Below are 44,315 nucleotides of genomic sequence, written 5' to 3'. Positions count from 1 at the left end.
CAGTCCAGGTCACCGTCACCGATGCCGTCCTCACCGCCATCCAGGTCACGCCGCCAAGCGTGTCGGTCGGAAAAGGCCAGACCCGGCAGCTGACCGCCACCGCCACCTACAGCGATAACACCACGGCCAATGTGACCGGCAGTGTCGCCTGGCTGTCGGATGACATGACCACAGCCACCGTCTCCACCACCGGCCTCCTGACCGGGATGGCACAGGGCACCACGGAAGTGACCGCCAGCCAGAACGGCATCACCAGCAACACAGTCCAGGTCATCGTCACCGATGCCGTCCTCACCGCCATCGAGATCACGCCGCCAAGCGTGTCGGTCGGAAAAGGCCAGACCCAGCAGTTGACCACCACCGCCACCTACAGCGACAACACCACGGCAGATGTGACCGGCAGCGTCGCCTGGTTGTCGGATGACACCGCCACGGCCACCATAACTACCAACGGCCTGCTGACCGGTGTGGAGCAAGGCACTGCGGAAGTGACTGCCAGCCTGGATGGCATGACCAGCAACGCAGTCCAGGTCACCGTCACCGATGCCGTCCTCACCGCCATCGCGATCACGCCGCCAAGCGTGTCGGTCGGCAAAGGCCAGACCCAGCAGCTGACCGCCACCGCCACCTACAGCGACAACACCACGGCGGATGTGACCGGCAGCGTCGCCTGGCTGTCGGATGATACCGCCACGGCCACCATCACCACCAACGGCCTGCTGACCGGTGTGGAGCAAGGTACTGCGGAAGTGACTGCCAGCCAGGATGGCGTAACCAGCAACGCAGTCCAGGTCACCGTCACCGATGCCGTCCTCACCGCCATCGACATCACGCCGCCAAGCGTGTCGGTCGGCAAAGGCCAGACCCAGCAGCTGACCGCCACCGCCACCTACAGCGACAGCACCACGGCCAATGTGACCGGCAGCGTCGCCTGGCTGTCCGATGACGCCGCTACGGCCACAGTGATCAGCGGCCTGCTGACCGGTGTGGAAGAGGGCACCACAGAGATCAGTGCCAGCCTGGATGGCGTGACCAGTGACAGGGTGACGGTCAATGTCGTCGTCACCCCTCTTTTCGGGGAGTTTGAAGATATTTCCGTCAATGACTTCACGTTTGCGGTCGATGCCGGGTTCCCGACCACAGGGTTTGATGGGGCGGAATTTGTCCTGAATACCCCCAGTGCGCCGAGTGATTACACTTGGAGCAGTGATGCCCCATGGGTCTCTGTGGATAGCAGTGGAACTGTGAGCTTTATATCTCAGGGTGATGCTGCACCAGTGACGATTACTGCAACCCCCGAATCGGGTGGGGAACCTCTGGCCTATACCTTCGCAGTAACCCATTGGTTCCGCAGCGATAGCAATAATGTATGGGTAACGACGAGTGGTGCTCGTTCGTGGTGCTACGAGCTGCAACCCAGATTTACATGGTCAATTCCAGATACTTACTTATTGAATATACTTCCCAGTTCCCGAGGAACAGTAGGCATGCTCTGGTCAGAATGGGGTAATATGAGAAAATATAGTAATTCCACCTTCGCTAATGGAAATATCCCTTACTGGGCATTCAAGCCTGGTACCACTCAAAGCTTTTACACTGTCTCGTTGGGGAATGGTTCAATAGGTTCACCAAGTGGAGATAATTTGGCCGTATGTGTCCTAAAGTTGTAGCTTTTCAATTCAAGCGTCTAACGGCACGTTATGAGCAAGATATCCGATGAATGACCATCGTATAGCGTGATGGATTGCGAATAGTTTATAAATACAAGTGCCACGTACAATCTGGCATGATCTCACTGGGTGCAGAAGGACATCAGCAACATAATAATGTCCTTGGGCACCCAGTCCATAAATACCTAAATAGAGAATGAATCGCTAACGACTCCATTTGTTAACCATTAACAGGTTGTTGAATCGGTGTTTTTAACACGTATGTTCTGTCCAAACTTTAAATATCCATCCCCATCAAAAAATGGTTTTTCATTTTTCCTGCCTTGCTGTCATGACGGCCAGGGAAATATCCATCAAAACACCTCTCACTCAGCCCTGTATGGCAACAGGTCATCATAACAATGGTTCGGTCAAGGCGCTGACCGGTGAAGCAGGGGGGCATGCCGGTGACATGCCGTCATCCTGCATATCCCACTCATATTCAACATAGGAGTCGCCCGCAACCTTACCTCCTGTCGTTACGAACGTCTGTCGTGCTGCTTTACACCCCGTGTCGGTACCGGCCCAAACCAGTCTGACGCCATCGCTCTTGCAACAGGCAATCAAGGCATTCACCAACCCTTTTCCTATACCATGCCCTCTTTTTTCACCCATCACTTCAATATCATAAAGATACACCAGGCTACCCCCGGTTCTCACGTCGGGAAAACGGTACGCACTGAGCAGCCCGGCAGGCACCCCGTCATGCAAGGCAACCAACAGATAACAGCGATCATCGGAAATAGCGGCTGCAATATTGTCCAGAGAGGCTTTTACTGCCCCCTCATCTGTATCAACAAGCAGTATGGATAACGCCTTGAACCAGATATGTTCATCACCGCTTTCTAGCCTTCTAATTTCCATATAATAACCTCGCAATGATGCCTGCCCTGATACGTATCATCGATATCAGGTGACAAGCGCTTATTAAAAGAAGAACCCATCGATAACATATTTAATAATATTTATGGGTGATCAACCGCAAATTTCTGAGAGCATTTTTCCATTTTTCCTCACGGCAAAACACCAACTTCATCGCCAGCACATTCAATTTCCGATCACGGCATAATGACGACGGAACCATCACATTCAGGCATTATCGTTGACAGGCTTTGACTTACTCCGGCAATACGGCGCAGACAGGAGATGACCAGGCGGGCATTGCCGCCCAAGGTCGGGTATGAGACAACGACAGCACGGGAGACAGATCCTCTCGTTCAAATATTGAAAGGAGTCATTCATGACCATGTGGACAGGTATCGTTCTGATCGTCTTTATCAGCGTGTCGTTCAGCTATCTCACCAAGCGCGCCCGCTACCAGATGGGGGATGCCCGCATTACCGACCGTCTTGGCAAGCAGGACATGATCATCAAGGAGTTGCAGGAGCGCATCGCCAATCTGGAGGCCATCGTCATCGAAGAGGAGAAACGCCGCCCGTTCAAGGATCTCTGATCCGGCAAGCCGGGTGGCAAACCAACCAGCCCCCGGGCTGCAAGGGTTTGCCGCCGCCCCCGTTCGCACCCGCTCGCCCTCTGCCTGGCAAAACGAAATTTACAGCAGGATCAATCCCCTGCCATTTTTCGGCTGAATGCTCGCCAAGCTGGCCCGTTCCCTGCTCCGTCATGACATCAGTCGTACGGAGAGTGACATCATGATCGCCATCGGCACCCTGCTTCCCCTCGCCTCCCTTGCCATCAAGCTCGGCAGCAAGCTGCTGGGCGACGGCACGCCGCCCGCCCAGACCGAGCCTGCCGTGCAGGAAGAGCACCTTGCCCCCACGGTGCAGAGCCTGTTCCAGCGCCTTGGCATCCAGGAGGCTGACAGCGAGCAGAACCGCCCTGCCATCAACCACTTCATGGGGGCGCTGATGCAGACCCTGGGCCAGGAATCCTCGGGCCAGTCGCTGCCCCAGGCCATCGATGCCGCCCGCACCCAGTTGGCAGACGGCACCCAGAGCACCCGCCTCAATGCGCTGCAGAGCGAGCTCGACACTCTCAAGGGCTCCCTCGGCAACAGCGACCTCAACCTTGATCAGCTGCTCTACGCCTTCAAGCAAGCCCTGCCCCAGGGCCCGGGGGAAGGCGTCGGCAAGCTGCTCAATGCCAGCGCGTGAGCGGGAGTGGAACCATGAAAAACGGCAACCAGACGGTTGCCGTTTTTGTCGGGCCGAATCTCAAGATGTCACGCTAGGTCTGTGAAGGGGGCGGGTTCAGCATGGCGCCGGCAAGCGCGCTCTGCCCGCGCTCCTGCAGGGCATTGGCCGCTCCCAGGCGATCCGCCGCCTCCTTGTTCTGACCCAGCTTGAACTTGCCGACCAGCCGCTCAATCTCGATCTCTATGCCCACCACAGCCTGCACCATGGTCTCGAGATAGTCTCTCGGTGCATCCGCCATCTTCCAGGGAATGGACTCTCCCGCCTCGTGGGTACGGGTCAGGGTCGCGAGCAGGCGACGCACGAAGCGGGCATCGTCCCTCACCCGGATACGTCCATGGGCGTGCACCACGGCATAGTTCCAGGTGGGCACCTGCTGGTGATGCACCTGCTTGCCCGGATACCAACTGGGGGAGATATAACCCTCGGCGGCGCGGAAGATCACCAGCACCTCGTCGCCGTCTTTCACCTCCTGCCAGAGTGGGTTGTTGCGGGCCACATGGGCCCGCAGCACCCCGTGGGCCCCCTGCTCCCCATCGAACTCGAACGGCAGGTGGTTGGCATCCAACCCCCCTTCACCACAGGTGATCAGGGCCCCCAGGGGGTGCGCCTGCATCAGCTGGTGCAGCGCCTCGGGGTCGGTAACGGCGAAATGGGGTGGCAGGTACATGGGAACTCCTTGATCCGGTTGACGCGTCCATACGCATTGCAGCGGGATCATGCCCTGCTCGGCGCGGGCCGTCACCCCGAATGTGCCCCACTGAGCCAGTTCATTGCAGCAGGTGGATGCAACTCCACATCATCATCCACAAGCGAGATATAACACCCTATGTTCACGATGCGAATATCACTTTCACAGCCAAAGTGAATGGAAAAACAACATCAATGACAAAGATAATTCCAATTTACACCCCGCCCCCCTTCGCCAGATAGCCGATACGGTAGATCTCGCCCCCGCCAGGCAAGGGCGATGAGAGGGACGGGAGAAAATCCGCCTCCAGCCATTCCCATCGGGTGAGATCCCAGCCGCTCACCATAGCCTCGCCGTGCAGGTCGGCCAGCTGGTCGTGGGAAGCGACCTTGGTACGCCGCAGCCTGGCCATGCAAGCCCCGTCGAGGGAGGCCGGATCCGGCGCCCGCAGCAGATGCCAGGTCTCGATGCGGGGCCAGCCGAAATGCCGGGTGAGCGCCGCGAATCCCTCGCTTGCCAGGAATCGGTGCATCGCCTCGGCGCTGTGCCACACATAGAAGGGGGCATAGCGGTTCTCCTGCCCCGGCAGGGCCCCATCGTCCTGACGGCTGTAGAGATAGGCCTTGAACAACAGACCGGGAAAGCCGTCCAGTCTGGCGCCATTGCTGGCGATCCGCTGCTCGATCAGCGCCATGTCGTAGTCTGCGGGCAGGGTGAATCGGTAGTGCATGGCGATCATGAGGCCACCTCCTGTCTGAACATCCGGCCCTGGCCGAAACTCCACGCCTCGGCATCGTTCTGCTGGATCACCACCATGAGGTTGTCGGGATGGATCCCAAGCTCGGCCTCAAGGCGCTCGGCGAGACGTGCATAAAGCCGCTCCCTGGTCGCGGTGCTGCGCACCTTGCCCGCCAGGATCTGGAAGAGGATGAAACCTTGGTCCCGGCGGCCGGTCTGGTAGTGGGGGTCATAGATGAGCGCACTGGCAGGCAAGATCTCGAGGATCTGGAATTTATCCTCCAGCGGCACCTCGAACACCTCCACCAGGGTCTGGTGGTAGAGGGCGCTGAGTTGCTGCAGGTGTGCGTCGCTCATCCCCTCGCACAGGGTGATGCGGGTCAGCGGCATGGGGTCACCTCCTCGCGGGGGGGCAGATAGCCCACGGCCGTCACTGCGGCGGGCAAACCGGCGTAGAAGGCAAGATGGGTAAACAGCTCTTCCAGCTCATCCCGGGACAGGCCGTTTTGCCGGGCGAATGCAATATGCCAGGGCAGTTGTTGCACCCGGCCCAGTGACGCCAGGATGGCCAGGGTGATCAGGCTGCGCTCGCGTGCCGAGAGGGTGGGGCGCTGCCAGATATCGCCAAACAGCGTCTCTTCCGCCAGTCGGGCGAGTCGGGGGGCAAGCTGCGCCAGGGCGGCGCGATCGGGAACATCAGGTGTCATGGCAATCTCCTTGGTAGATGAAGCCACTCTCCCTCACTGCTACAATTTAAAAAATCGAAATATTCAAGACCAATCATCCCGATTATAAGGATAGTTATGTCACCCCTTCCCCCCAGCCTGGATCTCGATGCCCTGCGCAGCTATGTGCTGGGGCTGGAGTGCGGCAGCTTTGCGCTGGCGGCGCAGCGGCTGTGCCGCTCCACCTCGGCGGTCAGTGCCCAGTTGAAAAAACTCGAACAGCAGTGCGGCACCGATCTGGTCATGAAGCAGGGACGTCACCTGGTGCCGACGGCCAGCGGTGAGCGCCTGCTGGGCTACGCCAAGCGGCTGCTGGCGCTCAATGACGAAGCCGTGCTCGCCCTCAAAGGGGAATTGCTGCAAGGGGAGATCCGGCTCGGGGTGCAGGAGGACTTCGGCGAATCCTTGCTCCCCGCCGTGCTGGGGCCCCTCTGTCGTCAGCACCCGGCCCTGCGCATGACAACCCGCATCGATCGCAACGGGGCCCTGGTGCAGGGGATCAGGGAGGGCACCCTCGACATGGCTCTCGCCTGGCAGCCACAGGGAGAGCGGGAGGATCTTCCCCTCATCGAGGTGGTGCAACTGGCCTGGATTGCCCACCCCGAGTGGGACCTCGCCCCTTTGCTCGCGCGCGGGGAGCCCCTGCCCCTGGTGCTCTTCGATGCCCCCTGCCTGATGCGGGCACGGGCCATCCGCGCCCTCGACGATGCCGGGATCCCCTGGCGGATCGCCTTCACCAGCCAGAGCCTGGGCGGGATCTGGGCCGCCGTGCAGGCCGGGCTAGGAATCACGGTGCGTTCCCCCATCGGCATGCCGGCCAGTCTCGCCACCCTCGGCGGCGTGCTGCCCTCACCGGGCACCCTGGGGGTGGTGCTGCTCACTGCCAGCCATGAAACCGACGAGGCCAGGAGCCAGTTGCAACGACTGCTCACGGACGCCGTGCATCATGCCAGCGCCGGACACAGGGGCTGAACAGCGCCTGGTCAACGCGCCCCACGGCGCCGAGGCGTACCCATAAAAAAACGGCAACCCTGGGGTTGCCGTTCTGCCTTCTTGTTCCCATGGCGAGCCGGTTGGCTTAACCCGCCCGCTTGCTCAGCCAGGCTTCGGCGGCGGTGAGGGCCGATTCGATCTGCTCGCGAGCGACGCCTCCCTTGGCAACCCGCTTGGCCAGAGTCGCTTCCAGCTCCAGGTTCGGGTAGACATCCTCCCCCACCACGGGGCTGAAGCGCTGGAACTCGGGGAGGGAGAGCTCTTCCAGGGGCTTTTTCACCTGGATCGCATAGACCACGGTCTCGCCGACGATATGGTGCGCCTCACGGAACGGGATGCCCTTGGCCACCAGATAGTCCGCCAGCTCGGTGGCGTTGGCATAGCCGCCCTGGGCCGCTGCCATGGTGCGCTCGCCATTGACCTTCAGATCGATCAGCACCAGCGCCGCCATATCGAGGCAGTCGTGCCAGGTGTCGAGGGCGTCGAACAATCCTTCCTTGTCTTCCTGCATGTCCTTGTTGTAGGCCAGCGGCAACGCCTTGAGGCTCATCAACATACCCATCTGGGCGCCGACCACCCGGCCGGTCTTGCCACGAATGAGCTCCAGCGCGTCCGGGTTCTTCTTCTGGGGCATCAGGGACGAGCCGGAGGTGACCGCATCTGAGAGCTCGACAAAGCCCGCCTCGCCGGTGTTGTAGAAGATGAGGTCTTCGGCAAACCGCGACAGGTGGGTCATGGACAGCGACGCGACATGCATCAGCTCCACCACGTGATCCCGGTCGGAGACCGAATCCAGGCTGTTGCGGGTGGCGCCGGCAAAGCCCATGTCGAGCGCCAGCGCCTCCCGGTCGATGGCATAGGCGGTGCCCGCCAGGGCGCCGCAGCCGAGCGGGCTGGTGTCGAGGCGCTTGAGGGCATCCTGCAGACGGGAATGGTCCCGCTCCAGCATCTCCACATAGGCCAGGGCCCAGTGGGCGTAAGTGACCGGCTGGGCACGCTGCAGGTGGGTGTAACCCGGCAGTACCGCGGCCTGGTTGGCACGGGCGGAGGCCACCAGCCCCTGTTGCAGGGCGGTGATGGAGCCGAGCAGCAGCTCGCCCTGTGCCTTGCACCAGAGTTTGAGGTCAGTGGCGACCTGATCGTTGCGCGAGCGACCGGTGTGCAGCTTCTTGCCAAGGGCGCCGACGGCGTCGATGAGCTGGCTCTCGACCCAGGAGTGGATGTCTTCGGCGTCCGAGTTCAGGATCTGCTGGGGATCCTGCTGCACGGAGGCGAGCAGTACCTCCATCGCCTGCTGCAACTGAGCCTGTTCACCCTCGGTCAACACCCCCACCTTGACCAGCGCTTTGGCCCAGGCCATGGAGCCTTGAATATCCTGCTCCGCCAGACGGTAATCGAACCGCAGTGAATCGTTGAACTGCTTGAACCGGCTATCGGCTCCCTGACTGAAGCGTCCACCCCAAAGTGCCATACTGCTCTCCTTGAATGCGTTGTCGGCGGCGCCTTGCGCCGTCGAACTTGAAATCTTGCCCTGTTTTTCTACGAGCCTGTTATCTCACAGAAGCGGCCAGGGCGCAGCCGCTCTTGTCACACCCGATGAGGATGGCAAAGGGCCTCTCTGCCTGTAAAAGAGGGGGCCATGCCCCCTCGTATCAACGGGTGATAGCGCTTGCTTAGCCGTGGGTATGGTCGCCACCGATGGCTTGATGCTGCTCTTTCATGGCGCGGATCCGGCTCGCCAGGGTGTAGAGACGGATGAAGCCTTCGGCATGGCTCTGGTCGTACACTTCGTCGGCGCCGAAGGTGGCGAAGTCTTCGGAGTAGAGGCTGTTCGGCGACTTCTTCTGCACCGCGGTGACCTGACCCTTGTACATCTTCAGCACCACTTCACCGTCGAGCTCCTCGGCGATGGCGTTGGCGGAGGCGACAATGGCCTTGCACAGCGGGGTGAACCAGCGACCGTCATATACCAGGTGGGAGAACTCGGCGCCCAGCTTTTCCCGCCAGGCGCGGGTCGGTCTGTCCAGTACCAGCTCTTCCACGGCGCGCAGTGCGGCAACCATCACGGTACCACCCGGGGTCTCGTAGCAGCCACGGGACTTCATGCCCACCATCCGGTTCTCGGTGATGTCGATCCGGCCCACGCCGTGCTTGCCGGCACGCTCGTTCAGGGTAGTCAGGATCTGGTGCGGGCTGAGCGGCTGGTCGTCAACGGCGACCACTTCGCCCTTGGCCACGGTCAGCTTGACGTATTCCGGCTCGTTCGGGGCATCCTCTGCAGAGACGGTCCACTGCCAGACGGCTTCGGACGGCTCGTTCCAGGTGCTCTCCAGCTCGCCACCCTCGGTGGAGATGTGCCAGGCGTTGGCGTCGCGGCTGTAGATCTTCTTCAGGGTCGCCTTGCAGGGGATGTTGCGGGCTTCCAGATAGGCCAGCAGATCTTCCCGGGAACGCATGTCCCACAACCGCCAGGGGGCGATCACTTTCAGCTGGGGCGCCAGGGCAGCTACCGCCCCTTCGAACCGCACCTGGTCGTTGCCCTTGCCGGTGCAACCGTGGGAGATGGCATCAGCCCCTTCCGCCAGGGCAGCCTCGACCATGGCCTTGGCGATCACCGGACGGGCCATGGAGGTGCCCAGCAGGTAGGTGCCTTCATAGACGGCGCCGGTCTTCAGGGTCGGGTAGACGTACTCTTTGACGAACTCTTCCCGCAGATCCTTGACGATGCACTTGACCGCGCCGGAGGCGATGGCCTTCTGCTCGATCCCTTCCAGATCGTCACGCTCCTGGCCCACGTCGGCGACAAAGGCGATGATTTCAGCGTCATAGTGCTCCTTCAGCCAGGGAATGATGGCCGAGGTATCCAGTCCGCCCGAGTAAGCCAGTACGATCTTGTTGATTCCGCTCATTTACTTCTCTCCGTGATGATTCGATAAAAAGGGGTGATTCCGGGTCGGTTGCCGGATTACTTCTGGCCCTGTCCGAACAGGATCAGCAGCACGGCGTTCTGGATATGCATCCGGTTTTCTGCCTCATCCATGATGAGGGAGGCTGGACCGTCCATGACCTCCGAGGTGATCTCCAGCTCCCGGTGGGCCGGCTGGCAGTGCAGCACGTGCTGGATACCGGTCCGATCGAGCAGGGCCTGGTTGATCTGATAAGGCATGAAGATATCTTTTACCTGCTCCATTGGTGTGTTGTCACCCATGGAAACCCAGGTATCGGTATAAACCACGTCAAAGCCTTCGATATCCGCGACATCATCGCTGATGTGAATGGTCGCGCCAGATTGAGCTGCCAGCGCCTGGGCCTGCAGGAAGATCTGGGTATCCGGGCCATGACCTTTCGGGCAGACCAGGGTCACGTCGGTGCCGAGGGTCGCCCCCAGCAGCAGCAGGGAGTGGCTCACGTTGTTGCCATCGCCGAGATAGGCCAGCTTCACCTTGGACAGGTCGCTGTAGTGCTCGCTGATGGTCATGAAATCCGCCAGCCCCTGGCAGGGGTGGTAGAGGTTGCACAGGCTGTTGACCACAGGCACCGAGCCGAACTCGGCCAGCTCGACCAGGGTCTGGTGATCGAACACCCGGGCGACGATGGCGTCACACCAGCGGGACAGGTTGCTGGCGAAATCCTTCACCGACTCCCGCTTGCCGAGCGCCCCGTTCTGCTGATCCAGATAGACGCTGTGACCACCCAGTTTGGCGATGCCGATGTCGAAGGTGACCCGGGTACGCAGGGAGGGCTTCTCGAACAGGGTGACCACGCTCTTGCCCGCCAGGGCCTGGCTGTATTTCTTCGGATCGGCCTTGACCGCCTTGCCAAGCGCCAGCAGCGCCTCGATCTGGGCCTTGCTTAAATCACTGTCTTTCAGAAGATGTTGCATCGGATTGTCCTTTTCCCGGTGGAGATCAGAGGGTGACCTGGGTGCCGACCGCGCCGCCAGCCAGCAGCTTGAGCAGCTGATCCGGGTAGCGCCAGCTGGCGACACAGACCGGCTTGCCCAGGGTTTCGGCGGCGTGCAGGGCGGCTTTCACCTTGACGGCCATGCCGTCCGTGATAACGCCCTTCTCCATCAGGTCCAGCGCGCTCTGCTTGTCCAGTTGCGGCACCAGCTTGCCCTTGCCATCCAGAATGCCGCTCACATCCGACAGCATCACCAGATCGGCGCCCAGCGCTTCGGCGATGGCGGTGGCCGCCTGATCCGCATTGACGTTCATCATCTGTCCGTCGGCGGTAATGCCGATGGAGCTCACCACCGGCAGGAAGCCCTGCCCCAGGATGCCGGCCACCAGCGCCGGGTTGCCCGGTTTGCAGTCACCGACCGCACCGAGATCCGGATCGAGCCGGGTCACCTGGCACAGACCGCCGTCGGCGAGGCACAGACCCACAGCAGGAATGCCGGTGGAGATGGCCTTGGCCATCATCATCTTGTTGGCGGTCCCGGCCAGGGCACCGGCAATCACGGGGATCTGCTCGAACGGGGTCACCCGCAGGCCGTTCTTCTTGGTGGAGGTCATGCCCAACCCCTTGAGCAGGTCGTCCACCAGGCAGCCACCACCGTGCACCAGCACCAGAGGACGGTGCTGATCATCCAGGAAGGTCTTCAGGGTGGCGAACAGGGCGGTCAGGGCCTCGTCGTTCTCGATCAGGGCACCACCCAACTTGATTACCAGCGTCTGCTTGTCCATCTTCTCGATCCTTTCTTAAAGCGTTAAATCAGGCCGGTGGCCGGTTCAAAACCAAACTTGATATTTATGCACTGCATGGCTTGCGAGGCGGCCCCCTTGAGCAGGTTGTCGATGGCAGAAACCACCACCAGCATGCTGCCCTGCTGCTGCCAGGCGATGTCGCAGTAGGGCGTGCTCGCCACGCCGCGGATGGAGGGCATCTGGCCGGTGAGGCGTACCAGCGGCTTGCCTTCGTAGGCCTTGAGGTAGGCCTGATCCACCTGGGTGTGCGTCACCCCTTCAGCCAGTTGCACATAGATGGTGGCCAGGATGCCCCGCACATAGTTGCCGAGGTGGGGCTGGAACAGCACCTCCTTGCCGAGGTGGTGGCTGATCTCCGGCTGGTGCCTGTGATTGAAGGTGCCGTAGGGATTGAGGCTCACTTCGCAGAAACTGGTGTTGATGGCGGCCTTGCGACCGGCCCCGGAGACGCCGGAAACCGCATTGATGATGGGCTGCCACCCCTGGGCAATCAGCCCGGCCTGTTGCAGCGGCTTGAGGGCGCACAGGGAGGCGGTCGGGTAGCATCCCGGTACGGCAATCAGCTGGGCGGCCTTGACGGCATCGGCATTCCACTCGGCCAGACCGTAGGCGGCCTGCTCCAGCCACTGCTCATTCTCGTGGGTGAAGCCGTAGAAGGAGGAGTAGAACTGCTGGTCGTTGACCCGGAAGGCACCGGAGAGATCGAACACCGGCAACCCCTTGGCCAGGAACTTGGGCGCGAGTTCCGCACTCACCTCGTGAGCAGTGGCCAGCACCACCAGATCGGCCTGGGTCAGGATCCGGGTCATGCCGTCTTCGTCCAGGGGCAGCAGCGGCTGATCCAGCTTGCCCACCCATTGGGGATGCAGGGAAGAGAAGCGCTTGTGGGCGTCCTGGCTGCCGGCGGAAACATAGAGGCCGAACAGCTCGAGTTGTGGATGGTTCTGGACCAGAGCGGCCAGTTCGGCCCCCGCGTAGCCACTGGCACCGACGATAACGGTCTTAAGCATGTTTGAGTATTCCAAGTCTGGGTTCGAAATTCACAGCATGGTGCTGCGGTGCAAGGGGTCAGCTATCGCCCCTTTGATGCAACGAGTGCGGAGGGGCAATTCAGGCGGATATGCGTCGTCGGTTACAGATCAGGTGACAGAACATTAACTTTCCCTTACAACTAGAGGCCTTGTCGATGAGCACTCGAACAGAATATTCATGCACTCACTTTGCATTTGTATTTTCTAACAGAAACACTCCGGGGACGCAAGGAGGAGCTGATGGCCAAACTGGATTTTTTTTCACTTTATAAGAATATTATTGCGATTCCCTCTATCAGCAGCACGGATACTCGCTGGGATCAGAGCAACGAGGCGGTGATCCGGCTGCTGGCCGACTGGTTCGGCCAGCTTGGATTCCAGTGCGAGGTGACGGCCCTGCCGGATCTGCCGGGCAAGTTCAACCTGGTGGCGACCTATGGTCAGGGAGAAGGGGGGCTGCTGCTGGCGGGTCACACGGATACGGTTCCCTTCGATGAAGGAGCCTGGACAAAGGATCCCTTCAAGGTGACCGAAGAGGGCAACCGCCTGTACGGGCTCGGCACCATCGACATGAAGGGCTTCTTCGCCTTTATCGTGGAAGCGCTCAAGGAGGTCGACCTCAAGACCCTGAGCAAGCCGCTGCGCATCCTGGCCACCGCCGATGAAGAGACCACCATGGCCGGGGCCCGCGCCATCGCCGCCGCAGCCGAACTCAAACCCGACTACGCGGTGATCGGCGAACCCACCGGGCTGGTGCCCGTGGTGGCCCACAAGGGCCACATGTCGGAAGCCATTCGCATCACAGGCCGAAGCGGCCACAGTTCGGATCCCGCCAACGGCGTCAATGCCATGGAGATCATGCACAAGGCCATGGGTCAGGTGCTCAGGCTCCAGCAGGATTTGAAGGAGAAGTACGCGGATCACCGCTTCGCCGTGCCCCAGCCCACCCTGAACCTCGGCTACATCCAGGGGGGCGATAGCCCGAACCGCATCTGCGGCTGCTGCGAGCTGCACATCGACATGCGTCCCACCCCGCAGGTGGGTCCCGACGAGCTGATGGGCATGCTGAAAGAGGCGCTCTCCCCCATCGAGATCCACCAGCCCGGCTGCCTGCACCTGCAGCACCTGCACGAACCCATTCCGGCCTATGCCTGCCAGGATGACTCCGAGCTGGTGCGGGAGGCGGAAAAGGCGAGCGGCCGGGCCGCCGAGTCCGTGAACTATTGCACCGAAGCCCCCTTTATCCAGCAGCTGGGTTGCGAGACCATAGTGATGGGCCCAGGCCATATCACCCAGGCCCACCAGCCCGATGAATACCTGGATCTGTCGTTCGTCAAACCGACCACGGCGGTGCTGCAGCACCTGATCCGGCGCTTCTGCGTCTAGCCAAACAGGGATGTAAGTAAGTTACATGACAGGCGCCTTGGGACAGGTGAGGGAAATACATGTTCTGAATCGGCTTGTTATTTGACCTTGCGCAGACAATCTGGGTAGATTGTCCCCCTAAGATGACGGAGCATATGTTGTAATCGCACAACAATAAGTGAGGTCGCCTCCCGCCTGGAAGGTCAGGAGGCACCAACAAAATAAGGATGTGGAATGAACGAAAAGTACGCCGCACTACGGGCCAACGTAGGCATGTTGGGCCAACTGCTGGGGAAATCCATCAAGGATCATCAGGGGCAGGCCTTCCTCGACAAGATTGAGACCATTCGCCAACTGGCCAAGTCTTCCCGCAAGGGGAACGAGGCAGACAGAGAGCGCCTGCTCGACACCCTGCGTACCCTCTCCGATGACGAACTGCTGCCCGTGGCCCGTGCCTTCAGCCAGTTCCTCAACCTGGCGAACGTGGCGGAGCAGTTCCACACCATCTCCCGTCGCTGCGAAGAGCAGGTCTGCACCCCGGACCCGCTGGAGCAGATGTTCGACAAGCTGAAAGCCTCCAACCTGTCCCAGGAGGCCATCATCCAGGCCGTGCGCGAGCTGGACATCGATCTGGTGCTGACCGCTCACCCCACCGAGGTGACCCGTCGTACCCTGATCCACAAGCACGTGCAGCTCAACGACTGCCTCGAGGCCCTGGAACTCTCCGATCTGCTGCCCCGCGAGCGGGACAAGATCCAGAGTCGCATCGAGCAACTGGTCAACCAGGCCTGGCACACCAACGAGATCCGCGAACAGCGCCCGACCCCGGTGGACGAAGCCAAGTGGGGCTTCGCCGTGGTGGAAAACAGCCTGTGGCCGGCCATCCCCGAATTCATGCGCAATCTGGACGAGCGCCTGCAACACCATCTGGGTGTGCGGCTGCCGCTGGACGCCGCGCCGGTCAAGTTCACCTCCTGGATGGGCGGTGACCGCGACGGCAACCCCTTCGTCACCGCCAAGGTGACCGCCGAAGTGCTGGAGCTGGGCCGCTGGATGGCGGTGAGCCTGTTCTACAAGGACATCAAGGAGCTCACCTCCGAGCTCTCCATGGCCGATTGCACCGACGCCGTGCGTGCCAGGGTCGGCGACAATCCCGAGCCCTATCGCGCCCTGGTACGCGAGCTGCGCGAGCAACTGCGCGAGACCCAGGAGTACCTGACCGCCAAGGTACAGGGCCAGGCGAGCGAGAGCCGGGATCTGGTCAAGAGCACCGCCCAGCTGCGCGAGCCCCTGGAGCTCTGCTACCACTCCCTGCACGCCTGCGGCATGGGCAACATCGCCGACGGCATGCTGCTGGACGTGCTGCGCAAGCTGGCCTGCTTCGGCATCCACCTGGTCAAGCTGGACATCCGTCAGGATGGCGAGCGTCACGGCCAGGTCTTCTCCGAGCTGACCCGCTACCTGGGTGTGGGCGACTACGCCGAGTGGAGCGAAGAGGACAAGCAGGCCTTCCTGCTGCGCGAGCTGAACTCCCGCCGCCCCCTCATCCCGAGCGACTGGGATCCCAGTGCCGAGACCCGCGAGACCATCGACACCTGTCGCGTCATCGCCCAGCACGACCCCGATGCGTTCGGCATCTACATCATCTCCATGGCCGGTGCCCCGTCCGATGTCTTGGCGGTCCAGCTGTTACTGAAGGAAGCTGGCTGCAAGTTCCGCATGCCGGTTGCCCCGCTGTTCGAGACCCAGGAAGACCTGATGGCGGGCACCGCCGTGATGGAACGCCTGCTGTCGGTGGACTGGTATCGCGGTTACATCCAGGGCCGTCAGTACGTGATGATCGGCTACTCCGACTCCGCCAAGGATGCGGGCATGATGGCCGCTGGCTGGGCCCAGTACGCCGCCATGGAATCCCTGGTGGCGCTGGCTGAAGCCAACAACATCCGCCTCACCCTGTTCCATGGCCGTGGCGGTACCGTCGGCCGTGGCGGCGCCCCCGCCCATCAGGCGATCCTCTCCCAACCCCCGGGATCCCTGCGCGGCGGCCTGCGGGTCACCGAACAGGGAGAGATGATCCGCTTCAAGTTCGGCCTGCCGAAGGTGGCCATCCAGAGCCTGAACCTCTACACCAGCGCCGTGCTGGAGGGGAACCTGCTGCCGCCGCCCAAGCCGAAAGAGAGCTGGCGCGCCGTGATGGAGCAGCTGGCGTCTGTCTCCTGCGATCACTACCGCAGTATCGTGCGCGGTCACCCGGACTTCGTGCCCTACTTCCGTGCCGCCACCCCGGAGATGGAGCTCGGCAAGCTGCCGCTCGGTTCCCGCCCCGCCAAGCGCAAGCCCAACGGCGGTGTCGAGAGCCTGCGCGCCATCCCCTGGATCTTCGCCTGGACCCAGAACCGGCTGATGCTGCCGGCCTGGCTCGGCGCCCACAAGGGATTGCAACAGGCCATCGACGACGGCCAGAAGAGCGTGCTGGACGAGATGAGCCGCCAGTGGCCCTTCTTCCGCACCCGTCTCGAAATGCTGGAGATGGTGTTCCTCAAGGCTGACCTCTGGCTGGCGGAATACTATGACACCCGCCTGGTGCCGGAGAACCTGTGGGCACTCGGCAAGCAGCTGCGTCAGGAGCTTGCCGACTCCATCGAGGTGGTGCTGAAACTGCGCCCGCAGGGCGACCTGCTGGACGATCAGCCCTGGATCAAGGAGTCCATCAAGCTGCGCAACCCCTACACCGACCCGCTCAACGTGCTGCAGGCCGAGCTGCTCAATCGCTCCCGCAACCACCCGGAGACCCTGCACCCCGAGCTGGATCAGGCGCTGATGGTCACCATCGCCGGCATCGCCGCCGGCATGCGCAACACCGGCTGATCCCGGACCGTTGCAAACAAGGGCGCCCCGGCGCCCTTTTTCATCCCTGCCGGGCACGGGGATCCCGATATTGCCGCCAGCACAGCCCCCTCTAAGGGAAAAAAGCATCCACAACAAACAGGGCGCCATGATGGCGCCCTGTTTTATTTCGCGATATAGCCTTTCATTAGGAGACCTGGTTGCGACCACGACGTTTTGCCTCGTAAAGTCGCTGATCCACGCACTGAAGCCAGTCATCCATACGCCTGTAGCTCATCTGATAGGGTGTGAGCCCCACGCTGATGGTGACGGTGATCGCCTGGTGCTGGTACAGGAAGGTGTGCTGCTCCACCTGGCGCCGGATGCGCTCCATGATGGTGTGGGCCTCCTCCAGGGTCGTGCCCCGCAGCAGCAGGATGAACTCCTCCCCGCCAAATCGCGCCACCAGATCCTTGCTGCGTACCGCCTGCATCAGGAGCCCCGCCAGCGACGCCAGCACGGCATCTCCGGCAAGGTGTCCATATACATCATTGATTTGTTTGAAGAAGTCGATATCTATCAAGGCCAGGCAGCAGGCCTCCCCTTCGGCAGGATGGTGCTGGACGTGATCCAGCAACACGTTGGCCTGCTGGAAAAAGCTGCTGCGGTTGGGCAGCTTGGTCAAGAAGTCGTGCTCGGCGTTGAAGCGCAGCACCCGCTCCATGCGGCTGCGCTCGTCCTCCAGGTTGCGGGCGTGGATAAGGGTGCCAAGGGCCGTGGTGAGGGGCTCGAGCAGGCTGACATGGGTCTCGTCAAAGCCGCCCGGGCGGTTGGCCAGGGCGATCATGCCGATCGCCTCCCCCTTGTGGCGGATGGGAATGCCGAGGAAGCTCTCCAGGTGCGGATGACCACGGGGGGAAACACCGCGACTGGCTGGATGGCTCGGTAAATCGTTGCAGCACACCAGGGTATTGTGGGTCACCACGTGCCCAAACAGGTTGTCGAGCTTGCTGAAGATGAGCCCGCCCCGGCTCTGGCGCTGCTGCTCATACCAGGCGTGGGTCGCCTCGTCCCAGGAGACATTGGAGATGGAGGGGACATAGAGACTGGGACGACCATCCTCGTACTGGATGATGCCGATGAAACCATAGGAGCTCTCGCTCACGCTCAGCAGGCGCTCGAAGACGGTATCGCAGGCGGAGCCGAGATTGCGATCGAGCAGAAAACTCTGGTGAGCGGCCACCACGATGTCAAACAGCTGGCTCTGCTGCTCGACCCGCTGCTTGGCCATCACAGCCGAGGTAATGTCGTGCGCCAGCTTGACCACCCCCAACAGGATGCCTGCCTCGTCGGTCACGGGCATGTAGGTGGCATGGAGCCAGAGGGGGTTGCCACCTTGCCTGACCCGGCGAAACTCCCCCGACTGGATCTCGCCACCCAATACCCTCTGCCAGAAGAGATCATGCTCGGCCTGCAGATCCGGCGGCAAGAGCATGAGATGGGACTGGCCCAACAGCGCTTCGGGGGGATAACCCAGCATGTCGCAAAACAGGGGATTGACCGACACCATGCGACCATCGAGATCGAACTCGACCATGCCATAGGCCCGATCAAGGGCGGTCAGCCTGGCGAGGGTCTCATATCGATCCATCGCGTCGATATCGCGAGCGCAAAGTGCTGTGGTATTCATGGCTACGATTCCTTTCGATCGCCGGCGCATTGCATTGGAATGCGGGGACAAGTGCCCAAATCATAGGATCCGGCACCCGGTTACGCTAACACAGGCCCCGATTGGGTGTGAAGACTGGTTCTTGCCACATCCGGCTCCCGGGCGCAGACTGTCTGGCCTTGCCACGGTTCGAGGAGACCCCATGACACCCGCCATCAACTTGCTGAAAAAGCTCAAGATCCCCCACAGGCTCTACCCCTACGAGTGCGAAGCCCACGACGACTTCGGCAAGCATGCCGCTACCCAGCTGGGTCTGCCTGAGGCGCAGGTGTTCAAGACCCTGCTCGCCCATCACGACAAGCAGGCGGTGGTGGCCATCGTGCCCTCCTCGGGCATGTGCAGCCTCAAGCAGCTCGCCAAGGCCACCGGGCTCAAGAAGGTGGAGATGATGAAGCCGGCGGAAGCCGAAAAGCTGACCGGCTACAAGGTGGGCGGCATCAGCCCCCTGGCCCAGAAGAAGCTGCTGCCCACCGTGCTGGACGACTCCGCCATGGCCTTCGACGAGATCCTGGTGAGCGGTGGCAAGCGGGGGCTCTCGGTCGGCGTGGCCCCCGGGGACATGGTCCGGCTGATGAACTGGATTGCGGCCCCCATCGGCGATCATCACGACTGAACAAACAAAAGAGGCGCCATGACTGGCGCCTCTTGCGTCTGGATGTCGGATCTGGCGCCTTGCGTGCGAAGCGCCCAAGGAACCCGACCGGGAGCCGCCCATCCCGGCGGGTGATCTGCCGCCCTCAACACGCCCCAGAGCGGCAGGCGGCGGTCAGTTCGGAGAGTCGGCGACGCTGACGCCCGGCATGGTCGAAGTTGCCGTCCTCCAGCCAGCGCTCGAAGCACCCTTTCAGGGCGGGCCACTCGCTGTCGATGACGGAGAACCAGGCCGTATCCCGGTTGTGTCCCTTGTCCACCCGCGCCTGACGGAAGGTCCCCTCATAGTGAAAGCCGAGGCGCAGGGCCGCCTGGCGCGAAGGCAGGTTCAGGGCATTGCACTTCCACTCGTAGCGCCGGTATCCCAGAGCAAAGGCATTGGCCATCATCAACACCATGGCCGCCGTCGCCAGCCGTGACTGCTGCATGGCGGGGGAGAAGTGCAGCCAGCCCACCTCGATGCTGCCCGCCAGGGGATCGATGCGCAGGTAGCTCGCCAGCCCCAGCGCCCGTCCGCTCCCCTCGTCGATGATGCCGTAGAACTGGGGATCCCGCTTGGTGGCGACCTCCCGCAGCCAGACCCCCATGGCGACCTCGTCCGCGAAAGGGCCGCTGGTCAGGTAAGTCCACATGGCCCCGCTGTCGGCACTGAATGCCTGCCACAGATCCCCCAGGTGGCGCTCGGGATCAAGGGGCTCGAGACGACAGCCCCAGCCATGCAGTGCGCGGTGGGGAGGGAACTCGGCGCCGCGCCATTCTGGCAGCGCACGCCCCAGAGGCTGCCCAAAGTCGTTGAAAAGGGCGGCGCCGGACAGGGAGGCGTCGCCCCCCTCATTACAACGTTCAACAGGCACAGGCAATTCCCCCTTCCAGCAGCACTCCGGGCTCGCTGCCCGTGGCGACGGCGAAACCGTCCTGACGCCACCAGTGCAGACCCCCTATCAACTCCTTGACCTCAAACCCGAGGGACGCCAGCTTGTAAGCCCCCTGGGTCGAACCGTTGCAGCCGATGCCGTCGCAATAGCAGACATACACCAGGTTTCGGTCCAGTACCGCCGTGGTCGACGCCGTCATGGTCCTGTGGGGGAAGGAGATGGCGCCGGGAATGTGCCCCTCGGCATAGTGTGCGGGGGAGCGGGTATCGATGACCACGATGCCCGCCACCCCGGCCAGCAGATCGGCGGCCAGATCCGCCGGATCGGTACGAAACTTCAGTTGGGCCTCGAAAAAGGCGCTGGCTTCGGCGGCCCCTGCCACCCCTGTGCTCAATACATGACTCATCCTGAACGCTCCTGATGACTAGATGACGATCTCTGTGGTGACGACGGTGTTGACCGAGTTGGCGATGAAGCACTCCTCATGGGCCTGGTGGTGCAACTGCTCCAAATCGGCCAGGGCGGGCTCCTGCTCTCCCCCGAAGATCACCCTGGGACGCAGGGTGACCCGGGTCATGGCGAGGCGACCTTGCCCGTTTTTCGCCATGATGCCGACCGCTTCGTCCCGGTAGCTCTCTACCCGATAGCCCGCCTTCGCCGCCAGCCAGAGAAAGGTGAGCATGTGGCAACTGGAGAGGGCCGCCACAAACGCCTCTTCCGGGTCCACATGTTCCGCCACCGAGTAAGGCAGCGGCACCACATGGGGAGAGGAGGAGGCCGGCACCCTGACCCCGCCATCAAACGCCCACTCATGGGACCGGCTGTAACGCTGATCGACGAAGGGCTCGTGCTCCCCCCGCTGCCAACTGATGGTGGCACTGTATTCCGACATGCAGACTCCTTGTGTTGCCAATCCGTGCCGCCCGCTGGCGCCACCCTGTGACCACCAATGTAGCGACAAAATGGCCTTGCCACGCCGACCAATTTTGCCAATATGGGCAGACCAATTTCATCGAGCCGCCACCATGACCATCCACCCCACCCGCTCTGCCCGTCGGTCGCCAGCCCCACTGCCGCGCCATGCCCTGCGGGCAGGATCCATGCCTCGAAAGAGGTACAACCTCCGAGCCAACGGGAGCGCATCATGACCGTTCTGCCAACGCTCTTCGCCAGCCAGCAGCAAGGGGATCTGCCCCTGCACGAACAACTGGTGCGTACCCTGCGCGAGGCCATCCTGGCGGGCCACCTGCCCCTGCACAGCCGCCTGCCCGCCAGCCGTCTCCTGGCCCGGGATCTCGGTATCTCCCGCAGCACGGTGGAACTGGCCTATGGCCGGCTTGAGGCGGAGGGGTATCTGGTGCGCAAGGTGGGCGCCGGCAGCTTTGTCGCCCTGGCGGCGGTGCGCCCCGCGCCGCGCCCGCCCCAGTCAGCGGCTGGCCTCTCCCGTCGCGGCCAGGAGATGGCCCTGGGTGGCGCCTGTCACGACGTGCCCGAGGTGGGCACCACCTTTGCTTCCAGCCAGCCGGATCCCCGTCTCTTCCCCCAGGCACTCTGGGGTCGGCTGATGCAGCAACAGTGGCGCCAGCGCGCCAGCGACTGGATGAACTACGGGGATCCCCAGGGGCTTGGGGAACTTCGCGCCGCCATCAGCAGCTATCTGGTGCAGTCACGCGGCGTGGTGTGCGAGCCGGATCAGATCCTGATCCTCACCAGCTCCCAGCAGGGGATCCTGCTGGCGACCCAGTTGCTCATCGATGCCGGTGACACCGTCTGGGTGGAAGACCCCGGTTATCCCGGGGCTCGCACCGCCATGGAGAGCGCCGGTGCCCGGGTACATCCGGTGCCGGTGGATGAAGAGGGGCTCAACCCTCATGGGGATCACCCGGCACCTCGCCTCATCTACTGCACCCCGGCACACCAGTATCCCCTTGGCGTCCCCATGAGCCTGCCCCGCCGCATGGCGCTGCTGGCCGAGGCAGAGCGTCACGGCGCCTGGATCCTGGAGGACGATTACGACGGGGAGTACCAGTATGATCAGCGTCCCCTGCCCGCCCTGCAGGGGCTCGACGGCCAGGGGCGGGTGATCTATGTGGGCACCTTCAGCAAGGTGCTGTTCGGCTCGCTGCGCCTCGCCTACCTGGTGCTGCCCAGGCCGCTGATGGACTCCTTCTGCCGCGCCCGGGCCGCCGTCGACGGCCACAGCAACCAGTTGCAGCAAGCGGTCACGGCAGACTTCATCCGGGGCGGGCACTTCGCCACCCACCTGCGCCAGAGCCGCCTCCTCTACCAGAGCAGACGGGATCTGCTGCTGGCGGAACTGGCCGAGCACTGCCCGGGGCTCACCCCCATCCACAGCGGTGCCGGCCTGCAGTGCGCCGTGCTGCTGCCCCCCGGTGGAGAGGTGCGCTGGACCGATGCCGCCAACGCCTGCGGGCTGGGGCTGCGCCATCTGGGCCAGTTCTACCTGGGCCCGCCGACGCTGGAAGGGTGGCTGCTCGGCTTTGGCTGCCTCGACAACCAGACGTTGCGCCAGCTATGTCGTCGCCTGGGTCTCTTGATGAAATCCGCATGACCCCCTTCTCAAGAGGTCAGATCTGCCAGAGCCTGATAGCGCTGTGTCGACGGGAATGGCCCGTCTATACTGGGCACAATCCCGTTGCCGAACCCGGTCAAGATGCATCGAACCCTGCTCCTTTTGCTCGCCCTCTCCCTCCCGTCCCTCACGATGGCGGCCACCCGCTTCACCCTGATCACAGGGGAAACCCAACAGGATGTCCGCATGAATTATTACCGGGCGGCGATGCGGCTGGCGCTGGAGAAAACACGGCCCGATTACGGCGACTATGAACTGCTCGACGCCATCAGGATGAACAAGGCGAGGATGCGGCTCGAAGTGCAAACGCCGGGCAAGAATGCCCTCTTCATCGTCGACAGCTGGCCCCAGGAGATCCCTCAACCCGGCGTCACCCTGGTCCCCTTCCCCATCGATCTGGGTGTGCTCGGCTACCGGGTCTGTTTTGTCGGCAGCGCCCGTGCCCAGGCCCTGGCCGGGGTTCACACCCTGTCCCAGTTGCAGCAGTTCACGCAAGGGGTGGGCACCGGCTGGCGGGATGCCGACATCCTGCGCTACAACGGCTTCAGGGTGCAGGAGGTGGATAACTATGAGTCACTGTTTCGCCTGGTGGCCCGTGGCCGGATCGATCTCTTCTGCCGTGGTGCCAACGAGATATTGAGCGAGTGGAAAAACCACAGACCCGGCCTGCCGGGGCTGACCGTGGATAGCCATGTCGCCCTCTTCTATCCGCTCATCCACTCCCTCTATAGCCACGCCACCTACAGCAAGGAGCGCGAGCGCCTTTTGCGCGGCCTGCAACTGGCCTGGAAAGATGGCTCCCTGCAGCGCCTCTGGCGCCATCATTTCCAGCCTTCCCTGGTCTTTGCCCGGCTCGATTCACGCCAGATCTTCCGGCTGACCAACCCGCAGTTGCCCGACGAGAGCACCGACTACCGCTCCTATCTCTATGACCCGATGAGGGATGACTTTGGCATCGCTCCCTGACTGGCTCGCCGGTTCTCCCCTGTCAGGCAGGCTCCCCTTGCGCACTCTCTGCCTGGCGCTGCTGCTCTGGTTGCTGCCGACCTGCGTCATGGCCGCCCCCGGCAGCATTCGTGCCTGCATGGAGAACAGTGATTCGCCTCCCTGGTTGCTGATGTCCGGCGAGGGGATAGTGCAGTTCCACCTCAAGGAGGTGGCAAACCGGATCGGGCATCCCATCATTCTCACCCCCCTGCCCTGGAAACGCTGCCTCTCCCTCGTCAGCCAGGGCCAGCTCGATGCCGCCGTCAAGCTGAGCTACAGCGAAGAGCGTGCTCGCACCATAGGGGTCTATCCCATGCGACACGGAGCACCTGATCCCGCCAAGCGCCTGCTCACCGAGAGCTACAGCCTCTACCAGCCAAAAGGCGGACAGGTTCGCTGGGATGGCCGGCAGCTCGTCGCCCATGGCGTCATTGCGGCGCAGTCCGGTTTCTCCATCGTCGCCCAACTGCGGGAGAGCGGTGTCAGGGTGGATGACTCCAGCAGGGAGCCACTGATCCTGCTCAAGAAGGTCGCGATGCAGCGCGCCGTTGCCGCCGCCCTGCAAACCGGGGTCGCAGAACGGACCCTGGCCGCCCACCCGCAGTTGCAGGCCACACTCGAGCGGATCATCCCTCCCCTGGTCGAAAAACCCTACTACCTCATCTTCTCCCACCCCTTCCATCAAGCCCACCCCGATCTCAGCCAACAGGTGTGGGACGAGATTGAGGAGGTGCGACACTCCGCAGCCTATGCCCGCTTCGTCACAGGCATGGCGTCACCGGGGACCCCCTAACCCCAGACCCGCTCTTCAGCCCTGCTCGCGGCACAGGGCAAGCCAGGCCTCGGCGGTGCGGGAGAGGTAGCGATCCCCTGGCCAGATCACCCCGAGCCGCCAGCTCAGCGCCGGGGCCAGAGGGCGCAACACCAGGCCGTCCGGCGTTAGCCGCCGGCAGATGGGCTCCGGCAGAAAAGCGACCCCCATGCCGCTTCGCACCATGGCGGTGAGGAAGTCCCACTGGCTGCTGCGGGCCGCCACCTGGGGCACGAACCCGGCTTGCTCGCAGGCCTGCTCCAGCCGCTCGCTCAGGGTGAAGGCCTGGGTATAGAGCAGGAAGGGTTCGTCCCGCAGAGCCTCCAGCCGGATCTCGCCCCCCTCGCGCCAGCGGGGCAGGTCCGGTAGCACCACCCGGATGGGGTAACTGTCCAGATCCAGGGCGCAGAGGGCCCCCTCTTCCCTGGTCGGCAGCATGGTGATGGCGAGATCCAGCTCCCCCGCCAGCACCGCCTGCTCGATGCGCCGCCCGCCATATTCGACGATGGAGAGCTCCACACCGGGGTAGCGGCTGCGATAGGTACGGATGAGATCCGCATAGACATGGCCCACCATGGGCGGGATGCCGAGAGCAAGACGCCCGGATTGCAGGCTCTGCAGATCCGCCAGCTCCGCCTCCAGCTGCTGCATCTCCGCCAGGATGGTCTGGGCCCGATTGAACAGCACCTGGCCGCTGTCGGTCAGGGTGAAGCGGCGGCCGACCCGGCTCAGCAGGGGCTGGCCCAGCTCCTCTTCCATGTTGCGGATCATTTTGCTGATGGTGGGCTGGGTGACGAACAGCTTCTCGGAGGCGCGGGTAAAGCTCTGCTCCCGCACCAGCTCGACGAAGTAACGCAGGGCTCGAATATCCATGGTGCTCTCTTGACGGGGATGGCTGGCTAAATCATGCCTCTTTGGCATGATTTTGATAATTTAAATTCATTTTTTGCAGGTTTGGTCCCTCTCTATACTGTGAGCAGGTTCACAGAAAGACGCTTGCCATGAAAACCCTCTGCCTTCGCTGGTTGCAAACCCCCTTCCAAATCGCCCTGCTGGCGGCCATCTGGTTGCTGGCCGACATCGCAGTGCGCACCTTGCACCTGCCCCTGCCCGCCAACCTCACCGGCATGTTGCTGCTGCTGGTCTGCATCCTGCTCGGAGTGGTCAAGGCCCAGTGGTTCAGTGCCGGGGCCCGCTGGCTGCTGGCGGAGATGCTGCTCTTCTTCGTCCCCGCCGTGGTGGCCGTGGTCAACTATCAGGAGCTGCTGCTGCAGGAGGGGTGGCGCATCATGGTGGTCCTGATCGTCAGCACCGTGCTGGTGCTCGGCACTACGGCGCTGGTGGTGGACAGGGTCTATCGCCTCGAGCTGAAACTGGCCCGCCGGAGTCGCCGCCATGTCTGATACCCTGCTCGGCCTGCTCTGCTTCGCCCTGACCCTGCTCTTCTACTACGCCAGCAAGTGGCTCTATGGCAAAAAGCGCATCCTGCCCCTGATGCCGCTGCTGCTGGCCCCCACCCTGCTGGTGGCCATGGTGATGCTGTTCCACATTCCCTACCGGGATTACATGGCCGAATCCCACTGGCTGCTCTGGCTGCTGGGCCCTGCCACCGTCGCCTTCGCGGTGCCCGTCTACGAGAATCGCCAGCTGATGCGCCGCCACTGGCTCTCCCTCTCGGTCGGGGTCGTGGCGTCCGTGGTAATGGCGGTGGGCAGCACAGTGCTGCTGGCCCGCTGGCTCAACCTCTCCGAGCTGTTGCAGCGCAGCATGGCCATGAGATCCATCACCACCCCCTTCGCGGTGGAGGCGACCCGTTCCGTGGGTGGCAACGCCGATCTCACCGCCCTGTTCGTGGTGCTGACCGGCGTCATCGGCATGGCGGTGGGAGAAAGCGTGCTCACCGTGCTCGCCATCCGCAGCCGCCTCGGCAAAGGCGCGGGCTTTGGTGCCTCGGCCCATGGGGCCGGGACAGCCAGGGCCTATCAGATGGGCAACGAGGAGGGGGTGGTCTCCAGCATGGTGATGATGATCGCCGGCATGGCCACCGTGCTGCTCGCCCCCCTCCTGGGCCGGCTGTTCTGGTAACTCCGCCACCCGATAACAGAAGAGGCGCCCTGGGGCGCCTCTTCTCATTGCATCGTGTCACGCAGCCTCAGAGGCTGGCGCAGATCTGCCAGAGATCGTACTGGATGGCGGCGGCCGTCACTTCCCGGCCCGCTCCCGGCCCCTGGATCACCAGGGGGTTGGTGCGATAGCTGTCGCTCTCGATGGCGAACACGTTGTCGCAGGGCAAGAGGTTGGCAAACGGGTGATGGGGCTCCAGCGCCTCCAGCCCGACGCGGGCCTTGCCGTCGTGCTCGAAGCGGGCGACATAACGCAGCACCTTGCCGACCCGGCGCGCCCCCTCGAAGGCGGTCTGGATAGGGTCATCCAGCTCCTTGAGCCTGTCCATGAACTGATCCGCAGTCACCTTGCGCAGGGCCACCGGCACCAGGTTCTCCAGCTCGATGTCGGCGGAGTCGAGTTCGAAGCCCGCCTCCCGCGCCAGGATGAGCAGCTTGCGGCGCACATCCTGACCGGAGAGATCCTCCCGGGGATCCGGCTCGGTCAGGCCATGTTGCCACGCCTCGTCCACCAGTTCGGAGAAGGGGCGAGTGCCGTCATACTGCTGGAACAGCCAGGAGAGGGTGCCGGAGAAGATGCCGGAGACCCCCTGGATGCGGTCACCGCTCTGACGCAGCATCTGGATGCTGGACTGGATGGGCAGCCCGGCCCCCACGGTGGCGTTGTAGCGCCATTGCACCTGGTGGTCGCGGCAGGTCTGCTTGATGCGCTGGTAAAACTCGCTGTCGGCGGCACCGGCAAACTTGTTGGCGGCGATGATGTGGATGCCGAGCTGGGCAAAGTCCGGGTAGTAGCGGCTCACCGTCTCGCTGGCGGTCATGTCGAGCGCGATCAGGGAGTCAAAACTGTGCTGCTCCAGCTGGGAGAGCAGCTCCGGCCAGATGAGCGGCTTGGGATTGAAGTTGTCCTGTACCTTGAGGGGATCCAGCCCCTCTTCGTCCAGCAGCCCGCCCTTGGAGTCGAAGACCCCGTAGAGGGTGAGCGCCAGATTGAGCTCATGCTCGAGGCGCGCCTTCTCGCGGGCGTAGAGCCCCAGCCAGTGACCACCGATATTGCCTTTGCCGAACACCACCAGCCCGACCCGGGTCGGGCGGCTGAACAGGGCACTGTGCAGAGCGATGAGCAGCGGCTCCAGCACGATCTGGCGCAGCACGGCCACCAGGCTCAGGCCGTCTTTGGCCACCTGCACGAACTCCAGAGGCTGATCCGCCAACAGCTGGTAGAAACGGTGGCACTGCTCGGCATTGTCGGTGACGCCGGCCCCCACCAGGGCGACCAGGCTGAACCCCTCCTTCTGGATGAGGCCGGTAAAGTTGCCCTGCAACTGGAAGTCACGGAGCACCTCGAAGGCCCCTTGTGCCACCTCCAGGGTGTAGGCCAGACGCAGGACCCGCCGATCCGGCTGGCGCTGCAGGGTGAGCGGATGGAGGCGATGGCGGGCCAGATGGGCCTCGATGGCCGCCACTGTCTGCTCAAAGTCAGTCTGCGGCAGCACCTTGAGCTCGATGAGGGCTATTTGATCCACCGAGGAGACGATGCGGGCACCGCCGGAGCGGGGTGCACGGCGCAGGATGTGGGTGCAGCCTTCGTCCGGATTGTAGCTGCAGCGCAGGGTGAGGCGCTGACGGCTGTCGGCCACCGGCTGCAGGGTACGCGAATGCAGCACCGAGGAGCCCAGGCGCGCCAGCTCGTTGGCCTCGGCCAGGCTCAGGCGCTCCAGCAGACGCGCCTCCTTCACCCGGCGCGGGTCGGCACTGTAGACCCCGGCCACGTCGCTCCAGATGGTGGTGGACTCGCCGTCCGCCAGCGCCGCCAGGAGGCTGGCACTGTAGTCGGAGCCGTTGCGTCCCAGCAGCAGGGAACGCCCCTCCATGTCGGCGGCAATGAAGCCGGTCACCACGATGCGACCGGCGTGCTCGGCCAGCCGAGCCTTGAGCAGCTCGCTGGAGAGGGCGGTATCCACCTTGATGAGGGCGCCGTCTTCTGCGCGCAGGAAGCTGCGAGCATCGAGCCAGGCGGCCGCCTCACCCCGGCTGGTGAGCAGGGCAGCCAGCAGGCGGGCGGACCACACCTCGCCAAAGGCGAGCAGGCCGTTGCGCTCGAAGCGGTCAAACTGCCCCTCCAGGGTCTTGGCGATCAGCTGCATGTCGCCCGTCAGTTGCTGGCTCAGATCGAGGTGAAGCTCCCCTTCCAGCAGGCCGTCGATCAGGCTTTGCTGATAGGCGTGCAGGGCGGTGATGGCTTCGCCTGCGGCCTCATCCCCCGCTTCCGCCAGCTCCACCAGCTGGATCAGCCGGTTGGTGGTCTTGCCCGCGGCGGAAACCACCACCAGCTCGTTGCCCCCCACCTGTTGCTCGACGATGCTGGCGACCCGGCGATAACAGACCGGATCCGCCAGGCTGCTGCCGCCGAACTTGTGTACATGGCGCCGCTTGAAGACTGCCTCTGTTGCCACCACACACTCTCCTTGTTGTTGTTCCATTACTTCACCTGCTCTGCCTGTTGTGCCAACTGCGCCTGTTCAAACCCCTGGGCCAGATCGGCCACCAGATCCTCACCGTGTTCGATCCCCACCGACAGGCGCAGCAACTGGGCACTGATACCCGCCGCCTGCTGGGCCGCAGGGGTCATGGCCCTGTGGGTCATGCTGGCCGGATGGGCCACCAGACTCTCCACCCCGCCGAGGGACTCCGCCACCGAGAAGAGGCGCAGCCCCGCGAGGAAGGCGCGCAGCCCCGTCTCGTTGCAATCGAGCTCAAAACTTAGCATGGCGCCAAAGCCGGACTGTTGACGGCGCGCAATGTCGTGGCCCGGATGGCTCGGCAGGCTGGGGTGATAGATCCGCTTGACCAGCGGCTGCTGCTGCAAGAAGGCGAGGATGCGATCCGTGTTTTCCTGATGGGTGCGCAGGCGCGGGGCCAGGGTGCGCAGGCCCCGCAGGGTGAGGTAGGAGTCAAAGGCACCGGAGGTGAGCCCCAGGCAGTTGGCCCACCACACCAGGGAGTCGGCCAGAGCCTGATCCTTGGCGATCGCCACACCCCCTACCACGTCGGAGTGGCCGTTGATGTACTTGGTGGTGGAGTGGACCACCACGTCGGCACCAAGGGCCAGGGGCTGTTGCAGCAAGGGGGAGAGGAAGGTGTTGTCCACCACCACCTGGGCCCCCACCCCGTGGGAGGCCTCGGCGATGGCGGCGATGTCCACCACCCGCAGCAGCGGATTGGAGGGGGTCTCCACCCACACCAGTGCGGGTTTCTGGGCCAGCGCGGCGGCCAGCGCCACCTCGTCTCCCTGATCCACGAACTGCACCTGGTAGTGGCCCTTGGCCGCCAGATACTCGAACAGGCGCCAGGTACCGCCGTAGCAGTCGTGGGGAGCGATCAGCAGATCCCCCGCCTTGAGCAGAGCCGTGGTCACCAGGTGAACGGCCCCCATGCCGGTGCCGGTCACCACGGCGCCGGCTCCCCCTTCCAGGGCCGCCAGGGCGTCCGCCAGATTGGTGCGGGTCGGGTTGCCGGAACGGGCATAGTCGTATTGACGGGGCTCGCCAAAGTCGGCAAAGGTGTAGTTGCTGGAGAGGTAGATGGGGGGCACCACGGCACCGTGCTGCGTGTCTGTCTCAATCCCGGTGCGTACCGCCAGGGTGGCCTTGTGGGTCATGTCACTCTCCTTGATGGGTTGCCGGAGCCGGTCCGCCTCGTGGGTCGTCCAGCCCCGCTCTCATTTTCGCTGGCCGGACTGCCGGCCCATGGTGCACCACACTACGCCACCTTAAAAAAGCCGTCAACACTTCTAGACGTCTAAATGGCTTTGCTGTTGGATTGCCATTGAATTCCTTAAGGGTTAAAATCCGCGCTCACGGCCAAACGACTACAGGTGGAACATGGGTACAGAGTGGAACGGCGACTACGTCAGCCCCTATGCAGAGCACGGCAAGAAGAGCGAACAGGTCAAGAAGATAACCGTCTCGATCCCGCTCAAGGTGCTGAAGGTGTTGACCGATGAGCGCACCCGTCGCCAGGTGAACAACCTGCGTCATGCGACCAACAGCGAGCTGCTCTGCGAAGCCTTCCTGCACGCCTTCACCGGCCAGCCGCTGCCCTGTGACGACGACCTGCGCAAGGATCACCCGGACAGCGTCCCCGCCGAGGCCCGCGCCATCATGGAAGCCCTTGGCAAAGAGATCGAAGACTTCGACGCCGAGTAATGCGGCTGCCCATGGCAAACGATGCATCCCTTTCAATGACGCGGCCCGGTGCCGCGTCATGCTTATCTGCCGCCTCCCCCTTCAGCCTGCGTCACTACCAGAGCGACATGCAGAGCCACAGTCATGACCACGCCCAGCTGGTGATCCCCCTCGTCGGCCCCCTCGAGATCGAGGTGCAGGGTCGGGGATGTCGCCTCGCCCCCGGTTTTGCCTGCATCATCGCCCCTGGCCTTCGCCACGACTACGCCGCCGACCCGGCGCACGTGTTTCTGGTGCAGGAGAGCCACTGGCTGCCGGCCGCCCTGGGGGACCACCCCTTCGTCGAGCTGGATGAGGCCCAGCGCCACTACCTCGCCTTCCTGCACCGCATGGTGGCCGAGGGGCGCCACGTGGCCGGCATGGAGCAGGTGTGGCTCGGGCTGCTGACCGAGGGACGCGGCATGGGCCCCGCCGTCGCTCCCCGCATAGCCCCTCGTATCGCCAAGGTGCAGCGTCATATGGAAGCCCACCTCGCAGACCCCCTCACCAACGAGGAACTCGCCGCCATCGCCTGCCTCGGCCTGAGCCAGTTCAAACACGCCTTTCGCCAGCAGGTGGGCACGAGCGTCTCCCACTACCTCAGGATGCGGCGTATGGCGCTGGCCCGCACCCTGCTCGCCCGCACCCGGCTGCCCGTCGGCGAAGTGGCCAGCCGCTGCGGCTACCAGAACCAGGGGGCCTTTGCCGAGCGCTTCCTGGCCGAGACCGGACTGACCCCTTCCCTCTGGCGCCAGCAAAACGGCCGCCTGCCGTAATCAGTCGGCTCTTTGCCGAAGACAATCCCCGGGCATTCGAGGCATGCTGAGGCTCATGCAAGGTATGGGCAACGAGGAGCCAAGATGCAGACCATAAGCTGGCAGGATTTCGAGATGGTGGAGCTCAGGGTGGGCACCCTGGTGCGGGTCGAGCCCTTCCCCGAGGCGCGCCGCCCCGCCTACAAGGTGTGGGCGGATTTCGGCCCCGAGATCGGGGTGCGCAAGAGCAGCGCCCAGATCACCGACCTCTATCGACCGGAGGATCTGGTGGGCCGCCAGATCGTCGCCGTGGTGAACTTTCCCCCCAAGCAGATAGGCCCCATCCAGTCGGAGTTTCTGCTGACCGGCTTCTATCGCCCGGATGGCGCCGTGGTGATCGCCATCCCCGAGCAGGCGGTGGAGAACGGCGCCAAGCTGGGGTGAGACGACGGCAAGGCAACCAGAGAGCAGAAACAAGAGAGGCGACCCCCGGGGTCGCCTCTCTTGTTTGATGCTGACGGCCTGGCTTATTTCAGCAGGCTGAACAGCAGGGCCGAGACCGCCAGGGCACCGGTCAGCAGGATGAAGCCGTTGACCCAACGGTGACGGAAGCGGGCCAGCGCCTCCACCTTGTAGATGGCCACCACCGGCATGATGAAGAGGATCATGGCGATGACGGGGCCGGAGAGGGTCTCCATCAACCCCAGAATGCCCGGGTTGATGATGGCGGCGCCCCAGATGGCGAAGAACATCAGGGCGATGCCGAGCTTGTCCGCCTTCGCCAGCGGCAGGCCGGTGGGCTTGGCGATCAGGCTTTTCAGGCTCTCGCGGGCACCGAGGAAGTGGCCGAGGAAGGAGGAGCTGATGGCGATGAAGGCGATGAGCGGCCCCAGGGTCACGATCACCGGGTTGTCGGTGATGTTGGCGAGATAGGAGAGCACGGAGACGTTCTGGGCCTTGGCCTCGGCCAACTGAGCCGGGGAGAGGCTCAGCACGCAGGAGAAGACGAAGAAGAGCACGAAGCCCACCAGCATGACGGTGGTGTTGCGCAGGATCAGGCCGCTCTTGGTTTCGGCCTGCTCCCCGTACTCCCGGCGCTGCACGTTGGCAAAGCCCGAGATGGCGGCGGCGTGGCTGAAGGCGAACACGGTGACCGGCAGCGCCAGCCAGACGGTGTTGAGGAAGCTCGTGCCTTCAAAGGCGGTCACTTCCGGCCACTGCCACTGGGGAATGAGGTAGCAGGAGAGGGCCAGCAGGATCGCCGCCAGCGGGTAGACCATGACGGCGAAGGCCCGCAGCATCGCCTTCTCGCCGGCCAGCATCACGGCGATCATGGCGAACACCAGCACGCCGGAGAGCATCACCCGATCCGGGGAGGCCAGGCCGAGCTGGTTGACCATGAAGCTCTCCACCGTGTTGGTCAGCCCGACGCCGTAGATGAGCAGGATCGGGAAGATGGAGAGGAAATAGAGCGCCGAGATGAGGCGCCCGGCCATCTTGCCGAAATGCTCCTCGGCCACCTCGGTGAAGTCGGCCTGGGGGCGCGACGACGAGAGCACGAAACGCGCCAGCCCGCGGTGGGCGAGGAAGGTCATGGGACCGGCCAGCACGGCGACGATGATGAGGGGCCAGATCCCCCCCAGACCCAGGTTGATGGGCAGGAACAGGATGCCGGCGCCGACGGCGGTGCCGAACAGGCTGATGACCCAGTGGGTGTCGTGGCGACGCCAGCCAGTGCTGGCCATGGTGGAGGGGGAACCGGACAGCTCCCGTGAGACGTCTGCAGATAAACTCATCGATAAATCACTTTTACGTAGTATTAAAATCTAAAAACATTGTGCTCCTTTAGCATTTAATTCTCAAAAAGGGAGACTGGCAGATCTCACTGGCAAAGCCCTGTTCCACCAGTGAGATTGGGAGGAAATTTCACCCCGAATTATTCGATTAATCCTGACACTAACCAAAAGTTAGGAATATAAAACCAAAATTAAAACCGACGTCGATTTTTTGTTTCGATGAAATGCATGTTTTCAGAATTAAATGAAATTTATGCCAGTGCAGCCAGATTGGATGTGATGATCCACTGCCGTTATCGCCATCACTAGCGAATCTCCCTAAAATCCCCGTAACCAGCCAGTGGATCACACCAATGCAATCAGGCGACCCTGTGGTCGCCTGATTGCATTCCCTGCGAGCTGGTCGACCCGTCAGTGGGCCAGAATGCGACCCCAGGCGAGATCCGGGTCCCCCATCACGATGAAGTCCGGGTTCTCCAGCGACTCGGTCTCGTTGTAGCTCAGCGGTTGCAGCGCCAGGCTGAGGATGCGCCCCCCTGCCGCCTCCACGATGCACTGGGCGGCAGCGGTATCCCACTCCCCGGTGGGGCCCAGGCGCACGTAGCAATCCGCCACGCCTTCCGCCACCAGGCAGGACTTGAGGGAGCTGGAGCCGAGCGGGATCAGCTCGTAGTGGATGGCCGGGTTGAGGCGACGGGTCAGGTTCTCCAGTTTCTGGCGGCGGCTGATGGCCACCACCAGGGAGTCAGGCTGATCGTGTTCATGATGGATGGCGCTGATGGGACGGCTCTCGCCGTTCGCCTCCTTGAAGGCGCCGTGACCACGCACCGCCCAGTAGAGCAGATCGGATTCGGGGGCGTAGATGACCCCGAGCACCGGGACATTGTCCCGCACCAGGGCGATCAGGGTGGCGAAGTCGCCGCTGCCTGCGATGAACTCGCCAGTGCCGTCCAGCGGGTCCACCAGCCAGTACTGGCGCCAGTTCGCACGCTGGCTGAAGGGGATGTCGGCCGCCTCTTCGGTCAGCACGGGGACATGGGGAGTGAGCGCTGCCAGCGCCTGTTTGAGGTAGGCATCGGCAGCAAGATCGGCACTGGTGACCGGGGTCGCATCCTCCTTCAACTGGCGTTCGAACTGACCGCCGCGATAGATCTCGTGAAGGATCCTGCCCGCCTCACGGGCGATCTCCTTGACCTCGGGTATCCAGGCCAACAACTCCTGCATGGTGCTTACCTCTGCCTCTGATTGCCAAACAGACCCTCTGCGGGCTAATTTCCCTGCTCCGCCAGCCATTTGCTGGCCAGCAGCAGGGCACTGATGCTGCGCGACTCGGTGAAGTCCGGTCGTGCCAGCAACTCGTCGATCCGGTTGAGGGGCCAGGGGATCACCTCGAGAGGCTCGGGCTCGTCACCGACCCGCTGCTCGGGGTAGAGATCCCGCGCCAGCAAGATGTCCATCCGGCTGGAGAAATACCCCGGCGCCAGCGACACCTGCTTGAGCAGGGTCAGGCTGCTCGCCCCGAAGCCCGCCTCCTCCATCAGCTCCCGGTTGCCCGCCTCGAAGGCATTTTCACCGGGGTCTATCAATCCCTTGGGGAAACCCAGCTCGTAGGAGTGGGTGCCCGCCGCGTACTCGCGCACCAGCAGCAGGGTGTGGGCATCGAACAGGGGCACCACCATGACGGCACCCCGATTGCCGCCGCGCATCCGCTCGTAGACCCGCTCCTCGCCGTTGGAGAATTTCAGGTGAAGGGACTCCACCTTGAACAGCCGGCTCTCGGCCACGATCTCGGCCTTGAGGATCTCCGGCTTGCTCTTGTCATGGGCCATGGTCTCGACACTGAGGTGGACGGGATTGCGCTTGTGGGGATCGCTCATCGGGGGCTGACTGCTCGTTAAAAAATCGTGTTTCAAGAGTAAACGACTCCCCTGCCGAACACCACGGGGCAAAGAGGGGAAAGATGTCTGAAAAATCCGTTATAATGCGCCCCGTTTTTCCCATCACCACAGACATCGCGAGGCCCCATGTCGACTCCCCTGCCCTGGCACCAGATTGATACCGTGTTGCTCGACATGGATGGCACCCTGATCGATCTCCATTTTGACAGCCATCTGTGGCAAACCCTGGTGCCGGCGCGCTACGCCGAGCGACTCGGCCTGCCGCTGGCCGAGGCGAAGGCGCAGATAGACACTCACTATCATGCGGTCAACGGCACCCTCGACTGGTACTGCGTGGATTACTGGACCCGGACGCTCGGGCTCGACATCCGCGCCCTCAAACAGGAGATCCTGGAGAAGATCCAGTGGCGCCCCAACGTCATTCCCTTCCTGGCCGCACTCAAGGCCGCCGGCAAGCAGGTGGTGCTCTTCACCAATGCCCATCCCGCCAGCCTGTCGGTGAAGGATGCACGCCTCGGCCTCGCCCAGCACCTCGATCTGATGGTGAGCACCCATGAGCTCGGGTGGTCGAAGGAGAGCCAGCACTGCTGGCAGGCACTGGTCGAGCGGCTGGCCTTCGACCCGGCCCGCACCCTCTTCGTGGATGACAGCGAGCGGATCCTGGCCGCCTCGGCCGAGTTCGGCATCGCTCACCAGCTCGGCATCCGTCACCCCGACAGCCAGATGCCGCCGCTCACCTTCCAGCACTTCCCGGCGCTCGACGACTACGCCGACCTGCTCCCTCTCGGCGCCTGACACGCACAAGGCCCTCTTCACGAGGGCCTTGTCACATCAGCTCAACAGCCTGCCGAGCGCATCCCGTTCATGAAAGCCCTCAGGCCGCATCGCGCGGGGCCAGCACCCCCATGCCGGCCAGGTAGTCGAGGGCGCTTGGGGTGAAGCCGACCTCCGTGAGGTGCGCCGCCGTGAAAGGGGCTGCATGCAGAGGCAGGCCGCGGCTCACCCGTTCCATCCAGTCCGGATTGCCAAGGGCCGCCGTGCCCACCGCCACCAGATCGGCGCCGCCGGCCAGAGCCCGCTCCGCCGAATCTGCGTCGCTAATCTTGCCCGCCACCATGAGCGGCACCTGCCCGGCCAACCCGACTCTTACCGCCTCCAGCAGGGCGCCGCCGTCGGGATCCCCCGCCACCGCCTTGAAGCTGTCCCCCATGGAGAAGTGCAGGTAGTCGATCCCCTCCTCCGCCAGCAGGCGCGCCACCGCCAGCTGATGGGCCAGTTCGATGCCCTGGATATGGGCATAGCTCTCGGGGGAAAGACGCACCCCGACCAGGAAACCCCGGGGTAGACGGGCGCGAATGCCGCGCACTATCTCCACCAGGATCCGCGCCCGGTTCGCGAGGCTGCCCCCCCAGCGGTCGGTGCGCCGGTTGTGCAGGGGGTTGAGGAAGTTGCAGAGCAGGAAGTGGTGGGCTGCGTGCAGCTCGACCCCGTGCAGGCCGGCGCCATGGGCCCGCTCGGCAGCGATCACAAAGGCGTCAATGAGCGTCAGAATCTCCTCCTCGCTCAGCCCCTTGACCCCGAGGGGGTAACGCCCGTCCAGCGCCAGCGCGCACGGGCCGACCGGCGCCCCGTCGTTCAGCTCGGGCAGAGCCCGCATCCCGCCGTGATGCAGTTGCACCACCGCCAGTGCCCCGGCCTGCCGCGCACTGTCGGCCAGGGCCGTGAAGGCCTGCTGCTGGGCGTCCGTCATCAGGGCAGGCTGCCCCGCCCAGCAGCGTCCGCCGGGCCGCACCTGGGTGGCGGCGGCGATGAGCAGGCCGAAGCCGCCACGGGCGCAGCGCGCCAGCCAGTCGAGCTCGGCCTGGCCGGGATCACCGCCTGCGCCGCTCATGTTGTGGGTCAAAGGGGCCAGCACGGCCCGGTTCTTGAGCAGCAATCCAGCTCGCTCGAAGTGGAAGCTGTCGCCCAGTCTCTTGTTCATCGTCCTCTCCCAGGATAGCAATGGCATGGCGGCCACTATAAACCCGGGCCAAGAGGATATAATCAGGCACTCAAGCAAGACATTCATTCCCAGCAAGACACAATAGGCCACCCCTCATGCGTCACCACAAGCTCGACACCCTCTACCTGATGCGCCTGCTGGTCGCCATCGTCCGCTGCGGATCCTTCGCCGCGGCGGCGTCCCAGCTCGGCATCACCCCGAGCAAGGCGTCAAAAGATCTGCGCCACCTGGAGCAAAACCTCGGCAGCGTGCTCCTGAGCCGCACCACCCGCCGGGTGCAACTGACCGACGCAGGAGAGCTCGCCTACCGCCAGGCCGACCAGATGATCGCCCTGCACGAGCAGTTGCTGGACGGCCTGCAGCGCCGCCGCTCGGCACTGTGCGGGGAGCTGCGCATCACGGCGCCGGATCTCTGGGGAGAAGTGGTGCTGACTCCGGTGCTGCTGCGTTTTCGCGCCGACCACCCGGAGGTGCGGATCATCGCTGACTTCAGCAATACCCCGGCCGACCTGCTGCGCGACAACCTGCACGTGGCGTTTCGCAGCACTGAGCTCGGCACCCAGCCCTACCTGGCGCGCCCCATCGCGGTGGACGATCTGGTGCTCTGCGCCAGCGCCGACTACCTGGACCGCCACCCGCCCCTCACCACACCGCAGGATCTGCACCAGCACAGCCTCATCACCCGCAGCCAGGAGTACGGCCGCCACGAGCGCTGGCCCCTGCTTGCCCAGGGGCGCGAGATCCCTCTCGAGGTAGCGGGCGAGCTGGCCTTCAGCAGCAAGAAGGCGATTCACCAGGGGATGCGCCAGGGACTGGGGATAGCCCGCCTGCCGCGCTACCTGGTGGCGGCCGAGCTGGCCGAGGGGGTGGTGCGCGAAGTGCTGCCGGACTATCGCCCCAAGGGGGCCCATTTCTACGCCCTCTATACCCAGCGCCGGGCCGAGTCGGCCCTGGTCGGCCACTTCCTCGACTACGTCATCGAGGCGCTCACCCCTTCATGAGCAGATCACCAGGTGGTACTGCTTCTTGCCCCGGCGCAGCAGCAGGTAGCGGCCGAACAGCCGATCGTCGGCGGTGAGCGGCTCATCCCGGCGGATCGCACCGTTGACGCTGACGGCCCCCGCCGCCAGCAGCTCGCGGGCGATCCGCTTCGAGTTGGCCAGGCCGCACTCCACCAGCAGGGTCACCAGATCCGTTTCCCCCTTGATGGGGCTGCTTGGCATGCCATCTTGCGCCAGCTGGGCCAGATCGCTCTCCCCAAGGCGCGCTACCTCGCCACTGAACAACGATTCGCTGATGCGTTGCACCGCCGCCAGCGCCCCCTTGCCGTGTACCAGTTCGGTCAGCTCGTCCGCCAGCACCTGCTGGGCCAGCTTGCGCCCCTGCCGCTTCGCATCCTCCGCTTCCAGCGCCTCAATCTCGGCCAGCGGCATAAAGCTGTAGTAGCGCAGGAAGCGGTAGACATCCTCGTCTGCGGTACCGAGCCAGAACTGGTAGAAGGCGTAAGGGGAGGTGAGCGCCGGGTCGAGCCAGACGGCGCCCCCCTCGGTCTTGCCGAACTTGGTGCCATCGGCCTTGGTGATGAGCGGCAGCGTCATGCCATAGACCTGAGCCTGATGCAGCCGCCGTGTGAGATCCATGCCGCTGGTGATGTTGCCCCACTGGTCGTTGCCGCCGATCTGCAGGGTGCAGCCGAGGCGCTGGTTGAGCACGGCGAAGTCCTGGGATTGCAGCAGGGTGTAGGAGAACTCGGTGAACGAGATGCCCTGATCCGGACGGGCCAGGCGCTGGCGCACCGATTCGCGGGCCAGCATGGCGTTGACCGAGAAGTGCTTGCCGATGTCCCGCAGAAAATCGAGGGCGGACATCTGCCCCATCCAGTCGGCGTTGTTGACCAGCAGCGGCGCCGCCAGCCCGTCGCTCGCCGGCAACAGGGCGCTTATCTGGGCCGACAGGCTGGCGACCCAGCCCTGCACCGTCTCGGCGCTGTTGAGGGTGCGCTCGCTTGCCTTGAAGCTGGGATCGCCGATAAGGCCGGTGGCCCCGCCCACCAGGGCCACCGGGGTGTGGCCCGCCAGCTGGAAGCGGCGCAGCATCAGGAGTGGCACCAGGTGGCCGATGTGCAGGCTGCCAGCGGTGGGATCGAACCCGCAATAGACGGTGCACGGGGTGGCAAGATGGTCGGCCAGCGCCACCGGGTCGGAATTCTGGGCCACCAGGCCGCGCTGGGTCAGCTCATCGAGCAGGTGAGGATTTGTCATAGAGGGCTCCAACAGCAAGAGAAAGAGGGCCATCCTCGCCGTTTTGCGGTGCTGGCAGATATGTCCCCCAGGGGACAGTTTTGCCACTCCCGTGCTAGCATCCTGCCATCGTGGGGAAACCATTCCCTGACCCGGAGCCCATCGCCATGCCCCCGTCTCCTGCCACGGATACCCTGAGCCTGACCGCCGCCGTCGATGCCCTGCACGGCAGCGGCTTCCCGGCAGCCCTGGTTCGCCTCATCCAGCAACAGGTGGCATTCGACTGTGCCCTGCTGCTCGGGGTGGGGCTGCGCCCCGTCTACCTCTACGACAACCTGCATCATCAGCGGGCCCTATTGTTCGACCGCTACCTCACCCGCCACTTCAGTCAGGATCCCTTCATGCAGGCGCTGGAGCAGGGGCTGGGTGCCGGGGTCTGGACCCTGTCGCAGGTGTCGCGGGGGCGGCTCGACCCCGAGTATCGCCACCACTTCTATCAGGCCACCGGCTGGCAGGAGGAGGTGGGGCTGATCCTGCCGGTGCGCGGCGGCCTCACCCTGATGCTGTTTCTGGGCCGCCTCGACAAGCGCAGCTCCCTCAGCCGTGACGAGCTGGCCAGGCTGGAGGCACTGTTCCCGCTGGTGCATTCGCTGTGTCGCCAGCACTGGCGGGAAGAGACACCCCGACTGGCCCGCAGTCCGGCCAGGTCAGATGGCACTGACCTCAAGGGGGCGGTGGAGCAGGCTATCGCCAGTGTGGGGGGAGATCAGCTAACCCGGCGGGAGCGCCAGGTGGCGGGATTGCTGTTGCAGGGGCTGGATACCGAGGCCATTGCCGGTGCGCTCGGCATCGGCTGCGGCACGGTGAAGAATCACCGCAAGCATCTCTACGCCAAGTTGAACCTGCACTCCCGGGCCGAGCTGTTCAGCTTCTTCCTCAATCACCTCATCACGGCGCCAGCCGGCGCGCCCCCATAACAACACCACCCCGCCGGGGCGGGGTGGTTCAAACCATGGGCAACGCCGTCAGATGCGGCCCTGATAACGCAGCGGGAAGCGCCCCTGCCCATCGGGCTGGCCGAGGAAGGGGAGCCCCTGTTTCATCTGGTCCGGCAGCTCGGGACCCGGTTTCAGGGTGCCCTGGAACAGGTACTGGCGATTGGCTTGCAACTCCAGCTTGCCCAGCACCTGTACCGCCTCCGAGCCCTGCTTGATCTCGGCCACCAGCCGGGAGTCGAGACAGGTGAGCGTGATCTCGGGATCCCCCAGGGCCAGCTTGCCCGCCGGGGTGTCCGCCTGTGCGTCATACCAGTGAAGATCCCCGTAAAGGTTGTCGCACCAGGGAGTGCCCTGGGCAAACTGATCGATCTTGAGCTGCAACTGACCCGTCGCCGTCAACGGGAAGGGGGGTCTCATCGGCACCCTCTCCAGCACCCAGGGGGCAGGCGCATTCAGGGTGATGTCGCGCCCGAAAGCGGCACCGTTCCAACCCAGGATCCCCTGCCCGTTGAGTCCGCTGCGCTCGCCAAAGCGCACCGACACCTCGGGCGCCAGCCGCAGCAGAGACCAGCCATCGAGATCCCAGCGCAACTGGGTGAGGGACTCGCTGGCATATTGCACCCGGGCGGCCTGACCGCTCCAGAGGGTGCCGCTCACCCCCTCCAGCCGCACCAGATTGGGGGGCAGCGGCAGATGGCGCACCACCAGGGATGCAGGCAACTGGGCCAGCAGGAAACCGAGATAGGCCAGCAGGAAGAGACTGGCGATCACTATTTTTCGCTTCATTGGGAACGACTCAACTGCAAACGTCTGACCTTGACCAGCCCGGGGGCCAGCCCCTCGCGGGCCAGCTCGATGATCTGCACCTGGACGCCGTATTGATCCGAGAGGGTCGCAAGCCAGATCAGCAGATCATCGAACGGCACCGTGTCTATCCATACCTGCAGTTCCTGACCCTGGGGCTGCAAGCGGGCAATCTTGATCTTCTGGTTGAAGGCGGTGCGGTTCACCACGCCGTCCAGGGTACCGCCGGTATCGATCTGGCGCCCCTGTCCCCCCTGCATCGCCAGCACCTCCTGTCCCTTCTCCTTGAGCCAGGCCAGGGTCTGCTGCTGGTTCACTACCTGCCGCTCGCGCTCGGCAATGCGATTTGCCACCGGCTGCCAGATCGCCCAGTAGAAGAGCCCGATGAGCAGCACGCTGCCCCCCACCGCCACCAGCCGCTGCTCGCGGGCACTGATGTCGCGCCACCAGCTCTGCAGTTTGTCCATCATGACGACCTCCCCTTGAGCACCAGCGCCCCTTCGACCTTGCCTTCGGTGCTTCGCACCTCACCCTGCTGCACCTCGAAGCGCTTGCCCGCCAGCTCGCGGAAACGTTCGATCTCGGTGAAGCCGGGGGCCGTCACCTGCAACCTCAGCTCGCCCCGGGCTGCATCGAAGCGCAGCACTTCGGGCTTGAGGCCGGGCACCTCGGCAAACACCGGGGCCAGCTCGGTCAGGAGCAACAGGACGCCATCCTGGGGAGCCTGCCCCAACTGCTGGAGGTGCTGGGTCATCTGGCTGCGCACGTTGACGATGCGCGTCTCCCCCGGGAAGATCCGGGTGTAGACCTGCCGGATCTCCGCCTTGAGGGCCTTGTCCTGTTCCGTCAGCTGGTGCAGATGCACACCGCGCTGCACCAGGGCCACCAGCAACAATACGCCTGCCAGCACCGCCACCTTGCGCCACTGCAACCAGTAGCGGGCGTATTCGGTCTGGGGACGATAGGGCCCCTGCAACAGGTTGGCCTGGCAGGTCAGCGCCCCTTTCGCCAGCAACAGCATGGGCAGTTCCGGGTCAGCCCCCTGCCAGTTGCCCGCCGCCATGGCGGGGATGGGAGTATGGCAGTGAAGGGTGACGGGTTCGGTCTGCGCTGCCAGCAGCATGGCCAGCAGGGATTCCTCCGCCACTATGCCCTGACGGGGGCCCTGGCGGACCAGCCACTCCTCCCCCAGCTGCAGGGCTGACCAGCCATCGGCGGCGAGCGGCAGCGCCAGCACGTCGGGCAGCAGGTGCAGGGTCTTGAGCCCTGCCTGCTCCAGCCAACCGAGCCAGGAGTGCATCTTCCCCTTGTCCACCGCCATCAGATCCACCTCGCGGCCCTGATGGCCGAGCACCACCAGGTGCAGATCGTCCACGTCTGAGGCGATCTGCTCCTCCAGCAGATAGGGCAGGGCCGCCGCACTCTGGCGGCTGTATTTGCCCGGCAGATTGACCCGCCGGAAGATAAGATCGCTGCCGGGCACCAGGGTCACCACGGGGCGACCACCGGCACGCTCCTGCAGCTCGCCGAGGGCGTGCGCCGAGGCCAGGATGCCGGAGGCGATGATCTCCTGCTCCTGCGCCGACCAGACCAGCCAGTGCACTGGCTGCTGCGCATTGGTCCCCAGACGGATGACCAGACTCTCGCTCACTAATGTCTCTCCTGCCATGCCCGCTCCTCCCTCAGGGGGGCGGGCGCACAGCCATGGGTTGCAGTCCAATCGGGGGATGCGCAGGGCAGCTGAAACCGCCCCACGCCCCCTTGTTATTCGGCGCCGCCGCTCAGGCGACGCAGCATCACCAGCTTGTTGTCCTTGCCACGCTGGAAGACGGTCTCAAGCCTGGCGCGGGTCTCCCCCACCTCCGCCAGCAGGCGGGCCTCGAAGAAGCTGCTCTTGATGTCCAGGGCGCCATCCAGCCCGGTGATGGCACCCGGCTGAACCTGCAACTGCTCCGTCATCTCCTGCTTGTTCTTCCACCCCTTCTTGGGGCGGCTGGTCAGCACCCGCTTGGCATCGTCCAGCCCGATCTTCCCCTGGTAGAGCCCCACCAGCAGGGCCGCCTGCTCCGGCCGGATGGTGTTGATGTTCACCACCAGCTTGTCATTGGGCAGGGAGCACACATAGGGGGCCAACCGGGCGTACAGGCTGGCGCTCACCCCGCGCACCGCCCGCAATTCGTCGGTGCCCAGCATCCGCTGGTTAGCCACCAGGTAGGGGGGATTGAGTCCCTCGTAGTAGGCATCCTCGGCCCCGTTGCTCGAGACCAGCTGGGTATCCTTGTCGGTCCAGTCGCGGATGGCGTCCGTCAGCTGCACCGCTTCGTAATCATCCACCTCGAGCTGGGCGAGCAGGGCCCGGAACACCTTGAACTGGTAAGGCTGGGCCTCGAGATCGTCGCCGTTCTCCCCCTCCTTGAGGGGCACGCTCAGGCTGTTGAGGTTGAAGCAGGATTGCAGATCCCGCACCCGGCCCGAGAGAGTGCCATCCTCCACCGGGAAGACCCCGTCCTCCCGCGCCCAGTTCTGTCCCAGACTCACCCGATCCGGGTCATCCTTGAAGTCCTGGTTCAGCACCTTGATCACCAGGGCCTCCGCCGACATGGCATACCACCAGGCCTGCTTGCCCAGGGTGAGGTTGGCGGTGCGGCGCAGCTCCAGTTGCAGGCGGCCGCTCATGTTGCTGGCGACGATCACCATCACCGCGAGGATGAGCAACACCACCAGCAGGGCCATGCCCCGCTGTCTGCCGGGGGCCGAAGGAGGGCGGGGGCGCTTAATTGCCATTGTCCGCCCTCTGGCCACCAGCGCCGTTCAGGAACTGGCGACGTCGAATAGTGCCGTCATCCTCCGTGACGGACAGGGGAAAACGACGATCAGTTACCATTCT

General features: G+C 63.8%; 44 protein-coding genes. 18 read left to right on the top strand and 26 right to left on the bottom strand.

Annotated features, from left to right (window positions below):
- Nucleotides 1-1,670, top strand: a 1,670-nt coding sequence (locus BGO64_RS17370) for an Ig-like domain-containing protein (protein ID WP_286701085.1), incomplete at its 5' end; no start/stop codon positions are given.
- Nucleotides 1,671-2,063: 393 nt separating this feature from the next.
- Here BGO64_RS17370 and BGO64_RS17365 read toward each other — a convergent pair.
- Nucleotides 2,064-2,573, bottom strand: a complete 510-nt coding sequence (locus tag BGO64_RS17365) for a GNAT family N-acetyltransferase (protein ID WP_286701084.1) — start codon at nucleotides 2,571-2,573, stop codon at nucleotides 2,064-2,066.
- A 376-nt stretch (nucleotides 2,574-2,949) separates the two neighbouring features.
- Between BGO64_RS17365 and BGO64_RS17360 the strand changes: the two genes are divergently transcribed.
- Nucleotides 2,950-3,162 (top strand): hypothetical protein, encoded by a 213-nt coding sequence (locus BGO64_RS17360; protein WP_043154852.1) that lies wholly within the window; start codon nucleotides 2,950-2,952, stop codon nucleotides 3,160-3,162.
- Between the two features lie 199 nt (nucleotides 3,163-3,361).
- Nucleotides 3,362-3,823, top strand: a complete 462-nt coding sequence (locus BGO64_RS17355; protein ID WP_286701083.1) for a hypothetical protein — start codon at nucleotides 3,362-3,364, stop codon at nucleotides 3,821-3,823.
- Nucleotides 3,824-3,896: 73 nt separating this feature from the next.
- Here the strand turns inward: BGO64_RS17355 and BGO64_RS17350 are convergent, their stop codons facing one another.
- The 4 genes from BGO64_RS17350 to BGO64_RS17335 form a co-directional block, all read right to left on the bottom strand.
- Nucleotides 3,897-4,532 carry an FMN-binding negative transcriptional regulator gene (locus tag BGO64_RS17350; RefSeq protein ID WP_286701082.1) on the bottom strand — a complete coding sequence of 212 codons (636 nt, stop codon included), beginning with the start codon at nucleotides 4,530-4,532 and terminating at the stop codon, nucleotides 3,897-3,899.
- 235 nt (nucleotides 4,533-4,767) lie between these two features.
- Nucleotides 4,768-5,292 (bottom strand): DUF4865 family protein, encoded by a 525-nt coding sequence (locus tag BGO64_RS17345; RefSeq protein ID WP_041211696.1) that lies wholly within the window; start codon nucleotides 5,290-5,292, stop codon nucleotides 4,768-4,770.
- Nucleotides 5,289-5,681 (bottom strand): tautomerase family protein, encoded by a 393-nt coding sequence (locus tag BGO64_RS17340; protein WP_052815513.1) that lies wholly within the window; start codon nucleotides 5,679-5,681, stop codon nucleotides 5,289-5,291. Before BGO64_RS17340 ends, BGO64_RS17345 begins: the two co-directional genes overlap by 4 nt.
- Entirely contained in the window at nucleotides 5,672-5,998 is a 327-nt protein-coding gene (locus BGO64_RS17335) for a carboxymuconolactone decarboxylase family protein (RefSeq protein ID WP_045522042.1), read from the bottom strand. The genes BGO64_RS17340 and BGO64_RS17335 overlap by 10 nt, the downstream gene beginning before the upstream one ends.
- A 96-nt stretch (nucleotides 5,999-6,094) precedes the next feature.
- Here BGO64_RS17335 and BGO64_RS17330 point away from each other — a divergent pair, with 96 nt between their 5' ends.
- Nucleotides 6,095-6,988: a LysR substrate-binding domain-containing protein gene (locus tag BGO64_RS17330; protein ID WP_286701081.1), complete on the top strand. Its 894-nt coding sequence runs from the start codon at nucleotides 6,095-6,097 to the stop codon at nucleotides 6,986-6,988.
- A 106-nt stretch (nucleotides 6,989-7,094) separates the two neighbouring features.
- Here the strand turns inward: BGO64_RS17330 and argH are convergent, their stop codons facing one another.
- From argH to argC, 5 genes are all read right to left on the bottom strand, one after another.
- Nucleotides 7,095-8,480 (bottom strand): argininosuccinate lyase, encoded by a 1,386-nt coding sequence (gene argH, locus BGO64_RS17325; RefSeq protein WP_286701080.1) that lies wholly within the window; start codon nucleotides 8,478-8,480, stop codon nucleotides 7,095-7,097.
- Between the two features lie 202 nt (nucleotides 8,481-8,682).
- Nucleotides 8,683-9,918, bottom strand: a complete 1,236-nt coding sequence (locus BGO64_RS17320; RefSeq protein ID WP_010675687.1) for an argininosuccinate synthase — start codon at nucleotides 9,916-9,918, stop codon at nucleotides 8,683-8,685.
- Between the two features lie 56 nt (nucleotides 9,919-9,974).
- Nucleotides 9,975-10,892 (bottom strand): ornithine carbamoyltransferase, encoded by a 918-nt coding sequence (locus tag BGO64_RS17315; RefSeq protein ID WP_286701079.1) that lies wholly within the window; start codon nucleotides 10,890-10,892, stop codon nucleotides 9,975-9,977.
- Nucleotides 10,893-10,917: 25 nt separating this feature from the next.
- On the bottom strand, nucleotides 10,918-11,697 hold the full coding sequence (gene argB / locus BGO64_RS17310) for an acetylglutamate kinase (protein ID WP_286701078.1): 780 nt from the start codon (nucleotides 11,695-11,697) through the stop codon (nucleotides 10,918-10,920).
- Nucleotides 11,698-11,720: 23 nt separating this feature from the next.
- Complete coding sequence (argC, locus tag BGO64_RS17305) at nucleotides 11,721-12,728, bottom strand: N-acetyl-gamma-glutamyl-phosphate reductase (protein WP_286701077.1); 1,008 nt, start codon at nucleotides 12,726-12,728, stop codon at nucleotides 11,721-11,723.
- A 261-nt stretch (nucleotides 12,729-12,989) separates the two neighbouring features.
- Here argC and argE point away from each other — a divergent pair, with 261 nt between their 5' ends.
- Both argE and ppc read left to right on the top strand, forming a co-directional pair.
- Nucleotides 12,990-14,135, top strand: coding sequence for an acetylornithine deacetylase (argE, locus tag BGO64_RS17300; RefSeq protein ID WP_039040568.1), 1,146 nt, complete (start codon nucleotides 12,990-12,992; stop codon nucleotides 14,133-14,135).
- Nucleotides 14,136-14,348: 213 nt separating this feature from the next.
- Nucleotides 14,349-16,982 carry a phosphoenolpyruvate carboxylase gene (gene ppc / locus BGO64_RS17295; protein ID WP_010675692.1) on the top strand — a complete coding sequence of 878 codons (2,634 nt, stop codon included), beginning with the start codon at nucleotides 14,349-14,351 and terminating at the stop codon, nucleotides 16,980-16,982.
- Nucleotides 16,983-17,148: 166 nt separating this feature from the next.
- Here the strand turns inward: ppc and BGO64_RS17290 are convergent, their stop codons facing one another.
- A complete protein-coding gene (locus tag BGO64_RS17290) occupies nucleotides 17,149-18,630 on the bottom strand; it encodes a GGDEF domain-containing protein (protein WP_045522052.1) in 1,482 nt (493 codons plus the stop codon).
- A gap of 181 nt (nucleotides 18,631-18,811) precedes the next feature.
- Here BGO64_RS17290 and ybaK point away from each other — a divergent pair, with 181 nt between their 5' ends.
- On the top strand, nucleotides 18,812-19,282 hold the full coding sequence (ybaK, locus tag BGO64_RS17285; protein WP_010675694.1) for a Cys-tRNA(Pro) deacylase: 471 nt from the start codon (nucleotides 18,812-18,814) through the stop codon (nucleotides 19,280-19,282).
- Between the two features lie 124 nt (nucleotides 19,283-19,406).
- On the opposite strand, the gene BGO64_RS17280 is transcribed toward ybaK, so the two are convergent.
- Genes BGO64_RS17280 through BGO64_RS17270 form a run of 3 tightly spaced genes read right to left on the bottom strand, consistent with a single transcriptional unit; the run spans nucleotide 19,407 to nucleotide 21,087 of the window.
- Nucleotides 19,407-20,174, bottom strand: coding sequence for a GNAT family N-acetyltransferase (locus BGO64_RS17280; protein WP_286701076.1), 768 nt, complete (start codon nucleotides 20,172-20,174; stop codon nucleotides 19,407-19,409).
- Nucleotides 20,164-20,601, bottom strand: coding sequence for a rhodanese-like domain-containing protein (locus tag BGO64_RS17275; RefSeq protein ID WP_069651919.1), 438 nt, complete (start codon nucleotides 20,599-20,601; stop codon nucleotides 20,164-20,166). Before BGO64_RS17275 ends, BGO64_RS17280 begins: the two co-directional genes overlap by 11 nt.
- A gap of 18 nt (nucleotides 20,602-20,619) precedes the next feature.
- Entirely contained in the window at nucleotides 20,620-21,087 is a 468-nt protein-coding gene (locus tag BGO64_RS17270) for an OsmC family protein (RefSeq protein WP_069784257.1), read from the bottom strand.
- Nucleotides 21,088-21,339: 252 nt separating this feature from the next.
- Between BGO64_RS17270 and pdxR the strand changes: the two genes are divergently transcribed.
- The 3 genes from pdxR to BGO64_RS17255 all read left to right on the top strand — a co-directional run bounded on the left by pdxR (nucleotide 21,340) and on the right by BGO64_RS17255 (nucleotide 24,568).
- The gene (pdxR, locus tag BGO64_RS17265) at nucleotides 21,340-22,767 is read left to right on the top strand and encodes a MocR-like pyridoxine biosynthesis transcription factor PdxR (protein WP_045522058.1); all 1,428 of its coding nucleotides are present in this window, start codon (nucleotides 21,340-21,342) and stop codon (nucleotides 22,765-22,767) included.
- Nucleotides 22,768-22,920: 153 nt separating this feature from the next.
- Entirely contained in the window at nucleotides 22,921-23,754 is an 834-nt protein-coding gene (locus tag BGO64_RS17260) for a transporter substrate-binding domain-containing protein (RefSeq protein WP_080944108.1), read from the top strand.
- Nucleotides 23,738-24,568: a transporter substrate-binding domain-containing protein gene (locus tag BGO64_RS17255; protein WP_286701075.1), complete on the top strand. Its 831-nt coding sequence runs from the start codon at nucleotides 23,738-23,740 to the stop codon at nucleotides 24,566-24,568. Before BGO64_RS17260 ends, BGO64_RS17255 begins: the two co-directional genes overlap by 17 nt.
- 15 nt (nucleotides 24,569-24,583) lie before the next feature.
- On the opposite strand, the gene BGO64_RS17250 is transcribed toward BGO64_RS17255, so the two are convergent.
- Nucleotides 24,584-25,459 carry a LysR family transcriptional regulator gene (locus BGO64_RS17250; RefSeq protein ID WP_039040573.1) on the bottom strand — a complete coding sequence of 292 codons (876 nt, stop codon included), beginning with the start codon at nucleotides 25,457-25,459 and terminating at the stop codon, nucleotides 24,584-24,586.
- Between the two features lie 128 nt (nucleotides 25,460-25,587).
- On the opposite strand from BGO64_RS17250, the gene BGO64_RS17245 reads away from it, so the two are divergent.
- Together BGO64_RS17245 and BGO64_RS17240 are read left to right on the top strand one after the other, a co-directional pair.
- The gene (locus tag BGO64_RS17245) at nucleotides 25,588-25,989 is read left to right on the top strand and encodes a CidA/LrgA family protein (protein ID WP_039040574.1); all 402 of its coding nucleotides are present in this window, start codon (nucleotides 25,588-25,590) and stop codon (nucleotides 25,987-25,989) included.
- Complete coding sequence (locus tag BGO64_RS17240) at nucleotides 25,982-26,671, top strand: LrgB family protein (RefSeq protein ID WP_286701074.1); 690 nt, start codon at nucleotides 25,982-25,984, stop codon at nucleotides 26,669-26,671. Before BGO64_RS17245 ends, BGO64_RS17240 begins: the two co-directional genes overlap by 8 nt.
- A gap of 67 nt (nucleotides 26,672-26,738) precedes the next feature.
- Here BGO64_RS17240 and BGO64_RS17235 read toward each other — a convergent pair whose 3' ends face one another.
- Entirely contained in the window at nucleotides 26,739-29,192 is a 2,454-nt protein-coding gene (locus BGO64_RS17235) for a bifunctional aspartate kinase/homoserine dehydrogenase II (protein ID WP_128296181.1), read from the bottom strand.
- A complete protein-coding gene (gene metB, locus BGO64_RS17230) occupies nucleotides 29,192-30,370 on the bottom strand; it encodes a cystathionine gamma-synthase (protein WP_010675705.1) in 1,179 nt (392 codons plus the stop codon). Before metB ends, BGO64_RS17235 begins: the two co-directional genes overlap by 1 nt.
- 223 nt (nucleotides 30,371-30,593) lie before the next feature.
- On the opposite strand from metB, the gene metJ reads away from it, so the two are divergent.
- The 3 genes from metJ (at nucleotide 30,594) to BGO64_RS17215 (ending at nucleotide 32,134) form a co-directional block, all read left to right on the top strand.
- Complete coding sequence (gene metJ / locus BGO64_RS17225) at nucleotides 30,594-30,917, top strand: met regulon transcriptional regulator MetJ (RefSeq protein WP_005327165.1); 324 nt, start codon at nucleotides 30,594-30,596, stop codon at nucleotides 30,915-30,917.
- Between the two features lie 35 nt (nucleotides 30,918-30,952).
- A complete protein-coding gene (locus BGO64_RS17220) occupies nucleotides 30,953-31,711 on the top strand; it encodes an AraC family transcriptional regulator (RefSeq protein ID WP_286701086.1) in 759 nt (252 codons plus the stop codon).
- An 84-nt stretch (nucleotides 31,712-31,795) separates the two neighbouring features.
- Nucleotides 31,796-32,134, top strand: coding sequence for a tRNA-binding protein (locus BGO64_RS17215; protein WP_103261510.1), 339 nt, complete (start codon nucleotides 31,796-31,798; stop codon nucleotides 32,132-32,134).
- Nucleotides 32,135-32,217: 83 nt separating this feature from the next.
- On the opposite strand, the gene BGO64_RS17210 is transcribed toward BGO64_RS17215, so the two are convergent.
- From BGO64_RS17210 to nudE, 3 genes are all read right to left on the bottom strand, one after another.
- Nucleotides 32,218-33,486, bottom strand: coding sequence for an aromatic amino acid transport family protein (locus BGO64_RS17210; protein WP_029314815.1), 1,269 nt, complete (start codon nucleotides 33,484-33,486; stop codon nucleotides 32,218-32,220).
- Nucleotides 33,487-33,897: 411 nt separating this feature from the next.
- Complete coding sequence (cysQ, locus tag BGO64_RS17205) at nucleotides 33,898-34,710, bottom strand: 3'(2'),5'-bisphosphate nucleotidase CysQ (protein WP_010675709.1); 813 nt, start codon at nucleotides 34,708-34,710, stop codon at nucleotides 33,898-33,900.
- A gap of 44 nt (nucleotides 34,711-34,754) precedes the next feature.
- Nucleotides 34,755-35,363, bottom strand: a complete 609-nt coding sequence (nudE, locus tag BGO64_RS17200) for an ADP compounds hydrolase NudE (protein ID WP_039040577.1) — start codon at nucleotides 35,361-35,363, stop codon at nucleotides 34,755-34,757.
- A 147-nt stretch (nucleotides 35,364-35,510) separates the two neighbouring features.
- Here nudE and yrfG point away from each other — a divergent pair, with 147 nt between their 5' ends.
- On the top strand, nucleotides 35,511-36,179 hold the full coding sequence (yrfG, locus tag BGO64_RS17195) for a GMP/IMP nucleotidase (RefSeq protein ID WP_119197289.1): 669 nt from the start codon (nucleotides 35,511-35,513) through the stop codon (nucleotides 36,177-36,179).
- 79 nt (nucleotides 36,180-36,258) lie between these two features.
- Here the strand turns inward: yrfG and BGO64_RS17190 are convergent, their stop codons facing one another.
- Entirely contained in the window at nucleotides 36,259-37,365 is a 1,107-nt protein-coding gene (locus BGO64_RS17190) for an NADH:flavin oxidoreductase (protein WP_286701073.1), read from the bottom strand.
- 116 nt (nucleotides 37,366-37,481) lie between these two features.
- Between BGO64_RS17190 and BGO64_RS17185 the strand changes: the two genes are divergently transcribed.
- Entirely contained in the window at nucleotides 37,482-38,387 is a 906-nt protein-coding gene (locus BGO64_RS17185) for a LysR family transcriptional regulator (RefSeq protein ID WP_286701072.1), read from the top strand.
- On the opposite strand, the gene tyrS is transcribed toward BGO64_RS17185, so the two are convergent.
- Nucleotides 38,382-39,647 (bottom strand): tyrosine--tRNA ligase, encoded by a 1,266-nt coding sequence (gene tyrS / locus BGO64_RS17180; protein ID WP_286701071.1) that lies wholly within the window; start codon nucleotides 39,645-39,647, stop codon nucleotides 38,382-38,384. The two genes, BGO64_RS17185 and tyrS, sit on opposite strands and share 6 nt — an antisense overlap.
- A gap of 146 nt (nucleotides 39,648-39,793) precedes the next feature.
- Here tyrS and BGO64_RS17175 point away from each other — a divergent pair, with 146 nt between their 5' ends.
- Nucleotides 39,794-40,603 (top strand): helix-turn-helix transcriptional regulator, encoded by an 810-nt coding sequence (locus BGO64_RS17175; protein ID WP_286701070.1) that lies wholly within the window; start codon nucleotides 39,794-39,796, stop codon nucleotides 40,601-40,603.
- Nucleotides 40,604-40,651: 48 nt separating this feature from the next.
- Here BGO64_RS17175 and exeN read toward each other — a convergent pair whose 3' ends face one another.
- The 4 genes from exeN to exeK form a co-directional block, all read right to left on the bottom strand.
- A complete protein-coding gene (gene exeN / locus BGO64_RS17170; RefSeq protein ID WP_039040581.1) occupies nucleotides 40,652-41,410 on the bottom strand; it encodes a GspN family type II secretion system protein ExeN in 759 nt (252 codons plus the stop codon).
- Nucleotides 41,407-41,898, bottom strand: coding sequence for a GspM family type II secretion system protein ExeM (exeM, locus tag BGO64_RS17165; RefSeq protein WP_275872856.1), 492 nt, complete (start codon nucleotides 41,896-41,898; stop codon nucleotides 41,407-41,409). The genes exeN and exeM overlap by 4 nt, the downstream gene beginning before the upstream one ends.
- Nucleotides 41,895-43,079 carry a GspL family type II secretion system protein ExeL gene (gene exeL / locus BGO64_RS17160; RefSeq protein ID WP_081999394.1) on the bottom strand — a complete coding sequence of 395 codons (1,185 nt, stop codon included), beginning with the start codon at nucleotides 43,077-43,079 and terminating at the stop codon, nucleotides 41,895-41,897. The genes exeM and exeL overlap by 4 nt, the downstream gene beginning before the upstream one ends.
- Before the next feature lie 113 nt (nucleotides 43,080-43,192).
- A complete protein-coding gene (gene exeK, locus BGO64_RS17155) occupies nucleotides 43,193-44,212 on the bottom strand; it encodes a GspK family T2SS minor pseudopilin variant ExeK (protein WP_223955811.1) in 1,020 nt (339 codons plus the stop codon).
- Nucleotides 44,213-44,315 lie beyond the last annotated feature (103 nt).

Source organism: Aeromonas sp. 62-46 (genome assembly GCF_001898585.1).
GTDB classification, from domain to species: Bacteria; Pseudomonadota; Gammaproteobacteria; order Enterobacterales; family Aeromonadaceae; genus Aeromonas; species Aeromonas caviae.
This window is presented reverse-complemented; position numbering and strand designations above follow the sequence as displayed.

Excerpts from the sequence above, each read along its gene's own strand:
- BGO64_RS17365 (WP_286701084.1), bottom strand. The coding sequence starts at position 2,573 with ATGGAAATTAGAAGGCTAGAAAGCGGTGATGAACATATCTGGTTCAAG.
- BGO64_RS17360 (WP_043154852.1), top strand. The coding sequence starts at position 2,950 with ATGACCATGTGGACAGGTATCGTTCTGATCGTCTTTATCAGCGTGTCG.
- BGO64_RS17355 (WP_286701083.1), top strand. The coding sequence starts at position 3,362 with ATGATCGCCATCGGCACCCTGCTTCCCCTCGCCTCCCTTGCCATCAAG.
- BGO64_RS17350 (WP_286701082.1), bottom strand. The coding sequence starts at position 4,532 with ATGTACCTGCCACCCCATTTCGCCGTTACCGACCCCGAGGCGCTGCAC.
- BGO64_RS17345 (WP_041211696.1), bottom strand. The coding sequence starts at position 5,292 with ATGATCGCCATGCACTACCGATTCACCCTGCCCGCAGACTACGACATG.
- BGO64_RS17340 (WP_052815513.1), bottom strand. The coding sequence starts at position 5,681 with ATGCCGCTGACCCGCATCACCCTGTGCGAGGGGATGAGCGACGCACAC.
- BGO64_RS17335 (WP_045522042.1), bottom strand. The coding sequence starts at position 5,998 with ATGACACCTGATGTTCCCGATCGCGCCGCCCTGGCGCAGCTTGCCCCC.
- BGO64_RS17330 (WP_286701081.1), top strand. The coding sequence starts at position 6,095 with ATGTCACCCCTTCCCCCCAGCCTGGATCTCGATGCCCTGCGCAGCTAT.
- argH (WP_286701080.1), bottom strand. The coding sequence starts at position 8,480 with ATGGCACTTTGGGGTGGACGCTTCAGTCAGGGAGCCGATAGCCGGTTC.
- BGO64_RS17320 (WP_010675687.1), bottom strand. The coding sequence starts at position 9,918 with ATGAGCGGAATCAACAAGATCGTACTGGCTTACTCGGGCGGACTGGAT.
- BGO64_RS17315 (WP_286701079.1), bottom strand. The coding sequence starts at position 10,892 with ATGCAACATCTTCTGAAAGACAGTGATTTAAGCAAGGCCCAGATCGAG.
- argB (WP_286701078.1), bottom strand. The coding sequence starts at position 11,697 with ATGGACAAGCAGACGCTGGTAATCAAGTTGGGTGGTGCCCTGATCGAG.
- argC (WP_286701077.1), bottom strand. The coding sequence starts at position 12,728 with ATGCTTAAGACCGTTATCGTCGGTGCCAGTGGCTACGCGGGGGCCGAA.
- argE (WP_039040568.1), top strand. The coding sequence starts at position 12,990 with ATGGCCAAACTGGATTTTTTTTCACTTTATAAGAATATTATTGCGATT.
- ppc (WP_010675692.1), top strand. The coding sequence starts at position 14,349 with ATGAACGAAAAGTACGCCGCACTACGGGCCAACGTAGGCATGTTGGGC.
- BGO64_RS17290 (WP_045522052.1), bottom strand. The coding sequence starts at position 18,630 with ATGAATACCACAGCACTTTGCGCTCGCGATATCGACGCGATGGATCGA.
- ybaK (WP_010675694.1), top strand. The coding sequence starts at position 18,812 with ATGACACCCGCCATCAACTTGCTGAAAAAGCTCAAGATCCCCCACAGG.
- BGO64_RS17275 (WP_069651919.1), bottom strand. The coding sequence starts at position 20,601 with ATGAGTCATGTATTGAGCACAGGGGTGGCAGGGGCCGCCGAAGCCAGC.
- BGO64_RS17270 (WP_069784257.1), bottom strand. The coding sequence starts at position 21,087 with ATGTCGGAATACAGTGCCACCATCAGTTGGCAGCGGGGGGAGCACGAG.
- pdxR (WP_045522058.1), top strand. The coding sequence starts at position 21,340 with ATGACCGTTCTGCCAACGCTCTTCGCCAGCCAGCAGCAAGGGGATCTG.
- BGO64_RS17260 (WP_080944108.1), top strand. The coding sequence starts at position 22,921 with ATGGCGGCCACCCGCTTCACCCTGATCACAGGGGAAACCCAACAGGAT.
- BGO64_RS17250 (WP_039040573.1), bottom strand. The coding sequence starts at position 25,459 with ATGGATATTCGAGCCCTGCGTTACTTCGTCGAGCTGGTGCGGGAGCAG.
- BGO64_RS17245 (WP_039040574.1), top strand. The coding sequence starts at position 25,588 with ATGAAAACCCTCTGCCTTCGCTGGTTGCAAACCCCCTTCCAAATCGCC.
- BGO64_RS17240 (WP_286701074.1), top strand. The coding sequence starts at position 25,982 with ATGTCTGATACCCTGCTCGGCCTGCTCTGCTTCGCCCTGACCCTGCTC.
- BGO64_RS17235 (WP_128296181.1), bottom strand. The coding sequence starts at position 29,192 with ATGGAACAACAACAAGGAGAGTGTGTGGTGGCAACAGAGGCAGTCTTC.
- metB (WP_010675705.1), bottom strand. The coding sequence starts at position 30,370 with ATGACCCACAAGGCCACCCTGGCGGTACGCACCGGGATTGAGACAGAC.
- metJ (WP_005327165.1), top strand. The coding sequence starts at position 30,594 with ATGGGTACAGAGTGGAACGGCGACTACGTCAGCCCCTATGCAGAGCAC.
- BGO64_RS17220 (WP_286701086.1), top strand. The coding sequence starts at position 30,953 with ATGACGCGGCCCGGTGCCGCGTCATGCTTATCTGCCGCCTCCCCCTTC.
- BGO64_RS17215 (WP_103261510.1), top strand. The coding sequence starts at position 31,796 with ATGCAGACCATAAGCTGGCAGGATTTCGAGATGGTGGAGCTCAGGGTG.
- BGO64_RS17210 (WP_029314815.1), bottom strand. The coding sequence starts at position 33,486 with ATGAGTTTATCTGCAGACGTCTCACGGGAGCTGTCCGGTTCCCCCTCC.
- cysQ (WP_010675709.1), bottom strand. The coding sequence starts at position 34,710 with ATGCAGGAGTTGTTGGCCTGGATACCCGAGGTCAAGGAGATCGCCCGT.
- nudE (WP_039040577.1), bottom strand. The coding sequence starts at position 35,363 with ATGAGCGATCCCCACAAGCGCAATCCCGTCCACCTCAGTGTCGAGACC.
- yrfG (WP_119197289.1), top strand. The coding sequence starts at position 35,511 with ATGTCGACTCCCCTGCCCTGGCACCAGATTGATACCGTGTTGCTCGAC.
- BGO64_RS17190 (WP_286701073.1), bottom strand. The coding sequence starts at position 37,365 with ATGAACAAGAGACTGGGCGACAGCTTCCACTTCGAGCGAGCTGGATTG.
- BGO64_RS17185 (WP_286701072.1), top strand. The coding sequence starts at position 37,482 with ATGCGTCACCACAAGCTCGACACCCTCTACCTGATGCGCCTGCTGGTC.
- tyrS (WP_286701071.1), bottom strand. The coding sequence starts at position 39,647 with ATGACAAATCCTCACCTGCTCGATGAGCTGACCCAGCGCGGCCTGGTG.
- BGO64_RS17175 (WP_286701070.1), top strand. The coding sequence starts at position 39,794 with ATGCCCCCGTCTCCTGCCACGGATACCCTGAGCCTGACCGCCGCCGTC.
- exeN (WP_039040581.1), bottom strand. The coding sequence starts at position 41,410 with ATGAAGCGAAAAATAGTGATCGCCAGTCTCTTCCTGCTGGCCTATCTC.
- exeM (WP_275872856.1), bottom strand. The coding sequence starts at position 41,898 with ATGATGGACAAACTGCAGAGCTGGTGGCGCGACATCAGTGCCCGCGAG.
- exeK (WP_223955811.1), bottom strand. The coding sequence starts at position 44,212 with ATGGCAATTAAGCGCCCCCGCCCTCCTTCGGCCCCCGGCAGACAGCGG.